The sequence below is a fragment of the Rappaport israeli genome (genome assembly GCF_001888055.1).
Classification (GTDB): domain Bacteria; phylum Pseudomonadota; class Gammaproteobacteria; order Cardiobacteriales; family Cardiobacteriaceae; genus Rappaport; species Rappaport israeli.
Map to the genome: position 1 here is coordinate 1 of NZ_LXHZ01000022.1, position 57,671 is coordinate 57,671.

Annotated in this window: 58 protein-coding genes, 2 tRNA genes and 3 pseudogenes (1 of these 63 running past the window's edge); 18 read left to right on the top strand and 45 right to left on the bottom strand. The window is 44.6% G+C overall.

Going from position 1 to position 57,671, the window contains the following annotated elements; genetic code table 11:
- Positions 1-286: 286 nt before the first annotated feature.
- The 3 genes from A5N84_RS05345 to A5N84_RS05355 form a co-directional block, all read right to left on the bottom strand.
- On the bottom strand, positions 287-1,876 hold the full coding sequence (locus tag A5N84_RS05345) for an L-lactate permease (protein WP_072281547.1): 1,590 nt from the start codon (positions 1,874-1,876) through the stop codon (positions 287-289).
- Positions 1,877-1,936: 60 nt separating this feature from the next.
- Positions 1,937-3,103 (bottom strand): alpha-hydroxy acid oxidase, encoded by a 1,167-nt coding sequence (locus tag A5N84_RS05350; RefSeq protein WP_072281548.1) that lies wholly within the window; start codon positions 3,101-3,103, stop codon positions 1,937-1,939.
- 128 nt (positions 3,104-3,231) lie between these two features.
- The gene (locus A5N84_RS05355; protein WP_072281549.1) at positions 3,232-3,867 is read right to left on the bottom strand and encodes a phosphatidylglycerophosphatase A family protein; all 636 of its coding nucleotides are present in this window, start codon (positions 3,865-3,867) and stop codon (positions 3,232-3,234) included.
- Positions 3,868-4,107: 240 nt separating this feature from the next.
- Here A5N84_RS05355 and A5N84_RS05360 point away from each other — a divergent pair.
- The 3 genes and pseudogenes from A5N84_RS05360 (at position 4,108) to A5N84_RS05375 (ending at position 6,168) form a co-directional block, all read left to right on the top strand.
- Positions 4,108-4,893, top strand: a pseudogene (locus A5N84_RS05360) (RnfABCDGE type electron transport complex subunit D).
- On the top strand, positions 4,893-5,483 hold the full coding sequence (locus tag A5N84_RS05370; protein ID WP_072281551.1) for an RnfABCDGE type electron transport complex subunit G: 591 nt from the start codon (positions 4,893-4,895) through the stop codon (positions 5,481-5,483). Before A5N84_RS05360 ends, A5N84_RS05370 begins: the two are co-directional and overlap by 1 nt.
- Complete coding sequence (locus A5N84_RS05375; protein ID WP_072281552.1) at positions 5,467-6,168, top strand: electron transport complex subunit E; 702 nt, start codon at positions 5,467-5,469, stop codon at positions 6,166-6,168. The genes A5N84_RS05370 and A5N84_RS05375 overlap by 17 nt, the downstream gene beginning before the upstream one ends.
- Here the strand turns inward: A5N84_RS05375 and A5N84_RS10260 are convergent.
- The 11 genes from A5N84_RS10260 to A5N84_RS05405 all read right to left on the bottom strand — a co-directional run bounded on the left by A5N84_RS10260 (position 6,165) and on the right by A5N84_RS05405 (position 14,552).
- Entirely contained in the window at positions 6,165-6,365 is a 201-nt protein-coding gene (locus tag A5N84_RS10260) for a hypothetical protein (protein ID WP_078055588.1), read from the bottom strand. The genes A5N84_RS05375 and A5N84_RS10260 overlap by 4 nt on opposite strands.
- 138 nt (positions 6,366-6,503) lie before the next feature.
- A complete protein-coding gene (locus tag A5N84_RS05380; RefSeq protein ID WP_078055589.1) occupies positions 6,504-7,292 on the bottom strand; it encodes an ABC transporter permease in 789 nt (262 codons plus the stop codon).
- Positions 7,289-7,780, bottom strand: coding sequence for an ABC transporter permease (locus A5N84_RS09510; protein ID WP_078055590.1), 492 nt, complete (start codon positions 7,778-7,780; stop codon positions 7,289-7,291). The genes A5N84_RS05380 and A5N84_RS09510 overlap by 4 nt, the downstream gene beginning before the upstream one ends.
- A complete protein-coding gene (locus A5N84_RS09515; RefSeq protein ID WP_158008650.1) occupies positions 7,747-8,343 on the bottom strand; it encodes an ABC transporter permease in 597 nt (198 codons plus the stop codon). Before A5N84_RS09515 ends, A5N84_RS09510 begins: the two co-directional genes overlap by 34 nt.
- Positions 8,298-8,456: a hypothetical protein gene (locus tag A5N84_RS10265; RefSeq protein WP_158008651.1), complete on the bottom strand. Its 159-nt coding sequence runs from the start codon at positions 8,454-8,456 to the stop codon at positions 8,298-8,300. Before A5N84_RS10265 ends, A5N84_RS09515 begins: the two co-directional genes overlap by 46 nt.
- Positions 8,453-9,268: an HlyD family secretion protein gene (locus A5N84_RS05390; protein ID WP_198923817.1), complete on the bottom strand. Its 816-nt coding sequence runs from the start codon at positions 9,266-9,268 to the stop codon at positions 8,453-8,455. Before A5N84_RS05390 ends, A5N84_RS10265 begins: the two co-directional genes overlap by 4 nt.
- Positions 9,222-9,455, bottom strand: coding sequence for a hypothetical protein (locus A5N84_RS10735; protein ID WP_198923818.1), 234 nt, complete (start codon positions 9,453-9,455; stop codon positions 9,222-9,224). Before A5N84_RS10735 ends, A5N84_RS05390 begins: the two co-directional genes overlap by 47 nt.
- 3 nt (positions 9,456-9,458) lie before the next feature.
- A complete protein-coding gene (locus tag A5N84_RS05395) occupies positions 9,459-10,829 on the bottom strand; it encodes a TolC family protein (RefSeq protein ID WP_072281553.1) in 1,371 nt (456 codons plus the stop codon).
- The gene (locus tag A5N84_RS10270) at positions 10,826-10,999 is read right to left on the bottom strand and encodes a hypothetical protein (RefSeq protein ID WP_158008652.1); all 174 of its coding nucleotides are present in this window, start codon (positions 10,997-10,999) and stop codon (positions 10,826-10,828) included. Before A5N84_RS10270 ends, A5N84_RS05395 begins: the two co-directional genes overlap by 4 nt.
- Before the next feature lie 9 nt (positions 11,000-11,008).
- On the bottom strand, positions 11,009-12,325 hold the full coding sequence (gene brnQ, locus A5N84_RS05400) for a branched-chain amino acid transport system II carrier protein (protein ID WP_072281554.1): 1,317 nt from the start codon (positions 12,323-12,325) through the stop codon (positions 11,009-11,011).
- 61 nt (positions 12,326-12,386) lie between these two features.
- Positions 12,387-14,552 carry a UvrD-helicase domain-containing protein gene (locus A5N84_RS05405; RefSeq protein ID WP_072281555.1) on the bottom strand — a complete coding sequence of 722 codons (2,166 nt, stop codon included), beginning with the start codon at positions 14,550-14,552 and terminating at the stop codon, positions 12,387-12,389.
- Positions 14,553-14,737: 185 nt separating this feature from the next.
- Here A5N84_RS05405 and A5N84_RS05410 point away from each other — a divergent pair.
- Together A5N84_RS05410 and A5N84_RS05420 are read left to right on the top strand one after the other, a co-directional pair.
- Positions 14,738-14,813 (top strand) — tRNA-Met (locus A5N84_RS05410).
- Positions 14,814-15,031: 218 nt separating this feature from the next.
- Positions 15,032-15,670, top strand: coding sequence for a YcbK family protein (locus A5N84_RS05420; protein WP_072281557.1), 639 nt, complete (start codon positions 15,032-15,034; stop codon positions 15,668-15,670).
- A 423-nt stretch (positions 15,671-16,093) separates the two neighbouring features.
- On the opposite strand, the gene A5N84_RS05425 is transcribed toward A5N84_RS05420, so the two are convergent.
- From A5N84_RS05425 to A5N84_RS05460, 8 genes are all read right to left on the bottom strand, one after another.
- Entirely contained in the window at positions 16,094-17,560 is a 1,467-nt protein-coding gene (locus tag A5N84_RS05425; RefSeq protein WP_072281558.1) for an aminoacyl-histidine dipeptidase, read from the bottom strand.
- Positions 17,561-17,574: 14 nt separating this feature from the next.
- Positions 17,575-18,594: a protease SohB gene (gene sohB, locus A5N84_RS05430; RefSeq protein ID WP_233119972.1), complete on the bottom strand. Its 1,020-nt coding sequence runs from the start codon at positions 18,592-18,594 to the stop codon at positions 17,575-17,577.
- A 4-nt stretch (positions 18,595-18,598) separates the two neighbouring features.
- Entirely contained in the window at positions 18,599-18,898 is a 300-nt protein-coding gene (locus tag A5N84_RS05435; protein WP_072281559.1) for a hypothetical protein, read from the bottom strand.
- On the bottom strand, positions 18,880-19,326 hold the full coding sequence (locus A5N84_RS05440; RefSeq protein ID WP_143324845.1) for a hypothetical protein: 447 nt from the start codon (positions 19,324-19,326) through the stop codon (positions 18,880-18,882). The genes A5N84_RS05435 and A5N84_RS05440 overlap by 19 nt, the downstream gene beginning before the upstream one ends.
- On the bottom strand, positions 19,316-20,158 hold the full coding sequence (locus A5N84_RS05445) for an ATP-binding cassette domain-containing protein (RefSeq protein WP_072281561.1): 843 nt from the start codon (positions 20,156-20,158) through the stop codon (positions 19,316-19,318). The genes A5N84_RS05440 and A5N84_RS05445 overlap by 11 nt, the downstream gene beginning before the upstream one ends.
- Positions 20,159-20,696: 538 nt before the next feature.
- On the bottom strand, positions 20,697-20,867 hold the full coding sequence (gene rpmG / locus A5N84_RS05450; RefSeq protein ID WP_072281562.1) for a 50S ribosomal protein L33: 171 nt from the start codon (positions 20,865-20,867) through the stop codon (positions 20,697-20,699).
- A gap of 11 nt (positions 20,868-20,878) precedes the next feature.
- A complete protein-coding gene (gene rpmB, locus A5N84_RS05455) occupies positions 20,879-21,115 on the bottom strand; it encodes a 50S ribosomal protein L28 (RefSeq protein WP_072281563.1) in 237 nt (78 codons plus the stop codon).
- Positions 21,116-21,149: 34 nt separating this feature from the next.
- Positions 21,150-21,225 (bottom strand) — tRNA-Phe (locus A5N84_RS05460).
- 397 nt (positions 21,226-21,622) lie between these two features.
- Here A5N84_RS05460 and A5N84_RS11760 point away from each other — a divergent pair.
- The gene (locus A5N84_RS11760; RefSeq protein ID WP_233119973.1) at positions 21,623-21,790 is read left to right on the top strand and encodes a hypothetical protein; all 168 of its coding nucleotides are present in this window, start codon (positions 21,623-21,625) and stop codon (positions 21,788-21,790) included.
- Between the two features lie 17 nt (positions 21,791-21,807).
- Positions 21,808-22,026 carry a DoxX family protein gene (locus tag A5N84_RS11765; protein ID WP_233119974.1) on the top strand — a complete coding sequence of 73 codons (219 nt, stop codon included), beginning with the start codon at positions 21,808-21,810 and terminating at the stop codon, positions 22,024-22,026.
- A 69-nt stretch (positions 22,027-22,095) separates the two neighbouring features.
- On the opposite strand, the gene A5N84_RS05470 is transcribed toward A5N84_RS11765, so the two are convergent.
- On the bottom strand, positions 22,096-22,356 hold the full coding sequence (locus A5N84_RS05470) for an oxidative damage protection protein (protein ID WP_072281564.1): 261 nt from the start codon (positions 22,354-22,356) through the stop codon (positions 22,096-22,098).
- Positions 22,357-22,499: 143 nt separating this feature from the next.
- On the opposite strand from A5N84_RS05470, the gene A5N84_RS05475 reads away from it, so the two are divergent.
- Positions 22,500-22,868 (top strand): peroxiredoxin, encoded by a 369-nt coding sequence (locus tag A5N84_RS05475; protein WP_072281565.1) that lies wholly within the window; start codon positions 22,500-22,502, stop codon positions 22,866-22,868.
- 37 nt (positions 22,869-22,905) lie between these two features.
- Positions 22,906-23,475, top strand: coding sequence for a hypoxanthine-guanine phosphoribosyltransferase (locus A5N84_RS05480; protein ID WP_072281566.1), 570 nt, complete (start codon positions 22,906-22,908; stop codon positions 23,473-23,475).
- A gap of 6 nt (positions 23,476-23,481) precedes the next feature.
- Here A5N84_RS05480 and A5N84_RS05485 read toward each other — a convergent pair whose 3' ends face one another.
- From A5N84_RS05485 to A5N84_RS05525, 10 genes and pseudogenes are all read right to left on the bottom strand, one after another.
- A complete protein-coding gene (locus A5N84_RS05485; protein ID WP_078055592.1) occupies positions 23,482-24,369 on the bottom strand; it encodes a DMT family transporter in 888 nt (295 codons plus the stop codon).
- Between the two features lie 36 nt (positions 24,370-24,405).
- A complete protein-coding gene (gene secF / locus A5N84_RS05490) occupies positions 24,406-25,296 on the bottom strand; it encodes a protein translocase subunit SecF (protein ID WP_233119975.1) in 891 nt (296 codons plus the stop codon).
- 39 nt (positions 25,297-25,335) lie between these two features.
- A pseudogene (gene secD / locus A5N84_RS11775) lies at positions 25,336-26,492 on the bottom strand (protein translocase subunit SecD).
- Positions 26,468-27,196, bottom strand: a complete 729-nt coding sequence (locus A5N84_RS11780) for a preprotein translocase subunit SecD family protein (RefSeq protein WP_233119978.1) — start codon at positions 27,194-27,196, stop codon at positions 26,468-26,470. The pseudogene secD and the gene A5N84_RS11780 overlap by 25 nt, the downstream one beginning before the upstream one ends.
- Positions 27,197-27,299: 103 nt before the next feature.
- Entirely contained in the window at positions 27,300-27,674 is a 375-nt protein-coding gene (yajC, locus tag A5N84_RS05500; RefSeq protein ID WP_072281569.1) for a preprotein translocase subunit YajC, read from the bottom strand.
- Between the two features lie 87 nt (positions 27,675-27,761).
- Positions 27,762-28,871 (bottom strand): tRNA guanosine(34) transglycosylase Tgt, encoded by a 1,110-nt coding sequence (gene tgt, locus A5N84_RS05505; RefSeq protein WP_072281570.1) that lies wholly within the window; start codon positions 28,869-28,871, stop codon positions 27,762-27,764.
- 85 nt (positions 28,872-28,956) lie between these two features.
- Positions 28,957-29,922, bottom strand: a complete 966-nt coding sequence (locus A5N84_RS05510) for a peptidoglycan-binding domain-containing protein (RefSeq protein ID WP_072281571.1) — start codon at positions 29,920-29,922, stop codon at positions 28,957-28,959.
- 162 nt (positions 29,923-30,084) lie between these two features.
- Positions 30,085-30,507: a universal stress protein gene (locus tag A5N84_RS05515; RefSeq protein ID WP_072281572.1), complete on the bottom strand. Its 423-nt coding sequence runs from the start codon at positions 30,505-30,507 to the stop codon at positions 30,085-30,087.
- A complete protein-coding gene (locus tag A5N84_RS05520) occupies positions 30,497-33,193 on the bottom strand; it encodes a TRAP transporter permease (protein WP_072281573.1) in 2,697 nt (898 codons plus the stop codon). The genes A5N84_RS05515 and A5N84_RS05520 overlap by 11 nt, the downstream gene beginning before the upstream one ends.
- Before the next feature lie 228 nt (positions 33,194-33,421).
- Positions 33,422-34,384, bottom strand: a complete 963-nt coding sequence (locus tag A5N84_RS05525) for a TAXI family TRAP transporter solute-binding subunit (protein ID WP_072281750.1) — start codon at positions 34,382-34,384, stop codon at positions 33,422-33,424.
- A 138-nt stretch (positions 34,385-34,522) separates the two neighbouring features.
- Here A5N84_RS05525 and gluQRS point away from each other — a divergent pair, with 138 nt between their 5' ends.
- The 6 genes and pseudogenes from gluQRS to A5N84_RS05555 all read left to right on the top strand — a co-directional run bounded on the left by gluQRS (position 34,523) and on the right by A5N84_RS05555 (position 42,093).
- Positions 34,523-35,293: a tRNA glutamyl-Q(34) synthetase GluQRS gene (gluQRS, locus tag A5N84_RS05530; RefSeq protein ID WP_198923819.1), complete on the top strand. Its 771-nt coding sequence runs from the start codon at positions 34,523-34,525 to the stop codon at positions 35,291-35,293.
- A gap of 259 nt (positions 35,294-35,552) precedes the next feature.
- Positions 35,553-37,499 carry an acetate--CoA ligase gene (gene acs / locus A5N84_RS05535; protein ID WP_072281574.1) on the top strand — a complete coding sequence of 649 codons (1,947 nt, stop codon included), beginning with the start codon at positions 35,553-35,555 and terminating at the stop codon, positions 37,497-37,499.
- A gap of 102 nt (positions 37,500-37,601) precedes the next feature.
- Entirely contained in the window at positions 37,602-38,642 is a 1,041-nt protein-coding gene (locus tag A5N84_RS05540) for a phosphohexomutase domain-containing protein (protein WP_158008653.1), read from the top strand.
- Between the two features lie 35 nt (positions 38,643-38,677).
- Positions 38,678-40,255, top strand: coding sequence for a glucose-6-phosphate isomerase (gene pgi / locus A5N84_RS05545; protein WP_072281576.1), 1,578 nt, complete (start codon positions 38,678-38,680; stop codon positions 40,253-40,255).
- A 74-nt stretch (positions 40,256-40,329) separates the two neighbouring features.
- Positions 40,330-41,725 (top strand): annotated as a pseudogene (gene fumC, locus A5N84_RS05550) (class II fumarate hydratase).
- A gap of 158 nt (positions 41,726-41,883) precedes the next feature.
- The gene (locus A5N84_RS05555) at positions 41,884-42,093 is read left to right on the top strand and encodes a hypothetical protein (protein ID WP_198923820.1); all 210 of its coding nucleotides are present in this window, start codon (positions 41,884-41,886) and stop codon (positions 42,091-42,093) included.
- Between the two features lie 56 nt (positions 42,094-42,149).
- Here A5N84_RS05555 and A5N84_RS05560 read toward each other — a convergent pair whose 3' ends face one another.
- The 12 genes from A5N84_RS05560 to A5N84_RS05600 all read right to left on the bottom strand — a co-directional run bounded on the left by A5N84_RS05560 (position 42,150) and on the right by A5N84_RS05600 (position 55,765).
- A complete protein-coding gene (locus A5N84_RS05560) occupies positions 42,150-43,220 on the bottom strand; it encodes an MFS transporter (protein ID WP_332882140.1) in 1,071 nt (356 codons plus the stop codon).
- 134 nt (positions 43,221-43,354) lie between these two features.
- Positions 43,355-44,605: an ATP-grasp domain-containing protein gene (locus A5N84_RS05565; RefSeq protein ID WP_072281578.1), complete on the bottom strand. Its 1,251-nt coding sequence runs from the start codon at positions 44,603-44,605 to the stop codon at positions 43,355-43,357.
- An 80-nt stretch (positions 44,606-44,685) separates the two neighbouring features.
- A complete protein-coding gene (locus A5N84_RS05570; RefSeq protein ID WP_072281579.1) occupies positions 44,686-45,678 on the bottom strand; it encodes an ATP-grasp domain-containing protein in 993 nt (330 codons plus the stop codon).
- On the bottom strand, positions 45,672-45,836 hold the full coding sequence (locus A5N84_RS10275; RefSeq protein ID WP_158008654.1) for a hypothetical protein: 165 nt from the start codon (positions 45,834-45,836) through the stop codon (positions 45,672-45,674). The genes A5N84_RS05570 and A5N84_RS10275 overlap by 7 nt, the downstream gene beginning before the upstream one ends.
- A complete protein-coding gene (locus tag A5N84_RS05575) occupies positions 45,827-48,472 on the bottom strand; it encodes a condensation domain-containing protein (protein ID WP_072281580.1) in 2,646 nt (881 codons plus the stop codon). The genes A5N84_RS10275 and A5N84_RS05575 overlap by 10 nt, the downstream gene beginning before the upstream one ends.
- A gap of 38 nt (positions 48,473-48,510) precedes the next feature.
- Positions 48,511-48,753, bottom strand: coding sequence for a hypothetical protein (locus tag A5N84_RS05580; RefSeq protein WP_072281581.1), 243 nt, complete (start codon positions 48,751-48,753; stop codon positions 48,511-48,513).
- Positions 48,746-49,735: a Fe(II)-2OG oxygenase family protein gene (locus A5N84_RS05585; protein ID WP_078055593.1), complete on the bottom strand. Its 990-nt coding sequence runs from the start codon at positions 49,733-49,735 to the stop codon at positions 48,746-48,748. Before A5N84_RS05585 ends, A5N84_RS05580 begins: the two co-directional genes overlap by 8 nt.
- Positions 49,736-49,978: 243 nt before the next feature.
- Positions 49,979-53,128 (bottom strand): ATP-dependent RNA helicase HrpA, encoded by a 3,150-nt coding sequence (gene hrpA, locus A5N84_RS05590; RefSeq protein WP_198923849.1) that lies wholly within the window; start codon positions 53,126-53,128, stop codon positions 49,979-49,981.
- Positions 53,086-53,208: a hypothetical protein gene (locus A5N84_RS12715; RefSeq protein WP_269844303.1), complete on the bottom strand. Its 123-nt coding sequence runs from the start codon at positions 53,206-53,208 to the stop codon at positions 53,086-53,088. The genes hrpA and A5N84_RS12715 overlap by 43 nt, the downstream gene beginning before the upstream one ends.
- 1 nt (position 53,209) lies before the next feature.
- The gene (locus A5N84_RS10740) at positions 53,210-53,827 is read right to left on the bottom strand and encodes a DEAD/DEAH box helicase (RefSeq protein WP_198923821.1); all 618 of its coding nucleotides are present in this window, start codon (positions 53,825-53,827) and stop codon (positions 53,210-53,212) included.
- Positions 53,828-53,840: 13 nt separating this feature from the next.
- On the bottom strand, positions 53,841-54,224 hold the full coding sequence (locus tag A5N84_RS05595; RefSeq protein ID WP_198923822.1) for an MAPEG family protein: 384 nt from the start codon (positions 54,222-54,224) through the stop codon (positions 53,841-53,843).
- A gap of 122 nt (positions 54,225-54,346) precedes the next feature.
- Positions 54,347-55,765, bottom strand: coding sequence for a DegQ family serine endoprotease (locus A5N84_RS05600; RefSeq protein WP_072281583.1), 1,419 nt, complete (start codon positions 55,763-55,765; stop codon positions 54,347-54,349).
- A 121-nt stretch (positions 55,766-55,886) separates the two neighbouring features.
- Here A5N84_RS05600 and A5N84_RS05605 point away from each other — a divergent pair, with 121 nt between their 5' ends.
- From A5N84_RS05605 to A5N84_RS05615, 3 genes are all read left to right on the top strand, one after another.
- Positions 55,887-56,576: a response regulator transcription factor gene (locus A5N84_RS05605; protein ID WP_072281584.1), complete on the top strand. Its 690-nt coding sequence runs from the start codon at positions 55,887-55,889 to the stop codon at positions 56,574-56,576.
- A 70-nt stretch (positions 56,577-56,646) separates the two neighbouring features.
- Positions 56,647-57,270 carry a hypothetical protein gene (locus A5N84_RS05610; RefSeq protein ID WP_143324846.1) on the top strand — a complete coding sequence of 208 codons (624 nt, stop codon included), beginning with the start codon at positions 56,647-56,649 and terminating at the stop codon, positions 57,268-57,270.
- A gap of 5 nt (positions 57,271-57,275) precedes the next feature.
- A protein-coding gene (locus tag A5N84_RS05615) for a sensor histidine kinase (protein ID WP_072281586.1) crosses the window boundary here: on the top strand, positions 57,276-57,671 show its 5' portion. The gene runs 357 nt beyond the window's last position; the window shows 396 of its 753 coding nt (coding positions 1-396); it begins with the start codon at positions 57,276-57,278; its stop codon lies off the right edge, out of view.

The window sequence follows — 57,671 nt, forward strand, 5'->3', positions numbered from 1 at the left end:
AGCAAGCGCAGCAAGCGCAACAGGCGCAACAAACGCAAGCCACAGAATCCAAAGCGCTGAGCGAACAACAACAGCGCTTAGAAGCCGCTAAAGCACGCGCACAAGCACGCCGTCAAGCGCGTCAACAAAATAAAAAAGACCCCACTTGATCAACGCATAAAAAAATCCCCATAAATGCAAATATTTATGAGGAAAATGCGTTCTATCTAATGACAACTTTGCAAAATTAGGCGTGTGATTTGATTTCTAGTTTTACCTTAGCTTTTAATCATTGAGCCTCTAGCCCCTATACACGCCCCATCACCAGTAGTAATACCGCCACAATAGCCGCAATTACGCCATAGACCAGCATTGGTGCAAATGTCTTACGCAATACAGCGCCTTCTTGATTATTCACATCCAGCACCCCACACACAGCGATAATATTATTTAAACACACCATATTCCCCATCGCACCGCCTACTGATTGTAATGCCAATACTAACGGCACAGATAAGCTGGTTGCCTCTGCAATAGACAACTGAATGCCCCCAAATGTTAAGTTTGACACGGTATTTGAGCCTGAGAAAAATGCGCCAATCGCGCCTAAATAAGAGGCAAAATAAGTCCATTTATCCCCTGCAAAGCCAGCAAAGCTCTCACCAATGATAACTACCATTGAGCGTTCTCCCCCTGCCAACATCAATTTCACCATGATTAATGCCCCTAAAAGCGCTAAAAATGGTTTTCTCACCTGTGCAAAACTTTGTGAGAAAATTTGTCGCGCCTGCCCACGTGGTAGCTTATAAATAAACACCGACACCGCCACCGTCACCACAAAAGGAATCAACGCTGGCACATACAGCGTTTTATAATCTGCGCTCACGCCCTGCGATAAAATATCTTTCCAAACCACAATCAAAGATTGACTCACTTCAATCTGCCCCAAAGCGCCTAAATTAAGCGCAAACCAACGCGTGACATCTATGAGTAATCCCTTAATGCCTAATTGTGGAATGCGCGTGACCACTAAAATCACAATCAACATAAAAATCGGCAATAATGCTCGCATTACCACAGCAAAATCAACAGGTTGTTCTGAGGCACGCTCAATGCGCTCAAGCCCAACCCCTTTATTGGCAAGCACCACCGATAAAAGCAAACCAATCGCCCCACCCACCAAAGAAGGAAATTCATAATTGACCTGCGCTAAAAGATAATAGGGCACCGTACACGCCAACACACTCAAATACACATACAACCAATTGCGCTTCACACTCTGCCAACTGACAATTAAAGTTAAAGCCAACGGCGCAATCACCAACGCCGCTACAAAGTGAATGAGCGCCGATAATTGCCCCACCTCTAAAATAACCGCCTCAGATAATTTCAACGGCTCAAAGCCAAACCACGTCGGCGTTCCCACCGCCCCAAACGACACTGGCACACTATTCATCACCAAAGTAAACACCGCCACCTTAAAAGGCGGATAACCCAGCGACATTAAAATAGGAGCAGCAATTGCCGTTGGTGTCCCAAAGCCACTTGCGCCCTCAATCATAAAAGCAAAAGCCCAGCCAATAATCATCAACTGCGCCACAGGATTTGGACTAATATTGCCCAACCAACGTTGTAACACCGAAATATTGCCCGAGGCCGCCATCATTTGATTAAACAATACCGCCCCAAAAATAATTGTAATTGGCGTAAGCGTTGCGATCATTCCAGCCAATACATTGGCATTAAGCACCATAAACGCATTAGAAAAATAGCCCAACTGCAACACATACACCAAAAGCGCAATCGCTGGTAACGCCACATACGACGGCCAGCCCTTAGGTTTAACCATCAGATAAATCAATAACGCAATTGGTAGCACGCTGAGTAACAACGCCATAAAATCCTCCATTAGTAATTGTATTATTTAATAAATTATAAAATCATCAAACTATCATTGTTAACGCGGCAAGGTCTCCTTAATCAAGAAATTTTGTAAATCATTCACCGTTGGACAATTGAGCTGCTCCATCACCTGCTGAAATTCGCGTTTTAAAATCGCTGCAACTTGGTCTCCCCCCTCACTGCCTAAAGCGCCTGTGCCATACATAAACGGACGCCCCAAAAACACAAATTCCGCACCCGCTGCTAATGCACGCGCAATATCAGGGCCTGTGCGCATTCCGCTATCCATCATAATGCTAAATTTGCCTTTAAATTCTTCTACAATGGGCGTAAGCGTCTTAATCGTTGAAGGGCCAGCATCCAACTGACGCCCACCATGATTAGAAACAATAATGCCATCTACGCCCAAATCAGCCGCCTTAGCGGCATCTTCCACGCTTGCAATGCCCTTAATCACAATCTTACCTGGCCATTTATCTTGTAATGCTTTTACACGGTCGCACGTCAAGCGCCCATCAAACGTCTCATCCATAAACACCCCTAACCGACGCAAATCCATTCCCTCAGGCATATATTTTTCCATCGTCTTAAAGCGTGGCATCCCACCATTTAAAAGCGTTTCAAATGCCCACGTCGGACAACGCATTGCCTCAAAAATATTACGCAACATCATCTTAGGCGGCATCCCCAAACCATTGTAAATATCCCGCGGACGATAGCCAAAACTCGGCACATCGGATAACAACACCAACACCTCACAACCATTATCATGCGCTCTTTTTAAGATATCGTCGCGAATCTCCTCCTTTGCAGGGTGATACAACTGAAACCAAAAATTCCCATTTGTAATTTTTGCTGTCTCTTCAATTGAAATCGTTGTAACCGTTGAGAGCATAAAAGGAATATTGTAATCCACAGAGGTTTTCGCCAAATATTCCGCCGTTTTTGGCCACATTAGCGACTGCAACCCCACCGCTGTAATCCCAAATGGCACATCATACGTTTTACCAAAAAGCGACTGCGTAAGCGAGACAGACAACTGATCATTTAAATACTGCGGCATCAACTCAATTTGACGCAATTCACTGGTATTTTTATCTACATTGATATCGTCATTACAGCCCTCAATCAAATAATCATAAGCAAAGCGTGGCATACGCTTTTTTGCCTGCTGACGTAAATGCTCAACTGAAGGAAAATCCGTATTAATATTAAAAGTCATCACAATCTCCTATGAAAAAATATCAAACGGTAGATTAACAAAAAATTAACGCTTAAACCATCTCTCTATCTAACACAACCCATTTTCACCCCCACCCCAGAGCCTACCCACCACTATAAAAAACCATCCTAACGCCAACAGCTATATAAAACCGCCGCCATCACCCCAGCCAACACATCATCTAACAAAATTCCAAGCCCCCCACCCACACGCCGATCAGCCCAACCAATTGGAAAAGGTTTTAACACATCAAACAAACGAAACAACACAAACGGCAACAACAAAAACCCTCCTGCTATCCCCCCCTGCATCCACATCCCCTTCTCAAAAGACACCTGCATCATCAGCCACAACATCTGCCCCCACCAATCCTCATTGTGAAATCCTCCCCCCTCAGGCAAAGACACCGCCACATGCGCGCACATCGTCAACGGCAACATCGCAATCCACATCCCCACCCATTCATCAAACACAATATGCGCATTATCATGCCCCCCCATCAACTGCGACGTCTTCCCGCACACCCAAGCCCCTACCGCCATTCCCATGATCGTCAACCCCCAAAACCCTTGCGGATACAACAACAAAGGACATGCCAACACAAACGCCGCCAAACTTCCCCAAGTCCCAGGGGCAACACGTGGCAACCCAGATCCCAAACCAATCCCCAAAATATACGCCAAACGCTCCCACCAACGCGCTGAGACTGGACAAGGCGGACAATCCACCCCCTGCCCTTTACTCACTCCTCGCCCTTGTGCCATACCGCCTCCTATTCACTGATAAAAAATCATCCCACTATACAACAACCCCATCGGCAAATCTTGCTACAATAGCGCCTAATTTCCTAATTCCAATCCAACCATGCCCACCCCACCTCTTCAAAGCTCCCCCTTCATTCACCTCGCCTTTTCCCTTCGCTACATGATGTGGCAAGTTCTACTCGCCCTCCTCCCCGCCCTTAGCTTCTTCTTTACTACCAAGGCAGCCGCTGGCTTTTTCAACTGGCACTAAGCGCTGTAGTTGCCTTAAGCGTTGAAGCGCTCATGCTCATCATCAGACAAAAACCACGCAAACTACAGACATTAAGCGATGCCAGCGCCTTACTCACCGCCTTTCTTCTCGCACTATCTGCCCCAATTACCCTCTCACCTTGGCTCCTTAGCCTCGGTATTGCCTTTGCGCTTATCTTTGGCAAACACCTATACGGTGGCATTGGCATGAACCTCTTCAACCCCGCCATGCTGGGCTACACCTTCCTCCTACTCAGCTTCCCCGCACAAATGAGCGTCCATCTTCCCCTAGATGCTGGCATAGACGCCACCACCGCCGCCACCCTCTTAGACCATAGCCGCGCACTTCGCATCGAACAAACCCCATTGCCCGACTACCCAATCTCCCCTCCCACCCATCTCCTTAACCTCGCATGGCTAACTGGCGGCGCCTATCTTGTTTGGCGACGTTGTGCGACTATCGACTCATCATCTCTGTGTTGCTCGGCATCCTCATCACCGCCAGCCTCTTTTACGCCATCAACCCACAAAACTACCTAAGCCCCTCCTACACTTAACCAGTGGCGCAAGCTCTTTGGCGCATGTTTTATCGCCACCGACCCCGTCAGTGCCGCTACCACCCCACGCGGACGCTGGATTTACGGACTCCTTATCGGACTACTCACCGTCTGCATCAGAAACCTCGGCAACTTCCCCGACGGCTTCGCCTTTGCCATCTTACTTGCCAATGCACTGGTTATCTTCCTTGACCCCCTAACCCAACCCCGCTACCGCTAATGAACCATCCAAGCCTACAAAGCGCCCGCAATCTCGCCCTCTTCGCCCTAATTAGCATCAGCTTAGTGAGCCTTATCTACCTTAGCATGCAACAACGCATTGAGCGCCAAACCACCAACGCCACCCTCGCCCAATTTCGCGCCCTAGCCCCAAACCACCCCATAAACGCCGAATTACTAGACAGCGCCCAACCCCTCACCCTAGGCAAGCACAACGTTATACATTACCCTGCCAGCGCCAACCGCCCCATCGATTTTTTCCAAGCCACCACCTCTAAAGGCTACAGTGGCAACATCACCCTTCTTATTGCCATCAGTGCCGACAAACAAACCCTCCTTGGCGCACGCACCCTAAGCCACAGCGAAACCCCTGGGCTAGGCGATAAAATTGACACCAACATCTCCCCATGGATACTCAACTTCAACCAACTCAACATCGCCCAAACCCACTTCGCCGTTGACAAAGACGGCGGAGAATTCGACAGCTTCACCGGCGCAACCATCACCCCACGCGCCGTAACCACCCTAATTGGCACAATCGCCCACAACTGGCAAACCCACACGGAGCCCTCCCATGACCCCCAACCATAAAAAAATCCTCCTAAACGGACTTTGGCACAACAACCCAGCGCTCGTCCAAATCCTCGGACTTTGCCCCCTGCTAGCCGTCTCCAATAACGCCATTAACGCCCTTGGGCTAGGCATTGCCACCTTATTTGTCATGCTCACCTCAAACCTACTCGTCTGCGCCAGCCGCCACTGGATTCGCACAGAAATCCGCATACCCGTCTTCGTTCTACTCATCGCCAGCGCCGTAACCGTCGCCGAGCTACTCATCAAAGCCTTTGCCTATTCACTCTATCAATCCCTAGGCATCTACCTCGCCCTTATCGTAACCAACTGCGCCATCATCGCGCGCGCCGAAGCCTTTGCCATCAAAAACCCCCTAAAAGACGCCGCACTCGATGGATTTGCAATGGGTTTAGGCTTTGCCATCGTCTTATTCATTTTAGGCTCAATGCGCGAAATCATCGCCACAGGTAGCCTTTTTGCAGGCGCAGAGCGCCTCTTTGGCTCATCCGCCAGCGCCCTTAAAATTGAAATTTGGTCAAGTGATTACGGCGTTTTACTCGCAGCACTCCCAGCAGGAGCATTCATCGCCTACGCCCTTCTCATCGCCTTAAAAAATGCCTTTGACGACCGCCAAAAACAACATGCCCAAAGCGCCAACCCCTACCACCAAAGCCCCGAAGCCGCCGCCCACACCAAACCCTAACGCTTACGCACCCGCCCCACCCACAACAACATCCCAACAAACCCCACCAACAACCCCAACAACACCACAAAATAGCGCCCATAATCACTTACCGACCCACCCAACTGATTGAGCCCCACACCAGCATGAATCGCCGCCGTACTCGGCAACCCCCAACGCAACCACTGCAACACCCAAGCAACTGCGCCACAGGCCAAGAAAACCCACTAACAAAAAACATCGGTAACGCTGAGAAAATCAACCATTGCATCGTCCGCTCACGGTCTTTAAACCACAGCCCAAACAAACACCCCAATGCCGCCACACACGGCGAAAACAGCGCAATCAACACAGCATTACCCCCAGCCATTCCCCCCGCGCGCATAGCCCCAAAATACAAACATCCAACCCGTATACCCCAAACACACCACAGCATGCAATCCTGCCAAACTCACTAAACGCGCCAACCACACCCGCACCCCAGCAAAAGCCTGCCCCCGCTCCGCCCACGTTGCCACCATCATCGCCGCTGCCATTAACAACGTCTGTTGCAAAATCAACCAAGCCACCGCCGAAACCACATATTGCCCATAGCCCTCATTCACATTCCCCAGCGTCTGCACCGCCAACCCCAACGGCTCACGCACCACCTCCATCGTCGCCCGCCCCAACCCCATACGCGCCAACTGTTGTAACTCAATCCCAGCAGATAAAGTGCCAATCGCCTCCGCCATCGCCTGTTGAGCATTTTTCCCACCCAACACATACCCCCCATGCCCTTGCATAGGCAAACGCACCGACTCGCCTGCCAACACACGCTGTTGCAAATCATGCGGAATCAGCAAAATCGCCAACACCTCACCCCGTTGAAGCGCCCCTACCGCCTCATCTATACTTAGCGACTGCTCCAAAGCCAACACAGGCGACGCCTGCAACATCAACACCAAGCGACGCGACAACCCATCTCGCGCCTCATCCACCACCGCCACAGGCAAATTGCGCGTTAACTGCGAAGCATACGGCCACGGATAATACAACCCATATAAAATCGGCGCGATAAGCAAAATCAACATCACCCCCCTATCACGCACAATCACCTTAAACGAGCGCCACACCAAATGCCAAAATCCCTCTTGTCTGCTCATCGACGTCCCCACCGCAAACGCAAGCGCAACGCCCGTTGCAACAACCTCCCAGCAAGTAACATCAACCCCACACCAGCAACAGATAAGCCGATTAACGGCTTAAACGCCACCATCGGTGGCGCACCTGCCTGCAAAAGCGCCACCTGAACCTTCAAATAATGCGTTAATGGCAACCCCATCGCTACCATCTTAGCCCCCCAAGGCATCGCCGCCAAAGGGTAAGTTATCCCAGAAAAAGCAAAAGCTGGCGCGGTTAAAATCCCAGCACCAGAAAGCCCCATCCGCATCGACAACGTCCCCAGCGCCAACACCACCCCCAACCACAGACTCAACCCCAACAGCGCCCACAAACACAACACCACCATCACCAGCGCCTGCAAACTCACCCCCGCCCCCTGCGCCATCAACATCACCGCCACTAACGCCCACACCGCCAACGCCAGCATCTGCCAAGTCAATTCCCCATCAACGCCCAAATCCCCAACCAAAACCCCTCACGCCCCTGAGCCACCCAAACAAACCACCGCCCCAACGTACGATGACGCAACTCCAACCCCACAGCCCCCACCCCCATCACCGTTGCCAAAATATGCAACAACGCCACAATCACGCCTGAGGCTAAAAATTTTTGATAACTCAACTCAGGATTAAACGCCATATCCGCTACAGGCAACAACGGCATCACCGTCCCCGACGCCCCCAAAGACAAGCGCAACCGCCCCTCCATTCCAGCTGAAAGCGCGCGCACTGCCGAACTCACCGCCGCCTGAACCACCCCTGAATGCGTTCCATATTGCGCATTTACCCACAGCGACACCACTGCACCTTCAACTCGCATCACCTGTCTTTCAAACCCACGCGCAATCCACACCACCCCAAAAACCTCCCCACGACGCAACGCGCCCTCCGCCTCCTGCTTATCAACAAAGCCAACCACCTCCACCGCCACCGTCGCATCCACCATCCGCACCAACTGCCGCGATAATGACGACCCATCCTCATCTATCACCCCAACCGCCAACCCCTGCACCTGCGCGCTAGAAAAATCCACCACATCATGCCAATCGCCAATGCTGGCAACCCAATTAGCAACCCCCACTCAAACCCACTCGCTGCCAACACCCGCCCCTGCCAGCGCCACGCGCGCAACAGCGCCTTACTCACCTTAGCGCCTCATCAGGCAAACGCACCAACACACTCATCCCAGCGCGCATATCCTCAATTATCGTAAGCGGTTCCGCCTTAACCAAAAACGTCCGTTTATCATAGCCCTGCGCCTGATGCGTTGGGCGCCACGTCGCAAAATTTGGCAACACCGAACTGGCATAAACGCGAAAACGCACCGCCCTATCCTCAAGCGCAGGAATCCTCGCCTCAAACTCCTCACCCAAAGCAAAAAACCGCAAATAATCCTCCCGCACATTCAACTCCAAGCGTTGCGCATGCAAATCTATCAGCGTTACCACAGGCATCCCCTGCCCCACAATCTCCCCCTCACTCGCCAGCACACTCGCCACCTCACCAGCAATTGGGCTTTGCAAATGGCTCTCCTGTTCTGCCACCTGCGCTTCAGCCACCCGTGCATCGCTTAATCGCACCTGTGCATTAGCTGCTTCAATATCCTCAATGCGCGCGCCCTCTTTGGCTAAACTATATTGCGCCTGCGCGGATTGATATTGTTTTTGCGCACTGACAAACTGCGCTTGCGCCTCATCTGCCTTTTGTTGACTCACCAACCCCTCAGCCACCAACGCCTGCACACGCGCATTAGATTTACGCGCCACCTCAAACCCAGCTTGTGCGCGCTCCATCTGCTCACGCGCCATCACCACCTCCTGCGCCCGCGCGCCTGCCTGCGCCTTATCCGCCACCGCCACTGAAGCATCACGCGCCGCCTGCGCTTGCGCCACCTTCGCCTCAATCTCAGGACTATCTAAGCGCAAAATCGGCGTCCCCACCGTTAAAAATCCCCTCACGCACAAAAATCTCCCCAATGCGCCCAGCCACTTTCGCGCCAATGCGCACCTCTTTAACCTCCAACTGCCCTTGAAGCACCACTGGCTCTGGCGTCAAAGCGCGCCAATACCCCAGCCCTACCCACGCCAAAAGCGCCAACCCCAATAAAACGCCTAATCCCTGTTTGAGTTTTCTAGCCTGAGCCATCTCTTACTCCTTATCCCATTGAACAGGCAATCGAACCTCCGCGCGCTCAATATACTCTTGCATCTTATCTAAATCCCCCGTAGCCGCCAGTAACTCAGCCAGTGCCTGCACATAGTCATAAGCCGCCTGCATCTGCTGTGTTTTGATTTTTGCCACACGCGCCTGCGCATCATTAAGCTCAATCACCGTATTGAGCCCCTCGCGAAACCCAGCCTCAGTGAGTGTCAACGCCTCATACGCCAGCGCCTCATCTGCTTTTAACGCGATAAAGCGTTGCTGAGCTTGAGAAAGCGCCAGCCAATTTTTCTCCACCAATAAATCCACATCCTCCAGCGCCTGCGCCTCAACCCAAAAAACCTGTTCCAGCGCCAAATCCGCCGCCTCATTCATTTTTTGTCTATCCAGTGGTGAGTGCAACAACCAGCGCGCCTGCACACCTACAGCCCATGAATGCGCCCCATCGCCCAAAGAGCCCAAACCAAATGCGGATAATGTGGGCGACCAATTCGCCTCACTGAATTGCTTTAATGCCAATGCCTGATTTTTCTTTGCCGTAATTTTTTGCAACGCTGGATAGTGCGCTCGTGCGCGCGCCTGCCATTGATACACAGGTTCTAATGGCGCAAAATCCACAAACAATCCCGTTGATGGTTTAATCTTTGCCGATAACAACGCCGCCAGCGCCTGCTCCGCCAAATGCAAATCATCACGCGCCTTTTCCAGCGCCAAACGCGCCTCCGACAGCGCCACCTTACCCTGCAAGCGTTGCGCTTTTGCAATTAACCCCACCGCCAGCATGCGCTCAGCAGCATAATCATGCGCCAAAGTTGCCTCCAACGCCTCCTCTCGCACCGCCACCGCACTACGCGCCAATTGCACTAAAAAATAGCGATTCACCAACAGACGCAACACATCCTCCCGCGCCACCACCGCCTCACTCCAATCCAATTGCGCGCGTGCTCCTAAGAAATCCTGCACCGCCTCAATCCGCCCAGCGCTATAGATTGGCGCAACAAAACCCAGATTAATACGAGTAAAAAAATCTTCACGACGTATCCCCACCTGCTCAGGCACCTGCATTTGCCAAAGTTGCCCCAATCCATCGCCAATCCCAGCGCCCAATTCAGCGCCAAGTCCTTCGGGCAATTGCGTAAGTAATCCTGCGCCATAGTCATGCAAGCGCTGCCGCAAGCCCTGCGTTGAAAGATGCGTCTCTAATTGATAATACCCAGCAGAGGCACCAGCAACAATCATGGGTTGGTCTAAATCTCTTACAGCTTGTGCTCGTAGCGCGCTGGCTTGCGCGGCTAATTGCTTAATTTTTAGCGATTTAGAACGTGATAATAACGCTTGAAATGCTTGCTCAAAACTCACTTCCCCATCAAGGATTGCGCCTTAGGCGCCGTATTAAGTTGTGCTGTCTTTGGTGTTAATGCTAAAAATGAATGTGTCTTCGAACCCGTCGAGGACACACAACCTGATAAAACCAATAACACCGCAAAAGATAAGAGCGCGTGCTTTAAACTCCCTTGTGTGCTATTCATCTATTCCCCCTAGTGCACACGTTTTTTATCACTGAGTAAATAACCTAAAACCAAACCTACAACTGCCGGCAATAACCAACCTAAATTCAGCGTATACAAAGGCCAGTTTGCGCCAAACCACGTCATCCACGAAGCAGGCAACCCTACAGCCGCGTTGTAACCATCTAATAAAGCAAAAGGCAAGGTAAATAATATGGTTACGCCGTAAACCGCGCGCCCATTGCCAGTGATTGGCGAAAGCAAGGTTAATAAAATCACCACTACCGTCAACGGATAGAGCACCATCAATACAGGAATAGCAAAAGAAATCAAAGCGCTTAGCCCCCAATTCGCCACCACCGCTGAAAATACGCTTAACCCGACCGCCCAAAGTTTATAGCTCACCTGAGGCATAAGAGATTGGAAAAAGCTCGCACAAGCTGTGATTAACCCAACCGATGTTGTCAAACAAGCCAACAACACAATCACCGCCAACAAAATATTTCCCACAGTGCCCAAATAATGTTGCGCACTTAAAGCCAATACTTTAGCGCCATTATCCAAAAGACCAATTCCTGCCACACTTGAAGCGCCTAAATAAGCAATCGCGGTATACACTAACGCCAACACCCCCACTGCAATCATGCCCGCATAGGCAGTTAAGCGCAACGCCGCATGGTGTTGTGTCTTTTGACGAATCGCCTCTAACACCATCACCCCGAAGACCAACGACGCCAACGCATCCATTGTGTTATACCCTTCTACAAATCCAGCCATCAACGCATGCTGAGAATATTTTTCAATGCCCTGTTGTAACGCACCCATTGGCGAGACCCACGCAAAAGCAACCAACACCAAAATACACAACAACAACGAAGGCGTGAGTATTTTGCCTATGCGGTCAACCAAACGATTGGGAGAAAGTGCCAACCATAAAGACACTGCAAAAAATACAAGTGTAAAAAGCGCCAACGCCCAACGCAAATGCGCTTCTTGCAACAGTGGCGCTACCCCCACCTCAAAGGACACCGTCGCCGTACGCGGAAGCGCAAATAAAGGCCCAATCGTCAAATAAAGCGCAAAAGCAAAAAGCAATCCAAAAACAGGATGCGCTCTTGAGGCAAGCGCCCGCACATCGCGCTCACCAGATAACCCAATAGCAACCACCCCTAATAATGGCAATCCAGCCCCTGTCAATAAAAATCCTACCGTTGCTGCCACCCAGTTCATGCCAGCCTGTTGACCAAGTAACGCGGGAAAAATCAAATTCCCTGCCCCAAAAAATAGCGCAAATAACATTAACCCTACCGACGCCAACATCACCCAACTCATCTGCCTATCAGCCATAAACCCCTCCTATTTGATTAAAAAAAATAAACTTATAAAACCCCAGTAAAAAAATCAACTACTAAATTTTTTGCAACTTTGCATAAGCTGCCACTAGCCACTTCTCTCCTGCCTGAGCAAAGTTCACCAACACTCGCAAATGCTCCCCATCGCCTTCAAGCGCCAACACACAACCCTCGCCAAATTTCGCATGCTCTACAGAATCGCCCTGTTGATACGGCAAACGCTCATCATAAGATGATTTGCGCTTATCAATCAAAGATTTATTAATGCCTGCATAGACCATAGGGCGCACTGAATCTGTCAATTCCTGCGGAATTTCATAAATAAATCTTGACGCCTGAGGGCGCAACTCCTTGCCCTGAAAACGGCGCATCTCTGCAAAAGAAAGCGTCAAACAACGGCGCGCGCGCGTCATTCCCACATACGCCAACCGTCGTTCCTCCTCAATCTTTTGCTCTGACTCCAAAGCCCGATAACTGGGAAACATTCCCTCTTCAACGCCAACCAAAAACACATCATCAAACTCCAACCCCTTAGCTGTATGCAACGTCATCATCTGCACCGCATCACTGCCAGCATGTGCCTGCGCCTCACCAGCATCCAAAGCGGCAAAGGATAAAAAATCCAACAAGCGTTCATTTTCCGCCCCCACCGCCTGCCAATCAAAATGCTCACCTGCACTAATTAATTCCTGCAAATTCTCCTGACGCATTAACGCCTCCTCCTTACCCTCCTTGTCATACATAGCATGCAATCCAGTATCATAAACCACATAGCGCAACGCCTCAGCAAGAGAAGGCGATAAAGCAATTTTCTCCTGCAACGCCATAACCACAGAAATAAATCCCTGCAATGCTTTCACCGCACGTGCGCTAAAGTGCTTTGACAACTGCGCCTCATTTAGCGTCTGCCACAAACTCTGCCCACGCTCTTTTGCCAATTCGCGCAGTTTTGCCAACGTTTTCGCGCCAATATCACGCGCTGGCGTATTAATCACCCGCTCCAACGCCCCATCATCCTGCGCAAAATACGCCAACCGCAAATAAGCCAACGCATCTTTCACCTCCGCACGCTCAAAAAACCGCAATCCCCCATAAACCCGATACGGCATCTGATGTTGCACCAACATCTCCTCAAATACCCGAGACTGCGCATTTGAGCGATACAAAATTGCACACTCATCTAATCGCCCCCCAGCGCGCTGCCAACGCATAATCTCCTCACAAACAAAGCGCGCCTCATCATATTCATTAACCGCTGGATAAATCCGCACCTTCTCTCCCACCTCACCTGCACTCCACAACGTCTTGCCCAAACGTTGCGAATTTTGAGCAATCACCGCATTAGCAGCTTGTAAAATAGTTTGTGTTGAACGATAGTTTTGTTCTAAGCGCAACGAACACAACTGCGGATAATGTTTTTCCAACGACAAAATATTCTCCACCTGCGCCCCTCGCCAAGCATAAATGGATTGATCATCATCCCCCACCACAAACAATTGCGCTTGTTTTGATTTTAATAACGCAACCATCTGAAACTGAAGTGCATTCGTATCTTGAAACTCATCGACCAAAATCGCCTCAAAACGCCCCTGATAACGCTCACGCACATCTGCATGCTCACGCAACAACTCCACCGACAACAACAACAGCTCCGAAAAATCCATCGTCCCCTGCGCACGACACGCCTGCTCATAATCTGCATAAAACGCCTGCACCAATACATCATTGCGATGCTTACCTATCACCACATCCGCAGCGCGCACCCCTTGATCTTTAAAATGATTAATCAACCACATCATCTGCTTTGCCGCCACCACCTGCTCATCCCACTGCTGAGCACGCATCAACCGCTTAATCAATGCCAACTGGTCTTGCGAGTCCATCACCACAAACTGCTTTGACCACCCCATCCGCTCAGCATAACGACGCAACAACCGATGCCCAATACTATGAAACGTCCCCATCCATAAAGACTCAAGCGGAAATGATAGCGCCTTTTCCAAACGCTCCTTCATCTCACGCGCCGCCTTATTAGTAAACGTTAGCGCTAACAGCGCAAATGGTGATAACCCATTAACCGCCATCAACCATTGCATTCGTCGCACCAATACCCGCGTTTTACCACTACCTGCCCCTGCAATCACCCGCACCACCTGCTCAGAAGTCGTAACCGCTTGGCGCTGCGCCTCATTCAAATCCTCTAAAATCGCACTCACATCCACAACAAACCTCCAAATCAGCGCCTTAAAAACCCAAACCCAACGCAACGCGCAAAATCACAAAAGTGCGTCATTCTAGCCCATCGCCTAAAATAACGCACTTTTGTATTTAAAACAGGCAAAACACCTCAATTGCGCAAAAATATTGACACACTCAATAAAAATCGCCATAATGCGCCGCCTGTTGTGGCTACGTAGCTCAGCTGGTTAGAGCACATCACTCATAATGATGGGGTCCCCTGTTCGAATCAGGCGTAGCCACCACATCTATCAAAACAACGACTTATCGGTCGTTTTTTTGTGCCTGAAATTTATGCCCGATAAATTTTATATTGCATTGTTTTTAAAAGACAAAATAAAAGTTAACCGCTCTTTTTTCTTGCGAAAACCTCTCAAATTCATTATAGTGTGACTTCCTGCGTCTTTAATTGTTAAAGAACGCTTTTTTATTTTAAATTCAAACATAACATAACCGTATTACTATGACCCACCACAAACATACACCCGTCAGCTTAAATGATTTTGAACACCAACACGATTGCCCCTGCTGCAGCAAACATCATCGACGAACCTTTATAAAAAGAGCAGCCATTGGCACCGCTGGATTATTACTACCCGCACAATGGGCGACAGCCGCCGTCTCTCGTGAGCGCATTATCCGCATGAGTAATCCCCATACAGGTGAAAACATCCGCACCGTATTTTGGACACCTGATTATGGCTATATCCAGCCTGTTATGGAGCAAATCAGTTGGTTTTTTCGTGATTTTAGAGAAAACGAAACCCGCACGGTTGACATCGATTTATTAAACATCTTGCACTATATGCAAGCCAATGTTGGACAAAATCGCACCATCAACCTCCACAGCGGGTATCGCACCCCAAAAACCAATGCCATGCTAGCGAATCATTCCAACAATGTCGCCAAGCAAAGCTATCATCTCAAAGCCAAAGCAGCAGATATTTCCATTTCGGGATTTAACGCACGCGATTTAAAAGCTATGGCGCTCACACTCAGTGGCGGTGGGGTTGGCGTTTATCGTGGCTCAAACTTTATTCATGTTGATTCAGGTCCTGTGCGCACTTGGTCTATGGTTAGTCAAGCGCTAACGCCCTACTGACAACGCTAAATATAAAAGGAGCTTAATGCTCCTTTTTTAATCCACAAAATTATCTGACCTTTGCTCCTAGTAAATTCCTAGTAAATAATTAGAGAATAAAGAATTTAGAATTAAATCACCGCTTTTGCTATACCGCTATCGCCAAATGATGTCAGCATAGGGAAATAATTTACCCTGCAAACCCCGCTACAAATATGGTTATTCTTGATAACGAAAAATCCTCCAGCGTTGTGAGCACAATGGACGTAAATTTATCAAAAATAAAAGCGCCCTAATCTTATTGTTTATGCGTGAGACATCCCCCAAATCAAATATTATAGATGAGCAATGAGGCGCGCTAAATTAAGGGATTGTGCAAATGAGGAATAAAACAGCAATCCCCTAGCGCATGATTTCTCAATAGCGCGCACCTATCCTCAGCACTTAAGTCCGCGGTTCTTTTGCCAATACTTGCAAACTTGTGCATAGCCACTGATAAAATCGCTCAACTGATGCAATTTCCACGCGTTCCTCAGGAGAATGAGGCATTTCAATGGTTGGGCCAAAAGAAATCATCTGCCAATGTGGATAATTATTCGCCAAAATACCGCATTCTAATCCTGCATGAATGCTGGATAAAGTTGGACGCTTACCAAACTGCGCTTCACCCGTTTGTTGCATAATTTCATTAATTCGCGCCTTAGGCTCTGGCAACCAACCAGAATATTCTTCACTAAATTCACTTAATCCACCTGCTAAGGTTACAATTTGCGCCATACGCCGTGCCAATCTATCTCGCGCCTTATCATCGGCTGAGCGCAACAACGTATGAATAGACAAAGCGGTCGGTTCCATCTGCACCTGTGCTAAATTGACTGAGGTAGCAACTTGTCCGCTAATCTCTGCATCCATCGCCTCTACACCATGTGGCAACGCATCAATAAGTGCCAATACTTTAGCGCTATCCTCTGCGCTCACCCAATCTCCCTGCACCGCCTGCGGTTCAAGTGTTTCTAAGATGTAAATCAATCCTCGGTCTTCTAGCGCTAAAGTGCGCAATAATGCTTGATGCGTTTGTGCTAATTGTTGCTCAATTTGGGCATAATCAAGCGCGCTAGCAAATACTGCTTGCGCCTCTCGCGGGATTGCATTGCGCAAACTTCCACCTTGAAAAGAATGCAGATTCAATGGCTGTTGTTGTAAAAGCGCATCTAGCAATAAGGCTAATAATTTATTCGCATTACCACGCATTTTGCCAATATCCATGCCCGAATGTCCGCCACGCAACCCCTTCACCGTTAAACGATACGCCTGCGCCTTGGGCGCTGATTGCGCTTGAAGCGTCAAAGCAAAACTTCCATCCACCCCGCCTGCACAACCAATATACAACTCGCCTTCTTCCTCAGCATCCAAATTCAACAACACATCACCAGAGAGCCAATTTGCACGCAACCCTTTAGCCCCTACCATGCCCGTTTCTTCCGTGGCGGTAAATAGCGCCTCTAGCGGGCCATGTGTCAATGAAGTATCTGCTAACACCGCCAAAATTGCTGCCACACCAATACCATTATCAGCGCCTAGCGTTGTTCCAGTAGCATAAACCCAGCCTTCTTCAATACGCGTTTTAATTGGATCTTTAGAAAAATCATGCACTGTGTCATTATTTTTTTGCGCCACCATATCCAAGTGCGCCTGCAAAATTACCCCAACTGCCTGCTCATATCCTGCCGTAGCTGGTTTTTTTACCAAAATATTACCCACCTCATCTTGCTCAGCCTGCAAGCCTAATTCTTGCGCCTGCGCCAAGACATAAGCGCGCACCGCCTCCTCCTCAAAAGAAGGACGTGGAATTTGCGTTAATGCGTGAAAATACCGCCAAAGTGATTGTGGTTTTAAAGATTGAATCGTCATAATTTCCCCGGTGATTATTGAATAAACGTTTTAAACAGCGATGACAAGCGCGCCTTACCTAAAAATCTATCTTTGATTTTATCCAAAAATGACTCCTCTACCGCCTGCTCCAACAACAGCACCTGATGCGTCTGCAAACGATTTAAAATAAAATCATCACTCATTCCCACCGCATCAATCAACCCCTTTTCAACCGCCTGTACCCCATACCACGTCTCACCCGTTGCCACCGCTTCCACATCCAAATGAGGGCGCACCTTTGCAATATGCGCCTTAAACAACTCATGCGTAATAAGCAACTCACGCCGAAACTGCTCACGGTCTTCCTGTGTATTTTCGCCAAACATCGTCAAACTGCGTTTATATTTACCAGCAGTATGCTCCTCATACTCAATGGCATTTTTTTTCAACAACTCATGAAAATTAGGCAATGCCCCAATCACCCCAATCGAGCCAATAATAGCAAACGGCGCCGCATGCAACTCATCAGCCATACACGCCATCATATAACCCCCGCTTGCCGCCACCTTATCCACCGCCACCACCAAACGAATATTATGCGATCGCAAACGCGATAATTGCGAAGCAGCCAAACCATAGGCATGCACAAATCCCCCGCCACTCTCAAGACGCAACAACACCTCATCGCCAGCCTGAGCAAATTCAATAATCGCCGAAATAAACACCCGCAAATCCTCTACCGCACTCGCCTGCACATCGCCATCAAAATCTAGCACAAACAACCGATGACGCTCTGCCTTATCCTCTTGAGCCTCCGCCTCCTTCTCCTTTTTCTTTTGCTCTTTTTGATAGGTCTTCAAAGCCTTTTTATTTAAAGTTTGCTGATAAATTTGCTCTCTTTGCCCCTCATAATATTCATTTAATGACGTAATTTTTAATTGCCCCTCCTCATCGTCTAAATGACGCGAACGCTTTAATGCCATAATCAATCCCAGCAACAAAGCAAACGCCAGCACAAACGTCAGCGCTTTTGCCAAAAACAACCCATATTCATAAATAAAATTTAGCAACAAAACTCTAATCCTTTACCCAATAAATAGGCAATAATGTCATAAAAATCAACCAATGCACCAGCACAAACATCAACGTCTGACTATGCACCACCCCTTGCATTAACAACTGAACATGCTCAAAAGGCGAAAGCCATTGCAACATCGCCACCCACGCTTGTGGCTGAGAAATCAACGTTGGCGCCACCCACAAAAACAGCCAAATCAGCGCCAACACCAGCGACGCCGTCAACGCCTGCACACATAACACCGACACCAACAAACTCAACAACCCCGCATAACCTATTATCAGCACCTGCGCCAACACAATCCCCCCACACCAGCGCCCCCTGCCACTGCGTCGCATCCCAAAGCCACAAAAAAAAACACCCAAAATGGCAACGTCAACAACAACATCGACCCCAAAAGCGTCGCAATTTTAAACCCCAAAATCTGCCACAACAAACGCCTAGAACCCACATACAAAAAATCACAATGCCACTGACGCTCTAGCGAAAAACTCCGTGCCCCAAAAAACAAACTCCATAAAACCAACCAATACAACACCAATTGATTCGCCTGCACTAACAACAACTGCGTCGCCCCCCGTTGATTACTCAACCCAGACAACTTAACCGCAATCGCCTGATATTCTATAAAATAATTCAATAAGAATAGCGCCAACACAAACCACGCCAACGCCATCGCCCAAACCCCCACAGGTAGCATCAGCATTCGCCATTCCTTAGCCCACATTAGCAATCCTCTCCTGCAAAGCCGCCACTGGATAGCGCCCCCCCACCAAAACCTCCTCCCCTCTCTTGGCTAAAATCTCATAAAGCCTAGCTAATGAATAACGCTGTGCCGAAACCGCAATAAAACGCCCCTCATCAACAACCTTCTCCAAGACAAAAGAAGCTGGCACCTCCTTAAAACTCAACCACCACAACCCCTCCCGAGGCGGCAACAATAATTCCTCACAACGTCCATCTTGCATAACATACACCCGATTTGCCGTTGCAATAATTTCCTCATAATCATGCGAAATCATCAACACACTCGCTGAATGCGCCATTTCCGCCAAAAGCGGACGCAACGCCTGTTTTTGCCCATCATCCAAACCATTTGTCGGCTCATCTAATAACAAAATCTGTGGCGCATGAATCCACGCCTGCGCCAAACCCACCCGTTGACGATAACCATGTGATAACGCCTGACAACGCAAACCCAACACCGCCTGCAATTGACAACGCGCCACCACAAAATCAACCGCCTGCGACACCTCCCTCACCCCACGAACCTGAGCACAATAACGCAAAAACTCCCCCACCCGCATAGACGGATACAACGGCGCTTTATCTGGTAAAAATCCTAACCACTGAGACTTACGCTCAAAATGATAATCAATCGTCCCCACCTGCGCCAACTTAAGCCCCGCCAATAAAGACATCAACGTCGTTTTTCCAGCCCCATTACTACCAACCAACGCCGCCACCTCATTAGCATACAGCGCCAAATCACAATGCGCCAAAATACGCCTACCCCAAGCGCGATATCCCACATTTTTAGCAGACAACAACGGCATCATTGATATTTACTCTAAACATAGCCTTAAAACGCTTCATTTTTAAATAACATTACACATATTGCTTAACATATTTAATATCCATTTTTCAATCTTTGACTAAACACACTCTCACCATTTCATCAAACTACTGCAAAAATCTAATCTTACTCAAAACTCAAAACTCAAGCAGGATATTCACTCAGTCTAAAATTTCCATCACACTCCCCCACCAAGCGCCTAAGCCCGCACCTCACATTTACACAACAAATCCTGTGCGCAACACTTTATAAGTACCACAACTCCTTAGCGCATTTTTATAGCAAAAATCTTCTGCATAATACTTTACATCTCGCACAATATTTAGCGCCACATCAAACCATCTATGCAACATCAATTTTCTAGTGACTTATATTATAAATTCCATATGCGCAAAAAAACCCGCATAATGCGGGTTTTGCATAACCAAATAATCACAGAAAATAATTTAACCACCTTAAATATTAAAAATTTCCCGTTTCTAAAACAAAAGCAGCGCCAAATTGTTGACGCTGCTTCAATATTATTTGATTTTAGCTTCTTTATAAATTACATGCTTACGCGCAACTGGATCAAATTTTTTGATTTCCATTTTTTCAGGCATATTACGCTTATTTTTAGTCGTGGTATAAAAATGTCCATTTCCTTCTGAAGAAACCAAACGGATTTTCTCACGCGCATTTTTTTTAGCCATCGCTAAACTCCTTAAACTTTCTCGCCACGCGCACGAATTTCAGATAAAACGGCATCAATACCTTTTTTATCAATAATGCGCATGCCATTTGCAGATACTTTTAATTTTACAAAACGATTTTCACTTTCAACCCAAAAACGATGCTCTTGAATATTAGGCAAAAAACGTCTTCTTGTTTTGTTTTGTGCATGGGAAACGGTGTTACCTACCATTGGCTTTTTACCAGTCACTTGGCAAACTCTGGCCATAGCCGTACCTCTTAAAATATCTAGTTAAAATGAGTGGTGGCCAAGGGCGGAATCGAACCACCGACACGCGGATTTTCAATCCGCTGCTCTACCGACTGAGCTACTTGGCCGTGAAAGGCGGCTATTAAACTGTATTTCATCCATGCCGTCAACATTATTTTTCATAAAAATACAAAAAATACATTCCTATCAAAAAAAATTAAGAAAATACAAATATTTAAAATTTACAAAAATATCAAAATCAGCGCGATAGCACGAAAGCTATTCACGCATAAATTTTTTGACAAAAACAGCTTGCCCATCGCTTCAAACAATATGAGCCAAATTTAATCTTAGTGGAATGGATAAATTTTTGCTTAATTTTTATACCTTTTCTTATCTTTATTCTCTTCACAACAATAATAACAAAAACTCATAAACGCAATAAAAACCATTGAGCAGACACATTGAGCAGACAGTATATATTCTATGTAATTGCCACTCTCTATTTTTAAAAAGGTATTTAAAATGTTAAACGTATCTCCAACATTGCAAAGCAGAGTTCTATCAATTGTGCGTATTGTAACTGGTTATTCTTTTTTCCTTCATGGCACAGCTAAAGCATTTGCTTTCCCAATTGATAATACTAATTTTTTTGACTCTTACTTCTCTATGATTGGTGCTGCACCATCTTAGAATTAGTGTTAGGATTTTTGCTTATTATCGGATTATTTGCTCGTGTCGCTGCATTTCTTTCCTCAGGGATGATGGCTGTTGGTTATTTTATGATGTATCTTTCTTTATTCCCACTTGCAAATGGCGGTGAACCTGCAACACTCTATGCATTTATTTTCTTACATCTAGCTGTTGCTGGTGGTGGCATTTGGTCTGTAGATGCCGCGCTTAACAAAAATAATGCTGTTATTAAATAAATAATACATTTTAAGTTTTAGGCACATCCGTTATGCGCCTAAAACTATTAATAATTTTCTCACTTAAGCTTATTTTGGCTGGTACTCTGCAGGACTTACTTTTGCATCATTAAATAAGAATTCTTGCATTTTCTCTCTTAAAAACTTTTGTGTTTCTGGTTCAAAAGATGATAGACGATATTCATTTAGTAGCATTGTTTGTTGCGCTAACCATAACTGCCAAGCCTCTTGGCTAATCTGTTGATAAATACGCTCACCCAGCTCACCAGCAATTGGCTTACGCGGTAGTTGTTCTCCCATACGCTGTAATTTTTGGCAAAAAATTTCCATGATTTCGTCCTAAATTTTATCTTAAAAAAAGATATCTTAACATAACGTTTAATAGCCGAATTATTTGTGCACTTTTATCGCCACTTATGCAAGTGTTGTATAATCGCACTTTTTATTAAAACGCGCCAATTTTAGGAATCGCTATGGCTGAAAAACTCGTTATCATGATTTTAAATGCAAATCCGCAAAATAGTACCGAAATTCTTGAGCCGATTTATCACGCAACCATTGCCGCATCTATGGATTATCAGGTCGAAATTATTTTCGCAGGAAGCGCTGGCGAGCTGGCGATTCGCAAAGTAGCAGAAAAAATCCCTACAGCTCGCAAAACTGATGAAACGATTTATGATTTAATCAAAGAAGCTTATCAAAGTGGCGTGGTCATCAAAGCAAGTAAATTTGTAGTACAAAAATGGGGCGACAATCTTATTGCTGAAGTGAGTGAGGTCGTTAGTGGTGGTTATATTGTAGGGGAAATTATGAATGCCAATGTGGTTACACTTACTTATTAAGCATCTAATATTAATTTTTAAATAACAAGGCAATACTATGAGCAATCTTGATAATCAAACGCTAGAGAATGTACTTAAAAACTCCGAATGTTTAATTACTAGTGAGCAGGTCAACGCTGCTTATGAGCGCTTAGCCGCGCAACTTAATTTGCATTATGCACAATTAAATCCTTTAGTCATTGTCGTGATGAACGGCGGCCTAATCCCAGCGGGACATTTAATTAGTAAACTTAGTTTTTTTCATCGTATGGATTATATTCACGCTACCCGCTATCGCAACAACCAAGGCACCAATGATTTACAGTGGTGCAAACGCCCACAGGCCTCACTCTCTGGAGAACATGTTTTACTGATTGATGATATTTTTGACGAAGGCATTACTTTAAAAACTATTGTAGATGAGTTGAGCCTACAAAAACCCGCTAGCCTTAAAACTTGCGTACTGCTAAATAAAAGGCATCAACGCAAAATAGATAATTTTGATGTGGATTTTGTTGGCACTGAGGTAGCAGACCGCTATATTTATGGCTGTGGCATGGACTATCATGGCTATTTGCGCCATTTATCAGGCATTTATGCTCTAAGAGAAGATGCACAGAGCCAATAAACCAAACTAAGAAACCGACGGTTCAAATTGTGCGATGAGCATAGCAATAAACATCATCGCACAACCGCTTAACATTAAAGGCGTTATCTGTTCATCTAGTAACCACCAACCAAATCCCAATGCAAATACCGCTTCCATAGATAATAAAATCGCTGCAGCACTTGCACTGACTTTGCGTTGTCCTACGGCTTGCAAGAAAAATGCCAGTGCTGATGAACCCAAGCCTGTATAGGCAATATCCCAAAAAGTAATTTTCAGCGCAGACCAATCTATAAGCGCCTCAATCCCTTCAACCACACCCACGCCAATTATTGCTAACAAAGCAACAGTCCACAGTTGCACCACTGAAAATGCCAACACATTGGCATGTCTAACGGCTATACCCATCCAGATAACCTGCAAAGACCAAAAAAAGGTGCCAAATAAAGTTAAATAATCGCCAATATTCCACACCAAGAGCATATTATCAGCAGATACCCCTATAAAGCACCATAATCCTATACAGGAAAATCCCACCGCCGCTATAGTATGGCGCGACATTTTTTGCCCAAATAGTGCCAATATTATGGGAATTAAAATCACATACAGACCAGTCAAAAAACCTGATTTTCCTGCGGTGGTATAACCCAATCCCCACTGCTGGGCAATCATACCGCCAAACATTAAAATCCCACTCACCGCGCCATAAAAGCCCCAGCGCCCATAATGAGCTAATGGATACATGTAATGCTGTGCAAGCCAGATAAAAGAAAGCGTTACCGCTGCAAATAGAAAACGCCATGCAGTAAACCATAAGGGATTAACAAACTGCGCGCCATGACGCTGAAAGATAAATGCCAACCCAAACAACACCGCCGTTACAAGAAGCGCTAAATGCCCATAATTAAAACGCATTATATAACCATTGCACTCGTAATATCACTTTATAAATTAGGGCATATCGTCAATTTCTTCTTTGGGTTTGGGAATTAAATCCTCATGTTTAACACCTAGACGTGCTACTAAAGCGCTCGCAACTAAAATAGAAGAATATGTTCCAAATATTACGCCAAAAATCATCGCCGCAGCAAACCCAAATAACGTTTCCCCACCAAAAAACAATAACGCAAGCACCGCAAGCAAGGTTGTTAAACCTGTAACGATGGTACGCGCTAAGGTTTGATTAATAGCAATATCAATAATATCTTTAGGCGCTTGTGCTGGCATTTTCAAGAAGTTCTCACGAATGCGATCATAGACTACCACCGTATCATTAACTGAATATCCCAAAACTGCTAGAAGCGCTGCTAATACCGTTAAATCAAACGGCCATTGCATCAATGAAAAAACACCTGCTGTTACAATCACATCATGCAATTGCGCCAATACCGCGCCAATAGCAAATTTCCATTCAAATCGAATACCTAAATAAATAATCATTCCTACAGTTGCTAGCACCAAAGCGGTAATACCTTTTTCAATAAGTTCTTCTTTGTATTGTCCACCAATTTTAGACTGTCCAGAAACCACTACATTTTCATCTACCGATTGCAAAGTGGCGATAATATCTTGCATTAACATATTGGTATCACGCCCTTCCAGCTCTGAAAATCGCACTTGTATGTCTTGCGAAGAGCCATATTGAATCACTGTTGCATTGGGATGCACTTCTCTAATTTTCTGTCGAATCTCAGCAATACTCACCGCCTGAGGATATTTCACCTCAACGGTTGCACCGCCTGTAAATTCCAAACCAAAATTAAACCCACGAACGAAGATTAAAACCAAACAGACAAGCGTCAAAGCCAAAGAAAACCACAAGCCTTTCTGCCCATAATTCATGAACCGCACATAGGGTAAGTTAAATTTCATTGTTCATTCTCACATATTTAATTTTGCTTGTTTTTTGCGCAATAAAAAGAATTCAATTAGCGCCCTAGTTACATAAATGGCGGTAAACATCGATGTAATGATGCCCACAGATAAGGTTACCGCAAATCCTTTAATCGGGCCTGCGCCAAAGCTAAATAATAATATCGCGACAATCAAAGTCGTAATATTAGCATCTACAATTGTCGACAAAGCATTATCAAAACCTGCTCTTACCGCCTGTTTCACATCGGAACTTTGTTGTAATTCTTCACGGATACGCTCATAAATCAAAACGTTAGCATCTACCGCCATTCCAAGCGTTAGAATAATCCTGCTATACCGGGTAAGGTAAGCGTTGCGCCTAATAGCGACATCAAACCCACCAACAAAACGACATTCCCTGCCAAAGCAATATCAGCAAAAAATCCCAACTTGCGGTAATACAACAGCATAAATATCGCCACCAACATCAATCCCAATATTGAGGCATTTAAACCTTGCTCAATATTTTGTTTCCCAGCACTTGGGCCAATGGTGCGCTCTTCAATAATATAGACAGGGGCAACCAACGACCCTGCGCGCAAAGTAGAAGCCAAACTCTGCGCACGCGACATAGGCGCTACACCCGTAATTTGAAAATTAGAGCTAAACTGACCCTGAATGGTGGCTGAATTGACTACTGTTTCTCTTTTCTCCACCTCGGTAACAAGCTCACCATTGGCATCTTTACGTGTTACAGGCAAATATTCAACATACATGGTCGCCATCGGTTTTTGCAAATTCTCACGCGTAATCTGCGCCATTTGCGCGCCACCTGCTGAATCCAACACTACATTGACCTGCGGTTGTGAGCTGTGTTGTCCAAAACCTGCGCTAGCATCGACAATATGTTCTCCACTCATCACCACGCGACGCTTTAATACAATTGGAGTTCCATCTTCAAAGTAGGCTAATTTACTGCCAAAAGGTGCGCGACGACTCCGCGCTGCCTGCATCACATCGGCTGTTTCATCGACAATATAAAACTCAAGTGTTGCCGTTGAGCCTAACAATTCTTTAGCACGCGCTGTATCTTGAATCCCAGGCAATTGCACTAAAATCCTATCATCGCCTACAACTTGAATGGATGGCTCTGCTACGCCTAAGCTATCAACACGTCCAGCCATGCGTATCCGATTTTGCTCGGCTGCGCGTCTTTTGCCGCGGCAATACCCTCTTCGGTTGGGACAAGGCGCACCCCTTCTTGCTCACCATCGCTGACATTAATGCGCTGTATATCATTAGGCAATACGCGAAACAATTCATTAAGCGCCAAATCACGCGCTGCAGCAGTATCAAAATAGACTACCGCCCCTCCTTGATCGGCATGCTCAATAGACTGATAGCTCAAATCATGATCTTTTAAAGTAGAAACCACCAAATCAGCTAGATTTTCACTGCGACGTTGAAATAATTCATTACTATCGACTTGCAATAAAAATGACACACCACCGCGCAAATCCAAACCTAAATTCATTGGGGATAATCCAAAAGATTGCATCCAATCAGGGGTATTGGACAGCAAATTAATAGCAACCGTCGTATCAGGAAAAGCCTCTGCTAGCCAATCCTTACTCTCTAGCTGAGCTTGAGTTTGTGCAAATAAAATCTCCACACTGCGCTCAGATACAGCAATTTTGCGATAATCCGCATCATGCTCTTTTAATAATTGCTCCACCTTTGGCAATGCTGCCTGCGCTGCTTGCGCGTCAGCAAACTGCATTTGTACCGCTGGACTTTTGCCATACCAATTGGGCAAAGCTAATAAAAGCCCCACCACCATCAACACAGCAATCACCATATATTTCCAACTAGCAAAGGGCTTAGACATAACCACTTCTTCCTAAACTTAAAAAAGCACCAGCCTAGCTGATGCCATATTGAACAAACAACAACGCAACTCAGCGGCGCGTCATACTCTTTACACGGCAAATCTATTCATCTCGCGTAACATCATTAGCCGCTACTTGTTCGCCTAGATTGCCTTTTAAGCTTCCTTTTGGTAATACTTGGGTAACAAACTGACGTTGCAAACGTACCACCGTATTGCGCGCAATTTCCAAATCAATAGCGTATTCATCTAGTGCTACCACACGCCCCATCAAACCGCCTCCAGTGATGACCTCATCACCTTTTTTTAACGCAGCAACCATCGCCTTATGCTCTTTCATACGCTTACGCTGAGGCGCAATCATAAAAAACCACATAATGGCAAAAATTCCCACCATCATCACCAACTGCAACATCCCACCACCTGCGCTTGCTTGACCTGGGGCTGCTTGAGCATAAGCTTGTTCAATGAATAACATAACCTCTCCTAAATTATCCAAACATCCAAAGGGCGCGAGTATAGCAAAAACTACGCCCTAATGAGTAATTTTGTGGTATCTATGCAACTAATCCACACCTTGCGCCTGCCACTCATAAAATTGCTTTTTAAATGCATGGAGTGTTTTTGTCTCAATGGCTGCGCGCAACTGATGCACCAAACGCAAATAATAGCGCAAGTTATGAATGCTATTAAGACGCGCCCCCAGCATTTCATTTGTTTTATCTAAATGATGCAAATAAGCACGCGAATAATGCTGACAAGTATAGCAATCACAATCCTCTTCAATTGGACGCAAATCATTTTTAAAACGACTATTGCGCAACTTCAACACCCCATATTTGGTAAATAAATAGCCATTGCGCGCATTGCGGGTTGGCATCACACAATCAAACATATCAATACCACGACAAACCGCCTCAACAATATCTTGAGGTTTTCCCACTCCCATTAAATAACGTGGCTTATCGCTAGGTAAATGCGGTAACGTATGCTCTAACGTATCCTCCCGCTCCTGCGCACTCTCCCCTACTGCCAATCCACCAACCGCATACCCTGGCAAATCCAACTCAACCAATGCCTGAGCTGATTCCTGACGCAACTGTGGATAGACCCCACCTTGAACAATACCAAACAAATGATTGTGATGCTCACCATGCGCCACCTTACAGCGCTTTGCCCAACGCAACGACATCCGCATAGAACTTGCCGCCTGCGCAAAAGTTGCTGGATAAGGCGTACATTCATCAAACTGCATAATAATATTGCTGTTTAATGCATGTTGTACCGCAATTGAACGCTCAGGTGTTAGAAACACCCGACTGCCATCAATTGGCGAACGAAAATGCACACCCTCCTCAGTAATTTTGCGGATTTTTGCCAAACTAAAGACCTGAAAACCACCAGAATCCGTTAATATTGGCTTATCCCAATACATAAACTGATGCAAACCGCCATGAGCTGCCACGATATCCTCACCTGGTCTTAGCATTAAGTGGAAAGTATTGCCTAAAATAATTTCTGCCCCCAATGCTTTGAGTTCCTCAGGGGATACGCCCTTCACTGTGCCAAGCGTCCCCACTGGCATAAAAATAGGGGTTTCAATCACCTGACCAGATGCAAAAGAAATTCTCCCACGACGCGCCTGCCCATCTTGTTGTAAAAGTTCGTATTTCATTTATTCAACACTCCTTCCCCATCACTTAATACAAAAAAGGAAGGCGCAAACCTTCCTTTTTAAATACAACGGCTGAATCAATATATTATTGAACGCCTAAAGCACGCAACGTTTCAAACGTCACACCGCCTACAGATAAATTATTAGCGCGCTGATAAGCTTCAACCGCAGTTAAAGTGGATGGACCAAGTGCGCCATCAACCGCGCCTACATTATAACCTTCGCGATTAAGCGCCTGCTGTAATTGTTCAATCGTTGCTTTGTTGATATTCGCCGTACACAATACAGGCTCCCAACGTGCTTGAGCATCTGCTACTTTCTCATATACCGTAATCTCAGCATATTCAGCAGGAATTTCAATCATTCTCTCTTCAGCTTCTTTAACCAATTTTTTCACCCGCACCGTTTGATATTGCGCCTCAACAGGCACTTCTTCAACCGTCGCCTCTTGGTCAAGAACTTGTTTTTCAATGGTGACATAAACCGCTTCAATAGGCATTTCTCTCACTTGAGCCTGCTCTTGCACCACGCGCTTAGTTACAGTTTCATATTCTGCAGGCACCTCTCCAATTCGCATAACCTCACTAACCGATTGAATTTGGCGATTAGAGCCTTCGCTTGTACCAGATAAATAAGCAGGACGCGCCACCACTTCATCTTCCACCTCAACATATTGAGGTGGAATAACTTCCTTACCAACACTTGCAGGCTCTACTTCAATTTCTTCCTGCACAGTTTTATAAGTTGCTGGCACCACGCGCAATTCAACCCCAGCAGGCTTAATCATTACCTCTTCTTCCACCCACTCATATTCTGCAGGAATAATTTCAATAGTTTGAGAAGCCTCTTTAACCACCACTTGCTCAGTGCGTCTTTCAAATTGTGCAGGCACAACAACTAAAGCCTGACACTCACCACCTCTTGCCTGTGGCAAGCTCAGCGTCAACGCATTGTTAACCGCCTGCTCTACAGTGGATTGTTCACTTTGTTGCGCTTGCGCAGATACCGCTACAGCAACAGCCAATGCCAGTGAAACTTTACGTTTAATCATCAAATACTCCTTAACCAGTTAAAACAAAATCAAAACAACTAATATTTATAAAGACGCTACTTTATATCAATTTTGCCTAATTCTCAAAATTTCATAACGAAATAAAGCAAATACGACAAACCCATCCAATAAAAAATCATCTCATCATAACCACGCCGCAGCTTAACGAATAATCAACACTGGCTTGTCGCAATATCTTGCCACTCGCGCTGCATTTGGGCCCAAGCCTTTTGTATTGGGTTTACTCGAAGCGACAATAACCAACTCTGAATTTTGCTCACGCGCAATGCGGTTAATTTCCTCATAGATTGTTCCCATTGCCACAATATGCTTTACCTGAACGCCTTCAGGAAAATGTTTTTTCGTAAAGCTTTTTAGCGCAGCCTTAGCTTTCTCTGCTATTTTTTTATCATAGTCTTTGGGCAAGAAAGAGGATACAAATCCAGCGCCTACAGGTTGGATAACCGCAATCATTTGATAGACCACATTCTCAGTCTGTCCACCAATTTCCAGCGCCACTTGCACCGCTTTTTCTGAAAATTGTTCATGTTCAACATCCACTGCAATCATAATTTTACGAAACATACGCTTTCTCCACTGATAAATGATCTGTCAAACGTCGACGCCTAATTTGCCGCCATGCCACTACGGCCAAAAGCATCAAACCCGGGATAAACATCCATTCTTTTGCCCAATTCCCATGGCGAGGCAAAGAGGCACTCAAAATGGTTTGATCCCAATCCAATCCAGCATTAGCAGCCACCGAACCTAACGCCACATCGTCAATGAGCCATTCCTCTAACTGACGCCCTTCAAACTCAATCATATTGCCAGTTTGAATAATCGTCATTCCCATATTATCCAACCGCTCTTGACCACTTGTACCTTCAGCAATTGGCACACGCGCATAAAACGTAATCTCCTTACCATAAGGATTAAGTCCGCGTACAAATAACATAAAATCATCGCCAACTGGTGCTTGTCCAATCTTTTCAACAAAATGGCGCGGCAAGACTTCTTGAGTGCTTGGCGAGACATAATCCATGAAAAATCCTGGGCGGAATAACATAAAGGTTGCTAATAATAAAATGGGCATCTCCCACCATTTATTTTTAGCAAAAAACCATCCCATGGTTGCAGCAGTAAAGGCCAAAATTGCAATGGTCGCCACCACAAACGTCAAAATACCTTTTAACCAACCCACATCAATTAACAATAAATCCGTGTTAAAAATAAACAGGAAAGGCAATAACGCTGTACGCAAACTATAGAAAAATGCCACTAAGCCAGTTTTAATCGGATCACCACCTGATACCGCCGCTGCGGCAAAAGAAGCCAATCCAACTGGTGGTGTAACATCTGCCATAATTCCAAAATAAAATACAAACAAATGCACCGCAATTAACGGCACAACCAAACCATTTTGCCGCCCAACCTCAACAATCACCACTGCCATTAACGACGACACCACAATATAGTTTGCTGTTGTTGGCAATCCCATCCCCAAAATCAAACTAAACACCGCCACCATCGCCAGCATAATCAACAGATTCCCGCCAGAAATAAACTCAATAATATTAGATAATTGAGTACCAAAACCCGTAAGTGCCACAACGCCTACAATAATGCCTGCCGTTGCCGTTGCAATGCCAATACCAATCATATTACGCGCACCCATTTCTAGCCCTTCAAGCAAATCTTGAAATCCTAGGCGCACACCAGAAATCACATCCGACTGCTTACGGAAAAAAGCTAATAAAGAACGTTGCGTTAATTGGATAAAAATTAGCGCCATTGTCCCCCAAAAAGCAGATAGCCCTGGCGACATGCGCTCAACCATCAAACACCAAATCAACACCACTACTGGCAATAAATAATGCAATCCTGCATTCACCGTTGGACGTACCGATGGCAATTTCACCATCTCTTCATTGGCATCATCCATTTTCAAATCTTCAAACTGAGACACCCGATAAATTAGCAACCCATAGACCGCCAACAGCCCCAACGCCACAATCACAAAAGCCGCATCAGGTAGCGCCACCTTAAGCCAACCCAAACCATATTTCACGGCAAAATAAATCAGCCCCACCACCACAAACGCCCCTACCGCGCGTAATAAAGAAACCAACAATGGATTAGGCGGATCCGTGCGCTCAAGCCCTACCAAATTTTGCTTACACGCCTCTAAATGCACGATATACACCAGCGCAATATATGAAATAACCGCGGGTAAAAAAGCATGTTTAATCAATTCATTGTATGGCATATTGACATATTCAATCATCAAAAAAGCCGCCGCCCCCATCACTGGCGGCATAATCTGTCCGTTAACTGAAGACGCCACCTCAACGGCACCTGCTTTCTCCGCACTAAACCCCACCCGCTTCATCATCGGCACAGTAAACGTCCCCGTCGTTACCACATTAGCAATAGAAGAGCCAGAGATTAATCCTGTTAATCCAGACGCCACTACCGCCGCCTTAGCAGGCCCTCCACGATAATGCCCCAAATAAGCAAATGCCGTTTTAATAAAATAATTTCCCGCGCCTGCCTTATCGAGCAGCGCACCAAATAACACAAACAAAAACACATATTTTGTTGAAACACCAAGCGCTACTCCAAACACACCTTCCGTAGTAATCCATTGTTGATTAATAATTTGATTAATCGAGCCACTACGATGCGCAACCATCCAGTCCATTGGAAAATACTGTCCAACAAAGTTATAGATTAAAAACACTGATGCAATCAGCACCAAAGGCAATCCCAAACTGCGTCTTGTTGCCTCCAAAAGCAACACAATCCCCATACAACCTACCACGATATCTTGAAGATTAGGCGCTCCCACTCTTTTTACAATCTCACCATAAAAAAACAAATAATAAGACGCCAAAAAAGCACCCACCACCGCCAATAGCCAATCAAAAGCTGGCACGCGGTATTTAGGGGAATGCTTAAATGCAGGATAAGATAAAAAAGCCAAAAAAATTGCAAAAGACAAATGAATCGACCGCGCCCGCGTATCGTCAACCACCACATTTAAACTATGAATCCCCATACTATTAAGCATATTTTGCAACATAAACGGCAAAGGCGAAGCGTAATAAATCTGGAAAATTGACCAAATAATCGCCGTCCATACAATCACTTTTTTTGTCGCACCCGTTGGGCTTCGCCCACCCGTATCATTAGAAGCGACCAAATCTTGTAAATCTTCACTCGGCAACGCCGCTCCAGTGCGCGCATTAGATTGTTCTATATTCGACATTGAAACTCCGTTTGTTGTTGTTATGAATAAGGATAGTTTTTTAATTTTTTTATTTTTATCCAAAGCGTTACTTTTATATACAAACCAAAACCTATAATTTGCATATTTAATTGCTTATTAGAAACGCTTCGATAGAGTCTAAAAGAGGTTTGATTGTTTTATGTATTAATAACCAACGCACACAACAAAGCGCAGAGAAAAATCCCTGCGCCTTTAATCTTAAAAAGCTTAGTTTAACCAGCCTTTTTCACGATAATAACGTGCTGCACCGTCATGCAAAGGCGCTGATAATGCATTTGAAATCATCTCTTTTTCAGATAAGTTTTCAAATGCTGGGTGCAAACGCTTAAAGCGGTCGAAGTTTTCAAACACCGTTTTGGTGATTTCATAAACCGTCTCTTCTGGCACATCTGCGCTTGTAACTAAAGTCGCGTATACCCCGAAAGTATTCACATCATTTGGCGTGCCATCATACATTCCGCCAGGAATCGTAACATGTGCAAAATACGGACTTTCTGCAACCAATTGGTCAACTTCATCACCCGTTACATCCACCAAATGCGCCGCACAAGAAGCTGCTGCTTCTTTGATTGCACCCGAAGGATGCCCAACAGTATAAGAAATAGCATCTAAATTATTATCACACAGTGCAGAAGCCATCTCCGCAGGTTTTAATTCAGAAGCCACGGCAAACGCATTTGCACCCCAACCTTTTTTCTCCACCAAAGTATCCATCGTCGTGCGCGTTCCCGAACCTGGGTTACCGATATTGACACGCTTACCTTTTAAATCATCAAAAGTTTTCACACCCGCATCTTCACGCGCCATTACAGTAAACGGCTCAGGGTGAACTGAAAACACCGCACGCAATTTATCATTAGCCTTACCAGCAAATTCACCTTCCCCGTTATACGCTTTAAACTGAGAATCAGATTGTACAATCCCCATCTGACGCTCCCCTGCCGCCAGCGCATTTAAGTTATCCACTGAACCCCCAGTAGAAGGGGCATTACATTTAATCCCAGAAGTTTCACTATCTCTATTGACCAACTTACAAATCGACTGTCCAACCACATAATAAACCCCAGTTTGACCACCAGTACCGATGGTAACAAACCCAGCTTGAGCAAATGCACCCATTGAGCAAGCCATTGCTGCTGCCATCGCGGTTAATTTCATCCCCTTAATCATAAGTAAATCCTCCATTATATTTAGGTTAAAATAAATCGCTTTTCGCGAATAAATCTTTTACCATTTAACGCCCAAACTTGGCAAGTATCATTCTCACAACAACCACCAATCAATCCTCACAAAAACAAACACAACCCATTGACTACACAAGACATTCATAAAAACCCCTTTCCTAGAAAAAATCCCCCTATCTACATTGGGCGCTTTGCCCCCACCCCGAGCGGAGCATTACATTTTGGCTCATTAGTTACAGCTCTAGGGAGTTATTTAGACGCTAAAGCGCATAAAGGACGCTGGTTATTACGCATTGAAGACATTGACCGCAACCGCAGCCAACGCCAAGCCATCACCACCATTTATCATCAACTGGAAACCCTCCAACTGCACTGGGATGGTAAAATCCGCCTACAAAGCCAACACCTCAATGATTACGCCCACGCCCTAACCCAACTCCAACCGCACCTTTATTATTGCACTTGTAGTCGTAAATACTGGCAACCAACAGCGCCTCAGGGGGCGCTTGGCGCCATTTATCCTCGCCACTGTCAAAATCAAAAAACACCGCCTCCCCAACAAAACAGCGCCATCCGCCTCAGCCTGCCTTTCCAAACCGCCCATTTTTACGACCGCCTACTCGGCGCACAACAATTCACCTTTCAAAAAGACCTTGGCGACCCTATTTTACGTCGTCGCGATGGAGACATTGCCTATGCCCTTGCCGTAGTCGTTGACGATGCCCTCCAACACATTACCCACATCGTCCGCGGGCAAGACCTCCTCGCCATAACCGTTTTGCAAAACCACCTCCAAACCCTCCTAAACCTCCCCCGCCCCACATATCTCCATCTTCCCCTTGCCCTCACCCCAGATAGACAAAAACTCAGTAAACAAAACCACGCACCCCCATAGACCTTAGCCAGCCAAGCCAAACCCTAGCTGCCGCCCTCACTCACCTCGGACAACCCCTACCTGAGAACCCCCATCACCTCACCCCTGCCCAACTCCTCACCCATGCCATCGCCCATTGGCAAATTCACACCATCCCCAAACACCCACAAATTGTCCTCTAAGTTCATCTAAGTTCATCACATCCTTTTATAATCCCCAGCATCATGGCATACTACTTAAAATTCCATAAAAGGCGCTCAATCCAGCGAAGGAGAAACACTTGGAACCAACCGACTATTACCCTGTCCCCCATGCCGTTGCCAAACATGCCAATCTGGATGCGAACGACTACCAACAGCTCTACCAATACTCCATCACACACCCTGAGCAATTTTGGGAGGAACAAGCCAAAGCTCGCCTAAGCTTTAGCAAATCTTGGGATACCGTCCATAACAGTAATTTAAGCCAAGGAAAAATTCGTTGGTTTGAAGGTGCGCAATTAAACATTGCCTACAATTGCATTGACCGCCACTTAAAAAAACATGCCGATAAAGTCGCTTTTATTTTTGAGCATAATGACCCAACCCAATCCTATAGTCTCACCTACCAACAACTGCATGAACAAGTCTGCAAACTTGCTAATGTTCTCAAGGCTTACGGCATCGAAAAAGGCGATCGAGTCTGCATTTACCTTCCTATGATTGCCGAAGCTGCTATTGCCATGCTCGCTTGCGCGCGTATTGGTGCAATCCATTCTGTTGTTTTTGGTGGATTTTCTGCAGATGCGCTTGCAAATCGAATCGATGATTGCCAAGCGAAAGTAATGATCACCTCTGATGGTGGATATCGGGGCAATAAAATCACTCCAGTTAAAGCCAATGTTGATAAAGCACTACAACATACCTCATACATTAAACATGTTATTGTTATTGAAGTAACTAAAACCCCTATTGATTGGAATTCCGAGCGCGATATTTGGTACCACCATGTTATGGAAAAAGCCAACAATGATTGCCCTTGCGAACCCATGCAAGCTGAAGATCCACTTTTCATCCTCTACACTTCTGGCTCCACAGGAAAACCCAAAGGCGTCTTACACACCAGCGCAGGATACCTTCTTTACGCTGCCACCACATTTGACTACACATTTGACTATCATGAAGGCGATATCTTTTGGTGCACTGCTGATATCGGATGGATAACAGGACACAGCTACTGTGTCTATGGTCCGCTTGCTAATGGCGCCACCAGCGTCCTTTTTGGCGGCACACCAGATTACCCTGACTATAGTCGTTTTTGGCAAGTCATCGACAAACACCAAGTGAACCTCTTCTATACTGCACCCACCGCCATCCGCTCTCTCATGCGCCAAGGCAATGCGCCTTTGCAAACCACCTCCCGTCAAAGCTTGCGCATCCTAGGCAGCGTAGGAGAGCCCATCAATCCCGAGGCATGGCATTGGTACTATCATCACGTTGGACAAGAGCGTTGTCGCGTTGTTGATACTTGGTGGCAAACTGAAACTGGCGGACATCTCCTCACCCCGCTGCCAGGCGCAACCCCCTTAAAGCCAGGATGTGCTACCCAACCCTTTTTAGGTATACAACCTGCAATCCTAGATACAGACGGCAACGAATGCCAAGGCGCCTGTGAAGGCATCCTTGTTATTAAACAAGATTGGCCAGGTATGCTACGTAGTATCTGGCAAAATCACCAGCGCTTCATCGACACCTACCTAGCTCCGTATAAAGGCTACTATTTTACAGGCGATGGCGCCAAACGCGATCAAGACGGCGACTACTGGATTACAGGACGCATGGACGATATCTTAAATGTCTCAGGACACCGCTTCAGCACCGCTGAAATAGAAAGTACTCTAGTTAAACACCCTGCCGTTGCTGAAGCCGCCATCGTTGGCTACCCACACGATACCAAAGGGCAAGGTATCTATGCATACATCACCCTCATGAACAACACCCAACCTAGCGACGACCTCAAAAAGCAACTCATTAGCTACGTGCGCCAAAAAATGGGGCCTATTTATGGCATCGACCTTATCCAATGGGCGCCGAACCTACCCAAAACTCGTTCAGGGAAAATCATGCGTCGCCTACTGCGTAAAATTGCCGCAAACAAGCTAGATAATTTAGGCGACACCTCCACCCTTGCCGACAGCGATGCTTTAAACAATCTCATCGAAGATAGGCAAAACATAGAAACCCCTTAAACCCAAAAAATCTACGGCAATATCCCAAATTTTGCATTTTCCTACCATATGGGCGCCTATGCTAGACACATTAAGCGCCCTTTATCCAACCCAAAAAATATTATGTCCAACCTCACCTTCCAACATCAATTCAATCTAGACGCTCTACGCGAATACCTCGCCCAACACCCCCCTCTCATCGCCCTTGCGCCAAGCGACTCTAGCGCCCAAACGCGCCATTTCCTCCACCACACCCTAAACCTTCCCGAACAATCCTTTTTCACAATTAAGGCAAACACCCCCCTACCTAGCGCCATAAACCAACTTAAAATCCATCCGCAAGCCGCCCAAGCTCCACTACTTGCCGCCATCAGTGCCAACGGCAAAACCCACTTATTGAGTGGCAAACAATCCCTCATCACCCCCAGCGACAGCCTCGCCATTCTTGCCGACCATCATCGCGCCATTCCCCCACTACACAGCCTCACAGGCGTTGCCAGAAGCCTGCCCACCAGCCGTGCCATCGACATCGTCGCCGCCCAACATCAATTCACCTGCTACCAAACCCCCACAGGCTGGCAATACTTCCTCCCACTACTTAGCACCAACCTTATCCAACTATGCGGTGAAGAAAATTTCTCCCTAAGCGGTTATCCCCTCGAAGAAAAAAACAGCCTTTGGGCGCTTTTATGCTGGTTTAGCCTACTAGCACAAAAGCGCCAAAATGCCGACCAAATCCTCCAAAACCACTGGCAACGTTATGGCAAACATCATCACAAGCGCTTTGATTTCATCAATCTCCCAAAATCGCACGCACAAACCATGCTCACCACCTTTGAGCGCAACAGCCATGCCAATATCGGCAACCGCCTCAACGGACTAACCCTCACCGCCGCACAGCAATTCAACTACACCGACCCCACCAACCAACAACAAAGCCAAGACCAAGGACTACAACTAATCTTCGGACGTCAAGCGCGCATTATCTGCCGTCTTACCAGTCGCCCCACTCACGCCGACACCACCGACCTGCGCCTATACTGCGAATATTGGCAACAACATCTAGACACCCCGCCAGCGCTCACCGCGCCCACCGCCACCCTCGCCACCCTAGCGCAAGGCATGATGAACCTAGAACACCATCAACCGAATTCTGTTAGTTAATCTGTTTTCTTTAATACATTCTAAGGAGAGTAACCATGAGCACACTCAACGAAAAACTCAATCAACACCGCCAAGAACTACAAAACATCCCCCTAAGCGAACTCTTCGCCCAAGAGCCAGAGCGCGTCAACCAATGGCGCTTTCAAGTTGGCACCCTCTACGCCGACCTTTCAAAAAACCACCTCAACGCCAAAACCAAAACCCTTTGGCAACAATGGCTAGAGCAGGCGCAAGTCCAACAAGGCATTGACGCACTCACCCGAGGCGATAACGTCAACCACAGCGAAAACCGCCCAGCTCTCCACCACCGCCTTCGCGCCCCCACCGACACCGATTTCTATGTTGGGGAAGAAAACATCAGCGCCAGCATTGCCGACGTGCGCCAGCGCATGCGCCAAATTAGTGAACAAATCCACAGCGGACAATGGCGTGGCTATAGCGACCAACCCATCAGCGACGTCATCCACATCGGCATTGGCGGTTCCGAACTTGGGCCACGCCTACTCTGCCATGCCTTTGAACATCAAAGCGACGGCAAAGTGCGCATTCACTTCCTAGCCAGCCCAGACCCCATCTACCTCGAACACCTCACCCGCCAGCTCAACCCCGCAACCACCCTACTCATCGTTGCCTCAAAAAGCTTTTCCACTGAAGAAACCCTCGTCAATGCCAACTATCTGCGCGACTGGTTGCGTCAAAACGGCGGACAACAAGCCGATGCACAAATGATTGCCATCAGCGCAAACGTTGATAAAGCCCAGCAATTTGGCATTGCAGCACAACGCATCCTCCCCTTTTGGGATTGGGTCGGCGGTCGCTTCTCCCTTTGGTCAGCCATCAGCCTCCCCTTTGTCCTACAAAACGGCTATCCCGCCTACCAAGCCCTGCTAGATGGCGCGCATAAAATGGACACCCATTTCCAACAAACCGCCCTCATGGACAACCTCCCCGTACAACTTGCCCTCCTAGATGCATGGTATAACCATTATTTTGCAGTCAACAATCGCGCCGTCATCACCTACTCCCACCCCCTAAATCCTTTCCCCCAATATCTACAACAACTTGACATGGAAAGCCTCGGCAAACGTGCCAATCGTCAAGGTAAACCCCTAGACAAACCCAGCGGACTCATTATTTGGGGCGGAAGTGGCACAGAATCACAACATGCCTTCTTCCAGCTCATCCATCAAGGACAGCGCCAAATCCCCATTGATTTCATCGCCATCAAACAAGCGCCCAAAGGCTACGAACGCGCCCACCAACTCGTCCTCGGACACTGCCTAGCCCAAAGTGAAGCGCTCATGAAAGGACGCGATGAAAGCTACCTACAAGACCTCCCAGAAGATAAACGTTACGAACGCACCAGCGCAGGCAACCGCCCAAGCACCACCCTCATCTTAGACGCACTCACCCCCGAAACCCTCGGCGCATTGATTGCCCTTTACGAACATAAAGTCAGCGTCCTAGGCATGCTCTATAACGTCAACGCCTATGATCAATGGGGCGTCGAACTAGGGAAAATCCTCGCGCAAGAAACGCAAAAAAGCCTCCAAGGCGACTTGCAAGCGCACGACCCCTCCACCACAGCACTCATTAATCATCTAAAACGCTAATCTACTCATCGCTAAGCGCCCGCGCGCTTAGCGCCTTTTTAATCTCAAATACAAACATCTCAAGGAGACCCAACATGACCACAAACAACACCCGCACCGAACACGACACCATGGGAAACATCGAAGTCCCTGCTAACGCCTACTGGGGCGCACAAACCCAACGCAGCCGTGAAAACTTCAAAATTGGCGGACAAACCCTCCCAACCGCCTCATTCACGCCATGGCGTTGGTCAAAAAGCCGCCGCACTCACCAACGCCAAACTAAACCGCCTAGATAAACAACACGCCCAACTCATCATCCAAGCCGCCGACGACATCCTCGCAGACAAACTCACTGACCAATTCCCCCTCGTCGTCTGGCAAACAGGCTCAGGCACCCAATCCAACATGAACATAAACGAAGTAATCGCCAACCGTGCCAATGAACTTGCAGGAGGCACACGCGGACACTACCACCCCATCCACCCCAACGACCACGTCAACCACGCCCAATCCACCAACGACTCCTTCCCCACCGCCATCCACGTTGCCGCCGCCCAAACCATCCACCAACACCTACTCCCAGCCATCAAAACCTTAAGAGACACCCTCGACAAACACGCTAAAAACTTCAGCGAAATCGTTAAAATTGGGCGCACCCACCTCCAAGACGCCACCCCCCTCACCCTTGGGCAAGAATTCTCAGGCTACGTCAGCCAACTCGACCATAACATCGAACGCCTCAACCACGCCCTAATCCACCTCCACGAACTCCCCCTAGGCGGCACAGCCGTTGGCACAGGACTCAACAGCCACCCTGATTATGCCCAACTCGCCGCCGAACAACTCGCCCAACTCACCAACATCCCCTTTATCACCGCACCCAACAAATTTGAAGCGCTCGCCGCACGCGACGCCGCCGTATACACCTCAGGCGCTTTAAAAACCCTTGCAGTCAGCCTCAACAAAATCGCCAACGACATCCGCTGGCTTGCCAGTGGTCCTCGTTGTGGCTTAGGCGAAATCACTATTCCCGAAAACGAACCCGGCTCCTCTATCATGCCAGGCAAAGTCAACCCCACCCAATGCGAAGCCCTCACAATGGTCTGTTGTCAAGTCATCGGCAACGACACCACCATCACCCTCGCAGGCGCTTCAGGCAATTTCGAACTCAACGTCTACAAACCCGTTATCGCCTACAACCTCCTCCAATCCATCAACCTACTGGCTGATGCCTGCCAAAGTTTCAACGACCACTGCGCAATTGGCATCGAACCAGTACGCGAAAAAATCGACTACTACCTCAACCACTCCCTCATGCTAGTAACCGCACTTAATCGCCATATTGGTTATGAAAACGCCGCCAAAGTAGCAAAAACCGCCTATAAAAATAATGCCTCACTCAAAGAAACCGCCGTTGAACTTGGGCTACTTAGCGCCGAAGAATTCGACCGCCTCGTTCAACCTAAAGACATGGTAGAACCCAAATAACCCCAAAACCTGCAAATTTAGCGCCAGACTACTGGCGCTTTTTATGCACTATCATGCAACATCCTGATAAATAAGTGAAAATATCTATTGACTAGATATATATATATATATATCATTTGTTAGTTAATTTTTATTTAACTCACTCAGGAAAATAAACCATGAAAAACAAACTTTTATTCATCGCAACCGCTTTATTACTACAAGCTTGCGCAACACCGCATGTTGTGCAAACCAAAAAACCAGACGATGAGCGCTTAACTTGCTCACAATTAAAAATGGAAATTGAAGAAGCCGTTAATTTTGAAAAATCAGCGCGCGATGATCGCAAAGTAACTGGCAAAAACGTTGCTAATCAATCCATACTTTAAGCACAAATAAAAAAAGCTAAGCTCAGCGCTTAGCTTTTTTTATCTATAAAATCCCTTCAACCACCCCGCCTAAGCACATAGACAATCGCGCCCAACACAATCAAAGCAAAGCATCCAATAGTTACCATCAATCCAAAGCCATAAAACCGCTCGGCAAAATAATGCAGACCAGATAAAGAATTAATCACCAAAAATAATAAAATAGACAAAATTATCCTGCGTAAAGCCAAAATTCTACCTATCGTCTCAAGCGGAACATTGAGTTGTATATAGGTATTAAAAGCCACACTAGAAAGAGAAACAAACGCCCCAATCATAAAAATAACCATCATCTTAACCGCAAAAGCCTGAAATTGAATCAAAGCAATAAACAACAATGGAATTAAAATATAGGCAAACAAAACATTCACTAAATGTTTACTTATATATAAATTCCTAGCAATAAAATAAGAAACAACAATTGAACCAAGCGCATAAGAAATATCAAAATAAGCCATCGTGGCGGCATGACCTCTTACATCTCCCTGAGAAATCAACGACAACGACAAATTAAATATAGAAATAATCAAATAATCAAAAGTACTCACCACAACGACTACAGATAATATTTTAGGAAGAGAATTAAAAGCAGATAGCATTCCAATATTGATATCTTTTCGTTTTATATCCAATATATTTTGGACATTATTAACCCGTAAAACACAAAGCAAACTAAAAAATAAAATCCCAATAGCAATAAGATGTAGAAAAGAATACTCAAGATTATCTACTAAAAATAATGCCAATAACAATCCAAAAATTTGTCCAAATTGCACACACATTTGATGAACAGCATTGACATTTTTTATATTATAACTCGCGCTTAAATAAGAAAAATAAGACTGTTGCGATAATCTCTGCAAAGGTGAAAAAAAAGAAACAATACTATAGACCAAAAATATATATAAACCCTCTTTCTCTGCAAATAGCCCAGCAATCCATACCAGCAACAACAAAAATATTATTATAAAAAGTATTTTTTTATATACAAAAATAGCACTCTTTCTATCAATAAGATTTCCAATATAAACAGGAGCAAAAACAGAAGATATTGCCTCAACCAACATAGCCAAACCAAAAAAAAACAATGCTATTAGTAACTTGCAGCAATTTAACAGAAGATGCTATCAGCAAAAGCGCTTTTAATATATTAAGAAACAATTCCGCGCCATAAAAATACAACAGAGAATGATTCCCCTTAAAATTATTTATATTCAAATGATTAACTCACAAAATCTATCTTAAAATTATTCTCAACCCAATCACAAATATTTTGATAATTCAATAAAGCTTGTGATTCATTTTCTGCAGAAAATACCATGCCACATATACCTTGAATATTAGAAACAGCAGGATAAATGGTTTGTCCTATCGCCACCTTAGGTTGATAGTCTAAAACATAAGGTAAATTACACATCTGCGCAATATCTAAAACTCGCGCTGTTCTTTTACCTAAACCATATATCACCCATCCCCCACTCGTATGATGATTTTTTGAATTAACCTCATAGGGAGAATGCTGATACAGCGTATTTAAAAGCCATAAATTAATATCCATATTGCGAATTTTTGCATTTGTTTGATTAATTAAAGCGCCTCCTGTTCGACAAGCAGTTTCGCATAAAATCATCTGCCCATTTTCATCAATAAAATACTCCGTATGAAAAGAAAATGCCCCTGACAACTGGACTGCTTGAATAATATTTTGTTGTGCCTGATAAAGCTTTTGATAAATTTCTAAATGATTAGGAATTAACACAGATCCTAATGATAACCCTGCATCAAAATCCTCTATCATGCCATGAATATACGCACCACAAGATAAATAAAGAATTTTTTGATTATAACAAACCCCATCAATATGATAGAGCTTACCTTGCACATAAGATTCAATCATTAAATTAGGCTCAGTATAGCCATTAACCCGAAAATCAGAGCGCGCAAATTGCGCAATATCTTGCATGCTCTTTAAAATACGCGTTCCCACACCCCCACCGCCTTCCTGCTGTTTAACCACGACAGGAAACCCATATTTTTCCACAAAATCATAAATATCTAATACAGATTTTACAGCGCTATAGCGCGAAGTTTTTATTCCTTGCTGAGTAAAATAATTTTTCATACTCATCTTATTTCTAAATAATTCTAATACAGACTCTTCAATATAAGATAGATTCAACCATTTTTTAATTCTCTCAGCACGATACAAATCAAACTCAGCAATTGCAAAAAGTGCAGTGATTTTATATTTTCGACTAAGGCAATAAACCTCATACTCAACACGGCTACTATTATCATAATTTTCTATAGGAAAAACACCATGCACCATAGATTTTATTTTTTGCAAATAAGGCAGGCAAACCTCAGTTATTTTCTCTTTAGCGAGTAATAAAATTACCTCTTCATTCCTTTCAAATTGCTCCAATAATTGATATAAAGGCTTGAGCTCTCCTCTATGTAAAATTAATATCATTCCTATTCCTTATTTCAAATCAAACTCAATATAAATTTCTAAAAAATATCATTAATTAAAATATAGATAAACTTTTTAAGTTAGTTTTTATCCACCGAATTTTCTAAAAAAATATTCTTTATAGTATGCGCAAGAAATTTACATTGCTCATAGTCTTTTGCATACAGCACAATCATCACATGTCGCATACTAGAATAAAGTGGTTTTTCAACCTGAGCCCCTATTTTTACATTAACTTCAATTTCATCAAGATGAGAACAATATTTCATTAAATTGGGCAAGCCCAAATAGGTTGAACCTTCTTTGAAATTAATAAATAGAGTTTGCGCAAATTTAGCTCTTACGTGTTGGATAGGATAAGACTGATAAGATAATTGATATAAATAGGCTTCAATCAAATCAATACCAGTTGTTAGACGCACCAAGCTAACAATTCTGTCTCCTCCTGTGCGAGGATGTCCTTCTACAACATAAATCCCTTTATCATTAATAATGATTTCCGTATGCCCACAACCTTCTTGCATCTGCATCCTATCTAAAAACTCTATTACATAATCTGAAATAGAGTTTTTCATTGAATCACTAATATTTGCTGGGGAAATATGCGCAACCTCTACAAAATTCTCATCTATGAATTTTTCTGTAATTGCAATAATTTGATGCTTTCCATTTTCACTAATAGATTCAACGCTATATTCTTTTCCTCTAATATATTCTTCCACCAAAACTTCTTTTAAAGCACTATATTGTTGAACAAAATCATCAACATTGGTTTGCCCAACAATATATCGACCAATCAAACGGCTACCAGTTCCATCTACTGGCTTTACAATAACATCAAAATCAACTGATAATAAAAACTCTTTTAAATCTTGAGTATCTGTTAGTTGAGAGAAAAACGTCTGATATTCTTTTAATACCTGTCTCATTTTATGCTTATTAATCAGTGTCTCCACACAAGATACACTATTAGCTTTAAGGTTAAATTGTTCATTTAGAACTGCTGCTAACAGCAAATATTTTTCAGAAAATGAAACGAATTTTTTTATCTCTTCAAGATATGGATTTAGCATTTTTTCAATGAATCTTCTTCAATAACATTCATTGTTATTTGAATATAATTCTCTCTAATAATGATATTTTCTAATCCTTCTCTAACATCAATGATATTGAGATTTTTTGGCGCTCTACGCAATATCGCTTCATTAGCTCCAATTAAGACTATCCACATAGTGATTCTCCAATAATCTGCTTAATTTTTTCAATTAATTTATCTAAAAAATCTTGCTGTTGTGAGAAAGTAAATAAAGCTCGACGATATTGTAAACGCAACAAAAATTGATTTTTATAAACATCCACATAAAGCATTTTATCGAATTTCACATTACATCCCATATTTTTATGTATAAAGCTATTTTCTTGTTCTAAATCTAGTCCTTTCTTATCTATCATGCTAATAAAAAAAGTTGTTAGTGGAAAACGGTCTTGCTCTAAATCATAACCTTGCAAATCAAGCAAATCATGATATTGAAAATCTTGATATTTAATTGCCTGATAAATTCCTTTATGAATTCCTTCTAAATACTTAAAAAGATTATTTTCTAAAAAAACAGACCAATTACTGCGAATGGTTACTAAAGATATAAAATTCCCAATTATTTTTTCTTCTTCTTGAGATTGACGCCCTAATGCTGGCGTCCCTACGACAATATCTTGCACTTGATATTGCTCATGCAGGCATAGGAAATAACTAGCCAGAATAATAGTAAATGGCGTGCAGTGATTGAGTTGTGCAAATTTTTTTATTTGCTGAGAGAGCGTGTGTGATAGTCCAATACGTGTTTCATATCCTCTAGCGCCAAATCTTTCATCCTGAACAGGAATATTTATTTTTTTATAAGGTTGTTGATAAACCTTCTGCCAATATTTAAGCGATTTTTGAGTAGCGCCTTTTTGCTGATTCATTGCATATACGCTGTATTGCATGGGTTGGAATGATAAAACATGATTATTCATTAAATTTTTTAGTTCTGAATAAATTATTGCTTGTGAAAAGCCATCACAAATTAAATGATGAATATTCCAAATAACGCGTTGCTTACTCGCGCTAGATAAAAATGTCATAGAAAATAAAGGCCATTTTTCAATATCAATCACTTTTTCCGCTTCAGTAAGCCTAATTTGCTCTAATGTTTTATCAAAATCCGCTTCATCTGCTACAAGATATTGTATTGAATAATGGCATTGTGTCTGTGCCATAACGCGCATAGAACCATTTTTATAATATGAGCGCAGTGCATCGTGTCTTGCTAGTAATTGCTCTAAAGCAACTTGCAATTGATTTTTGCTTATTAAACCAAAATCCCATATGGCTAACATATTGCACCAATTACCATTTATCACTGGCATATATATTTTTTTATAACGGACTTGCTGTGGACTAAGCGGATAAGACGATAAGCTAGAATGCCTTTGAACAGTATTTTGCGCAGTCTCTACTATTTCACCAGTTAGCTCTTGATTATTTAACCATTGGCGAAAATCTTTTATTATTGGATGTTCATATACTGACCAATAGTTGATTTTCTTGCCCGTTCTTTCTTCTAACTCAATAACAAAACCAGTTACATCTAAAGAATCGCCCCCAAGTTCAAAAAAATTATCCTCCTCTGAGATTTTATCAGCATAGCCTGTAACCTTTCGCCATGAATGATAAATAATATCATCCTCTATAATATTAGATTGTTGGTTTTCAACTAATGATTGCAATAAAAATTTACGGTCAATTTTAGCGCTTGCTGTGCGGGGCATTTCTTCTAAATGATATAAATGACTAGGCATAATTTGCTGATAAAGCTTATCTTTTAATGCTTTATATAAAGTGCTTTTTTCAATCATGCCTGTATAGAAAGCAACCAATCGATTTTGCAAGTCCAACAGCACAATACTCTCTAAAACACCTGAGACAGATTTTATCTGTGCATTAATATGATTTAAATGCACTCTAACGCCATTGATTTTAACTTGATCATCTAATCGCCCATTAACAAACAACATCTCATTTTTTATTACGCCAGCATCTCCTGTTGGATACCAATTTTTCCCATTTTGGTAAATAAAAGTCTCTTTATCTAAATAACCAAGACTGGAAAATTTGCTATAAATAAAGATTTGTTCATTCTCCCCTATTGTATACTCTGTATCAGGCAATGGCTGTCCCGCTGGAATCTCTTGAAATTTATCTATATTTAAAAAATCAAAATCATAATAGAACTTCGCTAATGTAGTTTCAGAGGGTCCATATAGATTTGTGATTTTATCTATCTCAAAATAAGGCATCATTTGTAAGATAGTAGATTTTTGCAATTTCTCACCTGCGAAAAATACGTTTTCAAATCGATATTGATTAAATTGCTGTGATAACGTACTCATCCAGAAATCACAGATTGACGGCACCATATATACAGTATCTATTTGGTGTTGCTCTATCCATTGTCTAAAAATCACGCCTGATTGATATTTCAAATCCTCATCAGGAATAACCAAAGTTGAACCGGAGATAAGCGTGGTTAAAATTTCCCGATAAATGACATCAAAAGCGCAATTGGTTAATTGTGCTACCCGTTTTTTATTTTGAAAATAACGCTTTTTTTGCCACTGAATAAAATGGGCTAAGCCAATATGGCGCCCTAAAATAATTTTTGCTTCACCCGTAGAGCCAGAAGTTGTAACAATATAACCTTCATCCTGTTCTGTAATGGCTTCAACCTTAATTTCATCTATTGTTTTTGTTTGTGCAGAATTTTTATTATTTTTTAGAATATCTTCTAAATCCCACTCTTTAAAAACAACCTCACATTGCAACATTTTCAATATTTTTTCATTTTAAAAGGTTTGGTCTTCTTTTATCGATTAACAAACAACTTTTTTTTATTAGCAAAAATTGCCAGCATTATTGCAATAGAATGTATAGATATTTTCTCACATTTAATCGCAATCCTATTTTGTTTAATAGTTGATAGATATTGAATGTAGCGCAATGAAAGCGTTAATAAATCTTGGTATTGAATTTGTTCAGATGACGTTTCTATGGCAATATCTTTATTATTTATTGCGATATTTTTAAACAAAATAAAAATATTATCCATTAATCAAATACTCCTTATCCTTAACTGTATATTGACTAATTCTCTTATAGTCATCAACATTTACTGTTTTCATCATCCAACGTTTTCTCGCACCTTCTAAATTATTCATTTTTAATATCTGTTTACAATGAATAGAAAAATTATTTTGTGTAGCAATAAGATCACCTGTTCTTAGGTGTATACAACATTTATTTTCGTGTAACAATTTAATCAATTTTTCTATTAATATTTTACCTTTTTCATTAGTAGAAACAGTGCGATTTTCGAAAAAACGAATATCAATTCCATTGGGATCTGTTAATATCGGGTGTAATTGTGCATCTCCCAACTTAACTAAGCTATGATAAGTACTAAGATCATCATAAGGGGTATAAAATTGTGGCTTAGAAAGCTCAAGTTTCTCTTCGTAAGAAAAATTTTTCAATACATCAATATTTTTAGTGAAACAAGTTACAATCATATTTTCAATATCATTTCTGATACAGATAATATTCACCCAATCAGGTCTTACAAAATGATTTGCTAGATCTTTATGAAAAAAGATATCATTTAACGCTTTCTGTGATTGACTATTATACAATTCTTCCATAGGAAAAATATCCTGAAAAACATCACCCTGATTGACATTCAAATAACCTATAGGTTTTTCTCCTCTAATTTGAGCAAAAAATTCTAATATACCTTCTGTCACAAAAGTATTTTTTAAGCTTCTTTTCTCTTCCACAGGATTTTTATTATCGAAATTTGGAAGATCAGGATCAACAGGCAATCCTTCTATAAAAATTATTGGCTCTTCTCGTTGATCTATAGCTCTTGTACAAAACACAAATTCATATAAATCTCTGGGAATTTTTCCCTCATGAATAAACTGTGCTATAGCATTTTTAAACGCTAGATAATCTCTATAAGGATTTACTTTGATTTCAAGTAAATTATTTTGCAATTCAAAAGATTGCGATGTGCTTAATTTATATTTCAACATAACAACTTCCATCTACTTAGAAATTTTATAAAACTATTCAATTTAATTTTTTTTGCAAACTGAACAACATTAACAATTATTTCTAACTGTTAATATTCATAGTAGTACTTTAGACTTTAGCGGTCAATGCAAAATTAAGCTAATCTGATTTTATTTTGAAATAGCGCTTTTTGAACTTGAAAATCAACTTCGCCACACCGCGCTATAAAACCTTATTCATAAAATAATCATCTAATATTTTTCTTAGCTCCGCTCTGGCACAAAGGCGCTTAATGCCTGTTTGAGCGCTTTTTCTGACACCCCTGATTTTGCGCCCAATTCTTGGGCAAATACTTGTACGCGATACTCCTGCAATAAATAAAAATACGTCAAAAATGCCGTTTGTTGGCGCGGATTATCTGCGCGTTGATGCGGATGTTGAATACCCAATTGCGCCAGCCACTGTTGTAATTGTTCTTCCCATGGTGCAATTAATAATTGCCGTTTGCTCTCTTTGAGCGGTTCTTGCGCTAATTTATCCAAGCGCTTATCAATAGCCTGCAAATAGCGGGGTAAATCTTGCAAATGTTTGGCTGGGGTTTGGCGGATAAAATCTGGATAAATTAATAATGCCAGCTGTGCTTCAATATCTGCCTTTGCGCTTTTGTGTTTAATCTGACGCAGGCGCTCATTTAAATGGCTATAGCCTTTGAGAATGTCAAATAGCTGTGCGCTAAAGCGATTCGCCTCTGCCAGTAAGTGCTGTTCTCCTGCTTGATAGGCGCGCATAAAAGCCTCGCGCGTACGTGGGGCTTCATTGGGCAAGCACACGCGCTCAACCAAAGCGCGCATGGTGTCGTCTAACAAATGCGAGCTTTCACTAATTTTGCGGTAATACAAACTCATCTCATTAAAATGGCTTAGATTTTTTTTCAGATACTTAATTTTTTGCGCCAATTTTTCTTGCAATAAAGCAATCACGCCTTGGCGGTGCTGACGTTCGGCGCGCTCTGCATCATCATGCAGGCGCAAAAACACCCCTTCCGCCTCAAGCGTTAACGCTGGATAACCCACTATCGCGCCTTTCATGCGCTCTTGTGTGGGTAATTCTTCCCACAACCAATCTTTAATGCGTGCATCACTGCCTTTTAATTGACTTTGACTGCGTTGTTGAAACTGTTCTGCCGCCTGTTGTCCATATTGCTGTTGCAATGCGCTTAAATCACGCCCTTCAGCAATACGGCGTTTTTTTGCATCAATCAAGCGAAAGTTCATTAAATAATGCGCGTCAAGTTGCTCCGTATTTAAATCAGCCAGTGGAATTCTTAAGCCCTTGATTTGAAAAATATGTTGCGCAATCGCCTCAGCCAGTGGCAAAGTTTGTTTATCATCTAATAGGCGTTCATACACCGCACGCGCAAAATCAGGGATAGGCACTAATTGGCGCCGCCACACTTTAGGCAAACGCCGCAACATCGCCTCCACCTTCTCCCCCAAAATTGCAGGCACAAGCCGCTCAAAATCCTGTGCATTGAGTGCATTAAGCGCTGTGATAGGAATTAAAGCGGTTACACCATCTGCCTCTCCCCCTGGATTAAATACATATTCCAACGCCAATTGATGCGCGCCAACTTGCAAGCGCTCGGGGTATTGTTTAGCGCTAACGCTTGTATCCTCATTGAGCAAGTCATCTTCTTGCATGTACAAACTCACCTCGCCATGCTGTTTGACCCACTGCTCCAAACTCACCACCGAATGCACCCACTCTGGCAAGCGCTTAAAATAAAACTCCGCCATCACCTGTTCATCTACCACAATCCCACGGCTACGCGTTTTATCTTCCAAATTCTCCAGCTTAGCGCGCAAACTCAAATTTTTTGCAATCGCGGGCACACGCGTAAACAGCTCCCCCGTAACCAAAGCCTCCTGCACAAAAATCTCATGCGCCAAAGCAGGATTTTCTTTAGCAAACGGCACCTTGCGCCCAGAAACCAACGGCAAGCCATACAACAACACCGTTTGATTACACATCACATTGCCCGCCTTTTTCGACCAATGCGGTTCGCTATGTGTATATTTAAGCAAATGCGTGGCAAGCGATTCTAATTCCTGCAACACAATCGGGGCACAAGTGCGCGCAAAAGTGCGACTCATTTCCACAATACTTGCCGCCATAATCGCCTGTGGTTTGCGCTTTGCCAGCACGGAGGCAGGAAAAATCACAAATTTGCGATGCCGCGGGCCACTATATTCCTGTTGTTGCTCATCCCAAAGCCCCACTTGGTCTAAAAATCCAGCCAACAACGCCCGATGCAACCCCTCAGCATTTGCCTCATCCTCTTGTGATAAGTGAAGCGCCAAGCCCTGCATACGACATTCCTTACATAACTGCACATACAACTCGCGCCACTCGCGCATTCTTTGCACATTCAAAAAATGCGCCTCACACCATTTGCGCAATTGATTGTTTGAGCCTTGATGGCGCTTTGCTTGATAGGCATTAAACAGCAGCAATAAAGACAAAAAATCCGACTGTTTATGCGCAAATTGTTGTTGTTGCGCATCGGCTTGTTGCTCCTTACCAAACGGGCGCTCTCGCGGATCTTGAATACTCAACGCCGCCAAAATCACCAACGCCTGCGCCAAAACCCCCACCCTTGCCGCCTCATAAACAATCCGTGCAAAACGCGGGTCAATTGGCAATTTCGCCATATTGCGCCCCAAACTCGTCAACTGTTGCTTGGCATCCACCGCCTTTAATTCAAACAACAACCGATAACCATCATTAATTTGGCGTTGCTCGGGTGAATCCACAAAAGGAAACGCCGCCACCTCCCCCAATTGCAACACCAACATCTGTAAAATCACCGCCGCCAAATTTGTGCGCAAAATCTCAGGCTCAGTAAATTCATCGCGCTGTTTAAAATCCTCCTCACTATATAAACGCACGCACACCCCAGCTGCAATCCGCCCACAACGCCCAGCGCGTTGATTAGCGCTCGCCTGAGAAATAGGCTCAATTGGCAATCGTTGCGTTTTTGTGCGCAAAGAATAGCGACTCACCCGCGCCGTCCCCGTATCAATCACATAACGAATACGCGGCACCGTTAACGACGTTTCCGCCACATTTGTCGCCAACACAATGCGCCGATTACTTTTAGGATGAAACACCGCCTGCTGATCAGCCAAAGACAAACGACCAAATAACGGCAAAATCTCCGTCGCGCGCAACTGCAACCGCTTCAACACCTCACTACACTCGCGAATCTCGCGCTCAGTAGGTAAAAAAACCAACACATCCCCCATCCCATGTTCCGCGTCCAAATAATCAATTGCGCGCGCAACCCCCTCATAAACCTCCTGATTATCCTCTAACGCTGATAGACCATCTGCACAGGATACGTCCGCCCCGATACATTAATTTGTGGCGCCTGATTAAAATGCGCACTAAATTTATCCGCATCAATCGTCGCCGACGTAATAATTAACTTCAAATCAGGCGCTTAGCAATAATTGATGCAAATACCCCAACAGAAAATCAATATTCAAACTCCGCTCATGCGCCTCATCAATAATAATCACCTCATAACGGCTCAAATATTTATCCGCCAAAGTTTCTGCCAACAACATCCCATCAGTCATCAGCTTAATCACCGTACAATCACTGACCTTCTCATCAAAACGCACCTGATAGCCCACCGCCTCCCCCAGTGGCACCTGCAATTCCTCAGCAATCCTATCTGCCACACTACGCGCAGCAATCCGTCTAGGTTGCGTATGCCCAATTAACCCACGCGCCCCAAACCCCAACGACAAACAAATTTGCGGTAATTGCGTTGTTTTTCCAGAACCCGTCTCCCCACTAATAATCACCACCTGATGCTCACTAATCGCCTGAGCAATTTGCGCGCGCACCTCTAATACAGGCAAATCCGCCTCAAACCTAGGCTTAGGCAAACTCGCCAACCGCTTTGCATACAGCGCATGCGAACGCTCATACAACGCCTGCCATCTTTCCTGCATGTTCCCCACAGGTTGCCCACGGCGCTGACGTTGTTTAATTTTTCGCTCTAAGCGCCACAACTCAAAGCGATGCTCACTTAAAACCTGCATACCCATCCCTTTTTCAACCCAGCGCCAAACTCAATATCAACAACAAATCCACCACCCCCAGCGCCCAAACAATCGAACGCAACATCGCCTTATCCGCCAAATAAGCCCCAATATAGACCATCCGACTCAACAAAAAAGCCCCCACCGCATATTGCAAAAATCGCACCTCCACCCCATGCCACTGCGCCAATAACACCACAAACACAAACAACGGCAAAATCTCAAAACTATTTTGCTGCGCCGCATTTGCACGCGCCGCTACCCCCTCAACAGCAGACAAAAATTCACGCGTTCGCCGATTATCCTCTAACTTAAATCCACCCATTTTTTTCGCAATCCCCGCACAAATCCACGGCAACACCAACACCAAAACCGCCATCACATTAACAACCAACACTATAAATCCTCCAAACCTTCTAAAAATCATAGAAAAAACGACCTTGAACCCATCAAAGTCGTTTAAATAGTGCAAAAAGCAAACAGCGCATTATAACGCTGTTTGCCCTACAAAAGCGCGGACTACTTTTTAGGCGTAAGCGCCAAATAAGTACTCACACCATTGCGATAAATCAACACAGGCAACGGACGGTCATTCGGCGCTTTAGCCAGCAACGCCGCCGCCTCATCGACATCACTTAGCAAGCGATCGCGCACCGCCAATAAAATATCACCAGCACGCAATCCCGCCTCTTGCGCGGCAGAATCAGCCTGCACCTCAGCAATCAACACGCCTTCCTTACTAGAAAAACGCAATTGCGCGCGCTCATCTTCACTCAACGCCTGCAAACGCAATCCCCACTGACGATTCATCGCCGCCTTACTGCCGCCTTTACCCTCTTTCAACGCCTTATTCGCATTGCCAATAGTCAAGGATAACTGCTGCTCTTTGCCATCACGCAAAATAGTTAATTGCACCGCCTCCCCAGCAGGCAAAATCGCTACCATCGGCGGCAAATCAGCCGATTTAGCAATCACACGCTCATTGAGTTTTAAAATCACATCCCCAGTTTTAATCTTAGCTTGCTCAGCAGGCGAATCCTCCATCACTTTTGTAACCAAGGCCCCACGCGGACTATCCATTCCAAAGGATTCTGCCAGTTGCTGGTCAATATTTTGAATCCCAACGCCCAACCAACCGCGCGAAACCTCACCACCAGCTTTTAACTGCTCAGCAACATTTTTCGCCACATTAATCGGAATAGAAAACGCCAACCCATTAAACGCCCCACTACGGCTATAGATTTGTGAGTTAATCGCAATCACCTCCCCTTTGCTATTAAATAAAGGTCCTCCTGAATTACCTGGATTAATCGCTGCATCAGTTTGAATAAATGGCACATAAACCCCACTTGGCAAACTCCGCGCCGTCGCACTCACAATTCCCTGCGTAGCGGTATAGTCAAAGCCAAAAGGCGAGCCCATCGCCAACACCCAATCCCCCACCTCAACTTTATCAGAATCGCCTAAAGTAGCCGCTGGCAAATGTTCTGCCTCAATTTTAAGTAACGCAATATCGGTGGTCTTATCCAACCCAATCACCTCCGCGCGATATTCACGTTGCGTATTGAGTTTAACCGTAACACTGTCTGCATCATCCACCACATGTGCATTTGTTAGCAAATACCCTTGCTCATCAATAATAAATCCTGAACCTTGCACCTGTTGCAAACGTGGTTTAGGCGCAGGCTCAGCAAAAGGACTGCCATAAGGCTGATAAGAGCGCGGACTTGGTATGCCAAAAAAATACTCAAAAATATCTGGAATCTCCCCAGAAAATCCAGATATTTGGCGTGAATCTTGCACTTTAGAAGACACTTCAATACTAACTACAGAATCTTTCGTTTGTTTAACCAGCGCTGTAAAATCAGGCGCAGGGTCAGCAAAAGCAGACACACTCAATAGACTGAACGTCAAAAAACTTACCAAGGGTTTATTCATGTTTACTCCTAGTTGTTGTACACTCTTTGCAATGCCTGCCACCTTAGCGCAGGCAAACTAAATTGAAACTAAACAAAAAATTACCAAGCATACAGCGCTAATATTAATTAAAGGAGCACACATGCACGTTTTAATTATCGAAGACGACAAAGACGTCGCCACCTACATCGCCAAAGGGCTTAACGAAAGCGGCTACATTGCAGATTTAGCCCATACTGGCACCGATGGCTTAGAAATGGCAAAAAATGAACAGTACGACATTTTAATCGTCGATCGCATGTTACCCGAATTAGACGGACTTTCTGTTATCGAACAGCTACGCGAAGAAGGCAACAGCACCCCCGTGCTTATTCTTTCAGCACTTGGAGAGGTAGATGACCGCGTAGAAGGATTAGCCGCTGGTGGAGATGATTATTTAGTTAAACCCTACGCATTCTCTGAACTTTTTGCCCGCGTGCAAGCGCTCACCCGTCGTCGCAACAACGATATTCAAAATCAAATGATTTTAGAAGTCGCTGATTTACAACTAGACCGCTTAAAGCGCAAAGTTACGCGCGATGGCAAAAAAATCGTCCTGCAACCGCGCGAATTTCGCCTGTTAGAATATTTAATGAGCAACGCTGGACAAGTCGTTACCCGCACCATGTTATTAGAAAAAGTTTGGGAATATCATTTTGACCCACAAACCAACGTCATTGATGTACATATTTCACGCCTACGTAGCAAAATCGATAAAGATTTTAACCCTCCTTTAATCCACACTGAGCGCGGCGCTGGCTATAGCCTTTATGACCCCACAGCTTATCACTAAATTTCTAAGCGACTTATCCAAAGCAACGAGCACCACCGCATTTCGGTACTCGTTGCTCTTTACAGTTGCCATGAGCGTATTAATGGGCGTTTCAATGGTTATGATTTATCAAACCGCCGCTCAAGAAATCGCTGAACAAATTAATTTGCGCATCCACGCCGAATCGACCCGCCTAGAGCGCACCATTGAATACCGCGCCAACATGGGTTTACCCCCACCCGCCATCGGCATAACCGAACGCATCTCAACCGAACCCAATATGTCTTTTTGTATTATCGCCACAGGCGATATTCAAGAAACTCTTGCGCGTGTCAACCAACAAGATCGCATTATCGATGCCTCCTTTTCTGAACTATGCCATGTCAGAAATCCCTCGCAAGAATCTACCAACGACCCTCTCAAACTCATGCGCGTAACCATTCTGCCTGTTTTGAGCGACTACTCACTCGTTATTGGCTACAACACCAAAAACGAAAAAAACCTACTGGATAACATGTCGCGCATGGTCTATTTAATGACCAGCATCCTATTGCTTGCCTCCTTTTTTGGTTCATTTTTCATGAGTCGCACCATTGTTTATTCTACCGCTCGCATCTCGCGCACCGCCCGACGCATCGTCGACGGCGATTTTCCGAACGCATCCGCACCAATCATAATGACTCTGACGAACTCAACCGCCTTGCTAAAGACTTAAACCACATGCTAGATCGCATAGAAAATCTTATTACCAGCCAACGCCAAGTAACCAACAATATTGCCCACGACCTCAGAAGCCCCTTAAATCGCCTACGAAATCGCATGGAAGTTGCATTATTAGATGTTAAAACACCCTGCGCTGAATTACGCGAAGTAATCGCCAGCTCTATTGAAGACGCGGACAATCTTTTGCGCACCTTTAACGCCCTTTTAAACATCGCACAAGTAGAATCACGCGCGCGCGATGATTTTGAAATCATCAACCTCACCACCATCTGCGAAGATTTAGCCGAACTTTATGAAGTCCTAACTGAAGACGGCGAACATCAATTTACCAGCGATATCAGCGAAAACCTACAACTTATGGGCAATCGCCACCTGCTCGCACAAGCTATCACC

What these genes read in the sequence shown, in the direction of transcription:
- A5N84_RS05345 (WP_072281547.1), bottom strand. Translation starts at nt 1,876, where the DNA reads ATGGCGTTGTTACTCAGCGTGCTACCAATTGCGTTATTGATTTATCTG.
- A5N84_RS05350 (WP_072281548.1), bottom strand. Translation starts at nt 3,103, where the DNA reads ATGACTTTTAATATTAATACGGATTTTCCTTCAGTTGAGCATTTACGT.
- A5N84_RS05355 (WP_072281549.1), bottom strand. Translation starts at nt 3,867, where the DNA reads ATGGCACAAGGGCGAGGAGTGAGTAAAGGGCAGGGGGTGGATTGTCCG.
- A5N84_RS05370 (WP_072281551.1), top strand. Translation starts at nt 4,893, where the DNA reads ATGAACCATCCAAGCCTACAAAGCGCCCGCAATCTCGCCCTCTTCGCC.
- A5N84_RS05375 (WP_072281552.1), top strand. Translation starts at nt 5,467, where the DNA reads ATGACCCCCAACCATAAAAAAATCCTCCTAAACGGACTTTGGCACAAC.
- A5N84_RS05380 (WP_078055589.1), bottom strand. Translation starts at nt 7,292, where the DNA reads ATGAGCAGACAAGAGGGATTTTGGCATTTGGTGTGGCGCTCGTTTAAG.
- A5N84_RS10735 (WP_198923818.1), bottom strand. Translation starts at nt 9,455, where the DNA reads ATGGCTCAGGCTAGAAAACTCAAACAGGGATTAGGCGTTTTATTGGGG.
- A5N84_RS10270 (WP_158008652.1), bottom strand. Translation starts at nt 10,999, where the DNA reads ATGAATAGCACACAAGGGAGTTTAAAGCACGCGCTCTTATCTTTTGCG.
- brnQ (WP_072281554.1), bottom strand. Translation starts at nt 12,325, where the DNA reads ATGGCTGATAGGCAGATGAGTTGGGTGATGTTGGCGTCGGTAGGGTTA.
- A5N84_RS05420 (WP_072281557.1), top strand. Translation starts at nt 15,032, where the DNA reads ATGACCCACCACAAACATACACCCGTCAGCTTAAATGATTTTGAACAC.
- A5N84_RS05425 (WP_072281558.1), bottom strand. Translation starts at nt 17,560, where the DNA reads ATGACGATTCAATCTTTAAAACCACAATCACTTTGGCGGTATTTTCAC.
- A5N84_RS05440 (WP_143324845.1), bottom strand. Translation starts at nt 19,326, where the DNA reads ATGTGGGCTAAGGAATGGCGAATGCTGATGCTACCTGTGGGGGTTTGG.
- A5N84_RS05445 (WP_072281561.1), bottom strand. Translation starts at nt 20,158, where the DNA reads ATGATGCCGTTGTTGTCTGCTAAAAATGTGGGATATCGCGCTTGGGGT.
- rpmG (WP_072281562.1), bottom strand. Translation starts at nt 20,867, where the DNA reads ATGGCTAAAAAAAATGCGCGTGAGAAAATCCGTTTGGTTTCTTCAGAA.
- rpmB (WP_072281563.1), bottom strand. Translation starts at nt 21,115, where the DNA reads ATGGCCAGAGTTTGCCAAGTGACTGGTAAAAAGCCAATGGTAGGTAAC.
- A5N84_RS11760 (WP_233119973.1), top strand. Translation starts at nt 21,623, where the DNA reads ATGTTAAACGTATCTCCAACATTGCAAAGCAGAGTTCTATCAATTGTG.
- A5N84_RS05470 (WP_072281564.1), bottom strand. Translation starts at nt 22,356, where the DNA reads ATGGAAATTTTTTGCCAAAAATTACAGCGTATGGGAGAACAACTACCG.
- A5N84_RS05475 (WP_072281565.1), top strand. Translation starts at nt 22,500, where the DNA reads ATGGCTGAAAAACTCGTTATCATGATTTTAAATGCAAATCCGCAAAAT.
- A5N84_RS05480 (WP_072281566.1), top strand. Translation starts at nt 22,906, where the DNA reads ATGAGCAATCTTGATAATCAAACGCTAGAGAATGTACTTAAAAACTCC.
- A5N84_RS05485 (WP_078055592.1), bottom strand. Translation starts at nt 24,369, where the DNA reads ATGCGTTTTAATTATGGGCATTTAGCGCTTCTTGTAACGGCGGTGTTG.
- secF (WP_233119975.1), bottom strand. Translation starts at nt 25,296, where the DNA reads ATGAATTATGGGCAGAAAGGCTTGTGGTTTTCTTTGGCTTTGACGCTT.
- A5N84_RS11780 (WP_233119978.1), bottom strand. Translation starts at nt 27,196, where the DNA reads ATGTCTAAGCCCTTTGCTAGTTGGAAATATATGGTGATTGCTGTGTTG.
- yajC (WP_072281569.1), bottom strand. Translation starts at nt 27,674, where the DNA reads ATGTTATTCATTGAACAAGCTTATGCTCAAGCAGCCCCAGGTCAAGCA.
- tgt (WP_072281570.1), bottom strand. Translation starts at nt 28,871, where the DNA reads ATGAAATACGAACTTTTACAACAAGATGGGCAGGCGCGTCGTGGGAGA.
- A5N84_RS05510 (WP_072281571.1), bottom strand. Translation starts at nt 29,922, where the DNA reads ATGATTAAACGTAAAGTTTCACTGGCATTGGCTGTTGCTGTAGCGGTA.
- A5N84_RS05515 (WP_072281572.1), bottom strand. Translation starts at nt 30,507, where the DNA reads ATGTTTCGTAAAATTATGATTGCAGTGGATGTTGAACATGAACAATTT.
- A5N84_RS05520 (WP_072281573.1), bottom strand. Translation starts at nt 33,193, where the DNA reads ATGTCGAATATAGAACAATCTAATGCGCGCACTGGAGCGGCGTTGCCG.
- A5N84_RS05525 (WP_072281750.1), bottom strand. Translation starts at nt 34,384, where the DNA reads ATGATTAAGGGGATGAAATTAACCGCGATGGCAGCAGCAATGGCTTGC.
- A5N84_RS05540 (WP_158008653.1), top strand. Translation starts at nt 37,602, where the DNA reads ATGTCCAACCTCACCTTCCAACATCAATTCAATCTAGACGCTCTACGC.
- pgi (WP_072281576.1), top strand. Translation starts at nt 38,678, where the DNA reads ATGAGCACACTCAACGAAAAACTCAATCAACACCGCCAAGAACTACAA.
- A5N84_RS05555 (WP_198923820.1), top strand. Translation starts at nt 41,884, where the DNA reads ATGAAAAACAAACTTTTATTCATCGCAACCGCTTTATTACTACAAGCT.
- A5N84_RS05565 (WP_072281578.1), bottom strand. Translation starts at nt 44,605, where the DNA reads ATGATATTAATTTTACATAGAGGAGAGCTCAAGCCTTTATATCAATTA.
- A5N84_RS05570 (WP_072281579.1), bottom strand. Translation starts at nt 45,678, where the DNA reads ATGCTAAATCCATATCTTGAAGAGATAAAAAAATTCGTTTCATTTTCT.
- A5N84_RS10275 (WP_158008654.1), bottom strand. Translation starts at nt 45,836, where the DNA reads ATGTGGATAGTCTTAATTGGAGCTAATGAAGCGATATTGCGTAGAGCG.
- A5N84_RS05575 (WP_072281580.1), bottom strand. Translation starts at nt 48,472, where the DNA reads ATGTTGCAATGTGAGGTTGTTTTTAAAGAGTGGGATTTAGAAGATATT.
- A5N84_RS05580 (WP_072281581.1), bottom strand. Translation starts at nt 48,753, where the DNA reads ATGGATAATATTTTTATTTTGTTTAAAAATATCGCAATAAATAATAAA.
- A5N84_RS05585 (WP_078055593.1), bottom strand. Translation starts at nt 49,735, where the DNA reads ATGTTGAAATATAAATTAAGCACATCGCAATCTTTTGAATTGCAAAAT.
- A5N84_RS10740 (WP_198923821.1), bottom strand. Translation starts at nt 53,827, where the DNA reads ATGCAGGTTTTAAGTGAGCATCGCTTTGAGTTGTGGCGCTTAGAGCGA.
- A5N84_RS05600 (WP_072281583.1), bottom strand. Translation starts at nt 55,765, where the DNA reads ATGAATAAACCCTTGGTAAGTTTTTTGACGTTCAGTCTATTGAGTGTG.
- A5N84_RS05605 (WP_072281584.1), top strand. Translation starts at nt 55,887, where the DNA reads ATGCACGTTTTAATTATCGAAGACGACAAAGACGTCGCCACCTACATC.
- A5N84_RS05610 (WP_143324846.1), top strand. Translation starts at nt 56,647, where the DNA reads ATGAGCGTATTAATGGGCGTTTCAATGGTTATGATTTATCAAACCGCC.